The organism is Sulfurivirga caldicuralii (assembly GCF_900141795.1).
Lineage (GTDB): Bacteria > Pseudomonadota > Gammaproteobacteria > Thiomicrospirales > Thiomicrospiraceae > Sulfurivirga > Sulfurivirga caldicuralii.
In genome coordinates this window covers 1-53,559 of record NZ_FSRE01000003.1, presented here as the reverse complement: position 1 = coordinate 53,559, position 53,559 = coordinate 1, and the positions used below count along the sequence as shown (strand labels likewise).

The window sequence follows — 53,559 nt, the reverse complement described above, 5'->3', positions numbered from 1 at the left end:
GGTGCAGTCGTTGAAGCGGCAACCCTGTGCGGCAGCGTGTATCTCGGGAAAGCAGGCTTCCAGTTCCTTCAGATTTTCCGGCTTCTGCGGGCTGAACAGGCGTACGCCGGGCGAGTCGATCAGATCACCGCCGTCCGGCAGATGATAAAGAACGCTGTTGGTGGTGGTGTGGGTGCCGAGACCGGTGGCGTGGGAGAGGGCGCCGATGCGGATATCCAGATCGGGAATCAGCGCCTTGATCAGCGATGACTTGCCCGCGCCGGAAGGCCCCACGAAGACACTGGTATGCCCCTGCAACGCCGCCTTCAGATCATCCAGTCCGCTGCCGTCCACGGCAGACACCGGGAAGATGGGCAGCTCCAGCTCGTCGTAGGTGAGCAATACCTCCGCCAGTTCTTCCCACTGGTCTTCGCTTTCGATCAGGTCGGTCTTGTTGACGATCAGCAGCGGCTCGAAGCCCAGTTGACAGCAGGCCACCAGATAGCGGTCGATCATGTCCGGGTGAATGCCGGGATCCAGCGGTGCCACGATACCGATGCGGTCGATATTGGCCGCGATCATTCGGTCCTGGCCGCGGAAGCCGGGGCGGGCCAGCAGGCTCTGGCGCGGCTCCAGCGCGATAACCACCCCCTCACCTTCCACGCCGGTCTTCTGCCACAGTACGCGGTCGCCCGCCACCAGCTTCCCCAGATTCTGGCGAATGGCGCAGTTGTAGGTTTCGCCATCCGGGCCCTCAACCAGTACGCGCTTGCCGAAGTTGGTGATCACCACCCCTTCGCTGGCCTGCGCCTTTTCCTCCGCAGTCAGGGCGGTGGCATCGCGGCGCTGCTCCACGCGGCGCTGCTGCTGGCGGTTAAGCTTGCGGCGGGTATGCTTGCCCATATCAGTCGGCCAGCAGCTGGTCGATCTTGGCGGCCACGATCAGGTCGTTGAGGGTAATCCCTTTGGCAGCGTGGGTGGTCAGGGTGATGGTGGCGCGGTTGTAGCCGAAGCAGATGTCCGGGTGGTGGTCTTCCTTATGGGCGATCCACGCCACCGCGTTGATGAACGCCAGCGTCTGGTGGTAGTTTTTGAACTCGAAGGTCTTGCTGATTTTCGTATAGTCCAGGCTCACCTCCCAGCCGGGCAGCTGCGACAAGTAGCTTTCGATGGTGGGGATGATCAGCGGCTTGGTGCCCTTGGGAATGTATTCACAGCGCTCTTCCAGCAGGATCTTGATGGGTTCGACGGTATCAGTCATGGTGTTGCTCCTTGTGGCGTTGCAGATGTTCGATGCGCACCGGTGCCGGTGGATGACTGTCGTGCCAGGCGGAATACCACTCGTCCTGTACCAGCGGCGCAGCATTGTCGCGATAGAGCTTGAGCAGGGCGCGGATCATGGCGTCGCTGCCCACCTGCTCGGCTGCAAAAGCGTCGGCCTCGAATTCGTGCTTGCGCGACAGCAGCGCCATCAGCGGCCCCAGCCAGAAGAAGAACACCGGCACCGCAGTGACGAACAGCACTAGCGCCGTGCCTGGTGAGGGGGGCTGAACGCCCAGGCCGGTGAAGAATTCGGGTTGCTGCATCAGCCAGTTGAGCAGCCAGAAACCGGCCAGACTGATCAGGGCGGACAGCAGCAGCCGCTTTTTGATGTGGCCGTGCCTGAAATGCCCCAGCTCGTGGGCGAGCACGGCCTCGATTTCTTCCGGCTCCAGCTTTTCCAGCAGGGTGTCGAAAAAGACGATGCGCTTGTTGCGGCCCATGCCGGCGAAGTAGGCGTTGCCGTGGCTTGAGCGGCGTGAGCCGTCCATCACAAACACGCCGTTGCTGGCAAAGCCGGTACGTGCCAGCAGGTTTTCGATGCGCTGGCGCAGGGTGTCATCTTCCAGGGGGGTGAACTTGTTGAACAGGGGGGCGATCCAGCGCGGCCAGGCCCACAGGATAAAGAGGTTGAAGCCCATCCACAGCGCCCAGGCCCACAGCCACCACTGCGCATCCAGCAGCTGTTGCATCAGCCACACCAGCGCCGCCACGATGGGGATGCCCAGTGCGGCACCCAGCAGCCAGCCCTTGATAAGGTCGATCACGAATTGCCTGGGTGTGGTGCGGTTGAAGCCGAATTCCGCCTCAATTTTAAAGGTGCGAATCAGCTGAAACGGCAGGTGCAGCAGGCTCAGCAGCCACAATGTGGTGAGCACAAAGCCTGTTTCCCGCCACAGCGGTGCCAGCCCGCTGTCCAGCCAGAGGCGATACAGCGCCTCGAAGCCGCCGCCCAGGGTCATCACATACAGGATGGCGGCATCGAAAAAGAGCTGCTGACGCGCCAGACGCAGTTTGGCCCGGGTGTAGTCCACCGCCTTCTGGTGATCCTCCAGCGTAATGCGATCCGCAAAGGGTTCCGGTACCGCCTTTCGGCTCAGGCCCACCTTGACCGACTGGCGTACGTTCAGGACCAGCTCGATGATGACATGCAGCGTCAGTGCGGCGATGAAGAGTTCTGAAATCCAGTTCATGGGGTTCGCTTCAGTAGAATAGGAGGGACATTTTAAAGGAAGGACGCTTCAATCATGCGCAACGATGACAATCTGATCTGGTTGGATCTGGAAATGACCGGACTGGACCCCGCTCGGGACCGCATTATCGAGATCGCCACGCTGGTGACCGACAGCGAACTGAACGTGCTGGCCGAAGGTCCGGTATTTGCCATTGCTACGCCGGATACGGTGCTGGAGGCGATGGATGACTGGAATCGGGAACATCATGGCAAATCGGGTCTGATCGACCGCATCCGCCGTGAAGGGGTGCCCATTGAGGAGGCTGAGGCACGCACGCTGGAATTTTTGCATCAGTATGTGCCCCCCGGAAAGTCGCCCATGTGCGGCAACTCCATCTGTCAGGATCGCCGTTTCATGGTCAATTACATGCCGAAGCTGGAAGCCTATTTCCACTATCGCAATCTGGATGTGAGCACGCTGAAGGAGCTGGCACGTCGCTGGGCGCCGCCGGTGTTTGAAGGCGCGCAGCAGCTGAAGCGGGATATCCATCTGGCGCTGGAAGACATTAAGGATTCCATCGAAGAGCTGCGCTACTACCGCAAGCACCTGTTTTTGCCGGAATTTCGTGGCGAAGGGTCATAAGGGTTCGTTATAATGATTCGTTCCCTTTTTATCTTTTTCTATTGTTAACGGAGGACCAAGTTGTGGAATTGACAGGTGCCCAGATCGTCATCAAGTTTCTTGAGGACGAAGGGGTCGAGCACATTTGGGGCTATCCGGGTGGCGCGGTTCTGCCGATCTACGACGCGCTGGATACCGACGCCAAGAACCTGCAACACTTTCTGGTACGCCACGAACAGGCGGCCGTGCACGCTGCAGACGGCTATGCCCGCTCGACCGGAAAACCGGGTGTGGCACTGGTCACCTCCGGTCCCGGCGCAACCAACGCCGTGACCGGTATCGCAACCGCCTACATGGACTCCATCCCGCTGGTCGTGCTGACAGGGCAGGTGCCCACCAGCATGATCGGTCTGGATGCGTTTCAGGAAGTGGACACGGTTGGCGTGACCCGTCCCATCGTCAAACACAACTTCTTGGTCAAGGATGTCAACGACCTGGCGATGACGCTCAAAAAAGCGTTCTACATCGCCACCACGGGCCGACCGGGTCCTGTGGTTGTGGACATTCCAAAGGATGTACAAACCGCCAAAAGCGACTATACCTATCCCCAGGAAGTCAAAATGCGTTCCTACCAGCCCGTGACCAAAGGCCATAGCGGCCAGATCAAGCGGGCGGTGGAGATGATGTTGTCTGCAGAGCGGCCCATCTTTTACGTGGGTGGCGGCGTGGTGCTGGACGATGCGTCCGAGCAGCTGGTGACGCTGGCGAAGAAGCTGGGTTATCCTGTGACCACCACGCTGATGGCGCTGGGCGCCTATCCGGCGGACGATCCGCAGTGGCTGGGCATGCTGGGCATGCACGGCACCTACGAGGCCAATCTGGCGATGCACCATGCCGACACGCTGATCGCCATTGGTGCCCGCTTTGACGACCGCGTGACCGGCAACATCGAGAAGTTCTGCCCAAATGCCAAAATCATCCATGTGGATATCGATCCGGCGTCCATCTCCAAGAACGTGCAGGTGGATATCCCCATCGTGGGGTCCGTACGCAGCGTACTGGAGGATATGAACCACGTGCTGGATCGGCAGTTGGAAAAGGGCGCGAAACCTGATCAGGAAAAGCTGGACGAATGGTGGGAACAGATCCGCGAATGGCAGCAGGTGGAGTGTCTCAAGTATTCCACCGCCGGCAGCAAGATCAAGCCGCAGGCGGCTGTGGAAGCGGTGTATCGCATCACCCAGGGCGATGCCTTCGTCACCTCTGACGTGGGTCAGCACCAGATGTATGCGGCGCAGTACTACCGCTTCAACAAGCCGCGTCGCTGGATCAATTCAGGTGGTCTCGGCACCATGGGCTTCGGTCTGCCGGCGGCCATGGGCGTACAGTTGGCGCATCCGGATGCCACCGTGGTGTGTATCACTGGAGAAGGTTCCATCCAGATGAACATTCAGGAGCTGTCCACCTGTCTGCAGTACGGCTGGCCCATCAAGATCGTCAACTTGAACAACGGCTTCCTTGGCATGGTGCGTCAGTGGCAGGAGCTGTTCTACGAGCGACGCTACTCCATGTCCTACATGGATTCTTTGCCGGATTTTGTCAAGCTGGCCGAGGCCTATGGCCACGTGGGTCTGCGCATCGAAAAGCCTGACGAACTGGAAGCCAAGCTGCAGGAAGCGTTTGCCCTGAAAGACCGTCTGGTGTTTATCGACATTCAGGTGGAAGCGCAGGAGAACGTCTATCCCATGATCCCGGCCGGTGCAGGTCAGGATGAAATGATTCTGGTGTAAGGCGAGGCGGCAACCATGAAACACATTATTTCGATTCTGATGGAAAACGAAGCCGGTGCCCTCTCGCGGGTGGCCGGGCTTTTCTCCGCACGTGGCTACAACATCCAGGCACTGACGGTTGCACCGACAGAAGACCCCACGCTGTCGCGCATGACCATTACCACGCGCGGCGACGATCGCCAGATCGAACAGATCATCAAGCAGCTCAACAAGCTGATCGACGTGGTCAAGGTGGTGGATCTGAGTGACAACAAGCACTATTCCGTGGAGGTGATGCTGGTCAAGCTGCGCGCGCTCGGCCCACAGCGGGAAGAGTTCAAGCGTCTGGCCGACATCTTTGATGCACGAATCGTGGATGTCACCCCCAGCACCTATACCTTACAATTGGTGGGGGATAGCGACAAGCTGGATCTGCTGCTGGAAAACGTGCATCCGGACTACATTCTGGAGACGGTGCGTTCCGGGGCGGTGGGCGTGCAGCACGGCGACAAGTTTTTACACGTTTAATCTCCATAAAGGAAATCAACCATGAGTGACAAGCAACTCAATATCTATTACGACAAGGACTGTGATCTGTCCATCATCCGCGGCATGAAAGTGGCCGTGATCGGCTTTGGTTCCCAGGGGCATGCCCATGCGCTGAACCTGTCCGACTCCGGTGTGGACGTGGTTGTGGGTCTGCGTGAAGGCTCTGGCTCATGGCGCAAGGCTGAAGCGGCTGGCCTGACGGTCAAGCCCGTTGGCAAAGCGGTTGCCGAAGCGGATCTGGTCATGATTTTGACGCCGGACGAGTTCCAGGCCGAGCTGTACCGCGTGGAAATCGAGCCGCACTTGAAGATCGGCGGCACGCTGGCGTTTGCGCACGGCTTTTCCATCCTCTACAACCAGATCGTGCCGCGCAAGGATCTGGACGTAATCATGATTGCGCCCAAGGCGCCCGGTCATACCGTCCGCTCCGAGTTCGTGAAAGGCGGTGGTATTCCTGATCTGATCGCCGTGCATCAGGATGCTTCCGGTAAGGCGAAGCAGGTAGCCCTGTCCTACGCGTCCGCCATCGGTGGCGGCCGTACCGGCATTATCGAAACCACTTTCAAGGACGAAACCGAAACCGACCTGTTCGGTGAGCAGGCCGTCCTCTGCGGTGGTGCAGTGGAGCTGGTAAAAGCCGGTTTCGAAACCCTGGTGGAAGCAGGCTATCCGGCTGAAATGGCCTACTTCGAATGTCTGCACGAACTGAAGCTGATCGTGGATCTGATGTACGAAGGCGGCATCGCCAACATGAACTACTCCATCTCCAACAACGCGGAGTATGGCGAGTATGTCACCGGCCCGCGCGTCATCAACGAAGAGTCCCGCAAGGCAATGCGCGAAGCCCTGAAGAACATTCAGGAAGGCAAGTACGCCAAGCAGTTCATCTTGGAAGGCCAGAGCGGCTATCCGGAGATGACCGCGATGCGTCGTATCAACGAAAACCACGAAATCGAGAAGGTGGGTGCCCGTCTGCGCAGCATGATGCCATGGATCACCGCCAACAAGATCGTGGACAAGGAAAAGAACTGATCGCTCGATCCCGTTTTTTGTTATGAAAAAGCCCGGCATTGCCGGGCTTTTTTGTTTTGGCGGAAAGCCGGTTTCACGGGCGCAGATAACTGAATCCCTGTTGCTGCAAGTGTCCAATCTCGGCTACACCACTGGGGACGATATCATCCTTGTGGGCATCGTAGAGCGTATCCAGCGGAATCTTTTTCTTGCGGATGGTGTTGGCGCAGATTTTGAAGGACACGCGCTGTAGCTTGAGGCTGTCAATTTTGCTGGCCAGTTGCTGGTCTTCATTAGCGGTTTGCAAAAGGGTAATACCCTTGCCGTGCATCACGACCTGGGCGGTCAGGTTTTTGGCACCGACGGCATTGATATGGTTCTGCAGGTTGCGCAGGGCGGCTTTTTGACGCGTTGTATTGTCGTAGTTCAGGTGATAAACCACTTTCTGGTGGCCATACTCCGTGGCCCGGGCCGGGGTGGTCAGGATAAGCAGGACCAGCAGAAGCGAGCTGATGAACGCAGGGATTCGCATGATGAAGTCTCCTCAATGACAGTGAAGCGGATCAGTCGGCATGACTGGCTGTATGAGGAAGACGTTTTAGAGCGGGGTTTTATTCCACCAATAGAGAAAATGGCGCGCCCACCAGGACTCGAACCTGGAGCCGGGGCTTAGGAGGCCCCTGTTTTATCCCGTTAAACTATGGGCGCGGTGTGGCGCAGCATTATAGGAAATTCAGGCAAAGAAGTCAGGTTCGACGCTGAGCTGCCCCTTGCGTGCCAGCTTCTTGCCCAGCTCCAAAATGCGTTCCACCGAGAGCTTGGCCGTTTCATCGTCCAGTTTCTGCACGGAGTAGAGGTCGTTCTTGACCTGATTGGCGATCATGACGCTGAGCAGGTTGAGTACGCGTCGGGCGAGCGCTTCGTCGTGGGTGAGCAGCAGCAGATTGAGAATATCGTGTTCCTTGGCATGCTCCAGCAGTGTTTGCAGATCTTCGTCAGAGAGCAGTTTGAGGCGCTCTGCACGGGAGGTGTAGTAGCGCAGCGGTTTGCCCAGGGTCTTGAGGCTGTCGCGCTTTATCAGCCACCATGTCTGGAATTTGACCGGGTCCAGCTGCTTGCGCAGCAGCTCAACCGCTTCGATGTACTGGGGAATGTAATAGTAGTGCCCCTTCTGCAGCGCCTTGATCAGGGGCTTGTAGCGCTTGGGCAGAAAGTCTTGAAAGTAAAGCAGCAGGCCGTCGGTGCCTTCGATCTCGGCAATGCGGCCTTCCACCACCTTACGCGCCTGCAGCTTGAGACTGCGCTCGTAGCGGTCAAGCCACTTGCCAATCAGCAGAACCAGAATGGCCGCGACGGTAAAGCTGATCAGTACATGAGTGAAATAACTGCCGAGCCAGGTAAGCAGAAACAGCAGCAGTGCACCAATGGGCATGGCCAGCACACGGGCCCATTTCCACGGGCCCAGCAGTTCGGAAGCCACCAGCTCCACGTCCAGTTGGGTTAAATCGATGGCGTTAAGGCGGTCGAGCAGTTCCTGCGCCGTGGGCAGGTTGTCGTCAAAGGCATCGCTGCGCGGTTCCGAGGCGGGGAGCTGTTCGGCGTTTTGATCCACTCAGGCTTTTCCGGGTTGAAGGGTCTGCGGACATTGTAGAGTGTGGCGTGTGCCATCTTCAAGCCGCCAGGCGCTCAGCTGGCCACCCCAGAGGCAGCCGGTATCCAGCGCGTGCACGTTGTAGCCGTCAAAGGCTCCCAGCGTGGACCAGTGGCCGAAAAAGATGGCGATGTCCTTGTTGCGCCGGTTGGGATGCACGAACCATGGCTGATAGCCAGGCGGCTGTGAGCCGGGCTTGCCCTTTGCTTTGAATTCCAGACAGCCGTCGGCATCGCAGTAGCGCATGCGGCAGAAGGCATTGACGATATAGCGCAGGCGGTCCCAGCCCTGCAGCGCATCGCTCCAGCAGGTCGGCTCGCTCCCGAAAAGGTGTTCGCGCACAAACACCCGCCAGTCTGAGCTGCGCAGGACGTCGTGCACTTCGTCGGCGTGGGCGGCGGCTTCGCTGTGATTCCACTGTGGCGGAATGCCGGCGTGCACCATGACGGCAGGATAGACAGGATGTCGAACCAGCAGCGGTTGCTGGCGCAACCAGTCGATGAGGGCATCGCGATCCGGCGCCTCCAGGATCGGCTGCAGCGTGTCCTTGCGCGAGCGGAAGCGTTCCAGTCCGGCAGCCTGGGCCAGCAGATGGAAGTCGTGATTGCCCAGCACCATGCGTCCGCGGCCGGCTTCAACCACCTTTTTGACAAAACGCAGACACTCCAGCGATTGCGGACCGCGGTTGACGATGTCACCCACGAACCAGAGCTCGTCGGTGGCGATGTTGTAGTTCAGCTGCTGCAGCAACTGCAGCAGGGGATCGAAACAGCCCTGAAGGTCACCGATGATATAGGTTGCCATCAATCGTGCACCCGCTTGTGATGCAGATGATTGGCAAGACGGACAAAATCGGCCACGGGCAGCGCTTCAGCGCGCAGACCGGGATCGATGCCCAGCGCCTCAAAGTCGGTGTCGTCCAGCCAGCCCTTGAGCGTATTGCGCAGTGTCTTGCGTCGCTGCGAGAAGGCCTGCTTCACCAGGTCGGACAGCAGGGTATCATCTTTTGCCTGAACGGGAAAGGGGCGTGGTGTGAGGCGCACGATGGCCGAATCCACCTTCGGCGGCGGGTTGAAGTTGCCCGGCCCGACGGTAAACAGGTATTGCGCCTCGCAATAATACTGGATCATGACGCTGAGCCGCCCATAGGTCTTGCTGCCCGGCTGGGCGACGATGCGATCCACCACTTCCTTCTGCAACATGAAGTGCATGTCGCGAATGTGGTCGCGGTAGTCGAGCAGGTGGAACAGCAGTGGGCTGGAGATGTTATAGGGCAGATTACCCACAACACGCAGCGGCTTGGGGTCCAGCGTGCTGTAGTCGAAGGTGAGCGCATCGGCCGCGTGCAGGGTGACGTTGTCATGGGGCGCAAACAGCGCTTCGAGGCGCGGGATCAGGTCGCGGTCGATTTCAATGACGTCCACGCGGGCGCCACTGCGTGCCAGCGGCAGGGTGATGGCGGCTTCCCCGGGGCCGATCTCCACCAGATGATCCGTTGGCTGCGGACGGATGGCCTTGACGATGCGCTCGATGACGCGCGGGTTGTGCAGAAAGTTCTGACCAAAGCGCTTCTTGTGCTTGTGCCTACTCATGCTGTATGCGCCACCATGCGCTGGGCGGTTTCAATGGCCGTGTGAAAACTGCCGGCGTCGGCTTTGCCGCTGCCGGCCAGATCCAGCGCCGTGCCGTGATCCACCGAGGTGCGCACGAACGGCAGGCCGAGGGTGATGTTGACCGCGCGTCCGAAGCCCTTGTATTTCAGTACCGGCAGGCCCTGATCGTGATACATGGCCAGCACGGCATCGGCATGGTTGAGGTGATGGGGTGTAAACAGCGTATCGGCCGGCAACGGTCCGGTCAGGAGCATGCCCTCTTTACGCAGCGCTTCCAGCACCGGCTCGATCACGTCAATCTCTTCGCGGCCCATATGGCCGCCTTCGCCCGCGTGGGGGTTGAGACCGGCCACAAGAATGTGCGGCTCACGGATGCCGAACTGCCGTTGCAGGCTGGCGTGGGTAATGCGCAATACCGTTTCCAGTCGCTCGGGCGTGATGGCATCGGCCACGTCCCGCAGGGGGAGGTGTGTGGTGGTCAGCGCCACGCGCAGTCCTTCGGTGGCCAGCATCATCACCACCCGTTCCACCCCGGCCAGGGCCTGAAAGAATTCGGTATGGCCGCTGAAGGGCACGCCGGCACCGTTGATGACGCCCTTGTGAACCGGACCCGTCACGACCGCAGCAAATTCACCCTTGAGGCAGCCGCTGCCGGCGCGTTCGAGCATGGCAAGTACATGGGGTGCATTCGCCGGATCGAGTTGTCCAGGCTGAACGGGGACGTCTGTCGGAATGTGCAACAGGGTGAGTTCTCCGGCAGCGCTGGGCGCAGGCGGCTGGTCGGGATTGTACTCTCGCAGGGTCAGCGGCAGGCCGAGCAGGGCGGCCCGCTGCTGCAGCACCTCGGCATCCCCCAGCACCACCAGTTCATCGTGCCAGGGGTGCTGTGCCAGCTGAACGACCAGATCGGGGCCGATGCCCGCCGGTTCGCCGCTGGTTATGGCCAGTCTTCGGCTCATGGCTTCAGCGTGGCCGGATCGTTCAGATAGATCTCCACGTGGGCTTCGTCGCGCAGGCGGCGCAGCCACAGGTCGAACAGCTCGTTGGCCTTGCGCAGGCGCAGCGCATGGAGCGCCTGCTGCTGGGCGACCGGGTTGAGTGCCTCGTCGCGCTTGTCCACCAATTGCAGGATATGGAAGCCGCCGGCGGTACGAATGACCGGGCTGAGCTGACCGGGCTTGAGGGTCTTGACTGCTTCGAGGAAGCTGTCGGGCAGCTCGCTGGCCTTGAGCCAGCCCAGTTCACCACCCTGCAGCGCTTCGGCACCGGCAGAGTGTTCCACCGCCATGCGTCCGAAGTCGGCTCCGACGGCGATCTTGTCGCGCAGTGCCTTGGCCTGTTTCTCGGCGGCAGCCACCTGTTCACGGGTGGGCGTGTTGGGCAGCGGAATGAGAATGTGGCGCAGGTGGTAGCTGACTGTGCTGCCCTGGTTGGCTTGTTTGAGGAACTGCTGCAGCTCTTCACGGGTGACGCTGACCTGATTGACCACTTCCAGCTGGCGTAGTTTCTGGATCATCAGCTGTTCCTTGATCTGTTTGCGCAATGTGTCGAAATGGCCCGGCGCCTGCTGATCGAGGGCGGTAATGAACTGCTCCAGCGTCAAGCCATTGGCAACAGCCAGTTGCTGCAGCTGTGCGTTGATTTCCTCGTCGGTGACCTGAATGCCGCGGCGCTGTGCCCGTTGCAGTTGCACCTGCTGCAGAATGAGCTGTTCGAGCACTTTTTCGCGCAGCTCATTCAGCGGTGGCGGTGTGATGCTCTGCTGACGCAGGCGGTTGAGGGCTTCGAAGGTGGCCTGATCCAGCTCGCTCTGCAGGATGGGGTGGTCTTCCACCACGGCAACGATGCGGTCGAGCAGCTGGGCGGAGAAGGCAGGCGCGGCCAGCAGCAGCGCGAGAACAAACAGCAGGGTTTTCTTCATGGATCCATCCTGATTGTGGCGCGCAGGCATGGTGCTCAGAACGCGCCGATTTTTTCATTCAGCAGCTGCGACATCGGTGTGCCCAGCGTGCTGATGCCCTTGAGTACAAAGACAAACTGGAAGCCGTAATTATAGCGCCCGTCCGCCAGCTTTGTTTCCTCCAGACGCAGCTCGGTGCGCCAGCAACAGTTGTCGTAGCCGAGGGCGTAATTGGTTTCGCTGCGCAGGTCGCGCTTGAGGTCGTAATTGACGTAGGCGCCCAGCTGCCAGCGGCCGTGGGGCTGCCAGAAGAAGCCGCTGGCAAGGGTCTGTTCTTCGTTGCTCTGCAGGTTGTTGGCCAACTGGTGATTGAGCAGAAAGGTGAAGCGATCCTGCCGCCAGGCGAGCCGGTTGGTGAGGTTGCGCACACTGCTGTCGGCCGGGTTGATCTCGGCAACGTTGTCACTGAACAGCGGCCCACTGTGGGCACGCAGCTGGGCAAAAATATGGCTGTAGCGGCTGTCATCCTTCCGATTGGCGCCCAGGGTAACGTAGCGGGGCGTGAGATAAAACGCCTGACCGATGGCTGCGCTGAGGCGCTCTTTGCCGCGAGTGTCCAGCAGGCGGGTGGTCAGCGCCGCCGAAAGCCGCAGCGTGTCGCCCACGCGGTCGCCGCCGCTGAAACGGTTGAGGGCGAACAGATTGTCGAAGCTGAGGCTGCGCGTGCCAGTGTCAAACAGCGGCTGGGTCTCCTGGTCCACGTAGGGCGTCCATGTCAGCTGCAGTTTGGGTTCCAGCGTCTGCGTCCAGGGTTTGCCGAACAGGTGGATGTCCCGCTCGAAAATCAGGCGGCCGTCCACACTCACCGTGGGTACGGCGCTGTCCAGCCGTTTTTGTGGTGCGTGGCTGATGAGCTCGTAGCTCACTGCATTCATCTGCAACGTTGCGCCCCAGTCGCCCCAGAGACGGTTCCAGCGGGCCCAGAGTGTGGGCTTCAGGCGCAGCCGCTGGCCTTCGGGCTTGGTGTGTCCGGCGACCGGGATTTCGAACCAGCTGTTTTCCGCGTACAGCTGCGTCCGCCAGGTGCGGCTCAGCGCCTTCTGCCAGGTGATGCCCAGCTGCGGGCGGGTTTCATAGTTATAGCCGGCGTTACGCAGGCGTACATAGTCGCGGTGGCGAATAAAGGCGCTGACGTTGTCCTGCCGCCAGTCCAGCTGCAGGGTGCGCGGGAGGGTGCTGGCGGTCCTGTAGGCGCTTTCCAGCGGAATGTCGGCATAGAAGTCCGGGTCGGAGATCTCGTGCCAGTCCACCTGACCGCGCAGATGGTCGGTGAGGCGAAACTGGCTGATCCACTTGAGCCGCCAGCGCGTATCCAGCGTTTTGCCGGTGTGGTGCTGCCCCTGTGCGTCGGTCCAGGTAATCCCTTGGCTGGAAGCGATTTCATCCTGAATGCCGGATAAGGTCAGCATGCCGTGCTGGCGCGGGGTCAGATAGCGGAATTCGTTGTCCAGCAGTGTGCCGCGGTCCTGCATCTGCAGCACGGTGAGGGTGTCGTCGTAATTGGGGGCCAGTGCGAAGTAGTAGGGGATTCCGACAATCCAGCTGCTGCTGGTGCGATTGGGGGACTGATAGCTTTCAAAAACAGGCATAAGAAAGCCCGAGGCGCGGTCATTGAGCGGATAACTGATGTAGGGGCTGTAAAACAGCGGCACGCCATAAAAGTCGAACCAGGCATGGGTTCCGTAGGCACGCTGCGCCTTCTGGTCGATTTTCAGGTCGCTGAAACGAAAAAACCAGTCGTCCGTGCCAAGGGGACAGGTGGTCAGTTGTGCACGTTTCAGATTGCTCGTCTGCGCCTTGTGGCGGTGTTCGAAGCGTGCGGCACTGCCCCGCGCGTTGCGGTCTCGCAGCTGAAAGATGACGGCATTGGTGGCAACGCGCTGCTGCTGGCGCCACCAGGTGAGCAGATCGGTTTTCAGCATTACCTGATCCGTCTGCGCTCTGACCGAATTCCGTGCCGTGATCACGTCGTTTTGGCGATCCCACCTGAGCTGCCCTGCCTGCAGATACAGACGCGGGCGCAACAGTTCCACGTCACCGGTGAGCGTGACCTGCGTGCGGGTGGCGTTGAGGTTGACGCCCCATACGTGCGTCGGGCCGCTGCTCGGCAGCGAGCGCGGCGGCAGTAGCCATGGGCGCGCGCAGCTGGCCGCTGCGGCGCTTGAAAGCAAAAAGAGGCTGAAAAACAGAGCGAGTCGATTCAAAATAGGCGCCACGTGAATGAATGTGGCCCATTTTAGCCGCAAGGAGCCTAATTTGGAGCAGGATAGCCGTTTGGAGCAGCTGCAGGCGTGGCTGAAAATCATCGCCCGTGAAAAAGTCGGGGACCCCCCTTTCTCCGTGCCGGAATCGGCTTCGGCCGATGCCAGTTTCCGCCGCTATTTTCGTGTGCGTCGGGGGGATGAGCGTTTTATCGTCATGGATGCGCCGCCACAGCACGAGGATTGTGAACCCTTTGTGCGTATCAGCGGCTGGCTGGCGCAGATGGGGCTGCATGTGCCACAAGTGCTGGCGTGGGATCGTGAAAACGGCTTTCTGCTGCTGACCGATCTTGGCACCATCGATTATCAGACTGCCCTGAACGATGCCACGGCCGATGCCCTCTATGCAGATGCCCTGGATGCGCTGGTGACCCTGCAGACCCGTGGCGATGCCTACCTGTCGCAGCTGCCGCCCTATGATGCCCGCCTGCTGCACGAAGAGATGGAGCTGTTCTCAGACTGGCTGATCACTCGCTACCTGGGTCTTGAAATGCCGCCGGCGTGGACAGAGACGGTGCAGGCGCTGGTGGAATCGGCGCAGGCGCAGCCGGCGGTATTCGGGCATCGCGACTATCACAGCCGCAACCTGATGGTGACCGACCCGAATCCGGGCATTCTCGATTTTCAGGACGCGGTGGCCGGCCCGCTTACCTATGACGCCGTGTCGCTGCTGCGCGACTGCTATGTGCGCTGGCCGGAGGAAAAGGTTGCCCAGTGGCGGGATGCCTATTTTGATCGCCTGGTGGATGCAGGCCTGCAGCAGCGCAATGATCATGTCCCGTTCGTGCGCGCCTTTGACCTGATGGGCGTGCAGCGCCACCTGAAGGCGGCCGGCATCTTTGCACGCCTGTGGCTGCGCGACGGCAAGGCACGCTATCTGGATGACATTCCCAATACGCTGCGTTATATCGCCGAGGTGGGGCGCAATTATCGCGAAACCAACGCGCTGGCCGAGTGGGTCGAATCAGTCGTCCTACCTGCCTTCGAGGAGGCACCGCGTGCTTGATACCGCCATGGTGCTTGCGGCCGGTCGCGGCAAACGCATGCGTCCGCTCACTGATACCACACCCAAGCCGCTGCTGCCCGTGTGTGGGCGTCCGTTGCTGGCGTGGCATCTGCACAAGCTGGCGAATGCCGGCTTTCGGCGTGTGGTGGTCAATGGTGCCTGGCTGCCTGAACAGATCGAAGCGTTTCTGCAGGCTTGCACGCTGGATCTGGAGATTATCTTTTCACCTGAGCCCCCAGGGGGGCTGGAGACCGCCGGCGGCATTGTGCAGGCGCTGGCGTGGCTGGGGGATGAGCCGTTTGCCGTTATTAACGGCGATGTCTTCAGCGAGTATGACTATGCCCGCTTTCAGCCACCACAGGGCCTTGCCCATCTGGTGCTGGTGCCGAGCCCAGCCCATAATTCGGATGGCGACTTTGGACTTGAGGCGGGGCGAGTGACGCCGCAGGGGCCGTGGACCTTCAGTGGCCTGAGTGTGTTGTCGCCCAAGCTCTTTCGTGGCGTGGCCCCCGGTTTTCGTCCGCTGGCGCCGCTATTGCGCGAAGCCATGGCGCAGGGCACTGTCACAGGCGAAGTTTTCGAAGGGCTGTGGAGTGACGTGGGCACCCCCGAACGGCTGCACGCATTGGAAAAAACATTAGGATGTGCTTAAATGGAAGCATCTGCGCAAACCCTTCAAATTAGGAGAAAACCATGAGTGCACGCAAGCATCGTCATACGCTGGAAACTATTTTCGCCCACCCGGTCAGCACCAATCTGGACTGGAAGGCGGTGGAGCATCTGGTTGAGTACCTTGGCTTTGAAATCGAGATTACCAAGAACAACCACGCCAAGATCAAGGCAGAGGATGGCAGCGAAGTGGTCGTGATTCTGCCGCATCACGGTTCGGCGATTCAGAGCAAGGACGAGGTGATGAAACTACGTCACTTCCTAGAAGCGCAGGGTATTGCCCCTGACAGCTTTGAAAAGTAAGCACGCGCTTGCCGAGGCGTGTTTCAGCGGTCGCTAATGTATAATGCGGGTGCCGTTTTAAACCTTAAATGGAGAGTCATGCCATGAAACTGTTTCGTATCGCCCTGATGGCGCTGTTTGTTGCTGCCGTATCCGCCTGTTCCAAGGGCGGGGATGAAAATGCTGCACAGGAAAAGGCCAAGGCAGCTGTTCAACAGCAGCAGGCACCGGCTGCTGCACCTGCGCATGGTGGCTACGATCCCAACAAGGATGCCGACAGCGACTGCTGATTGACACCCTTTTGCGGTTATGTCATAAAAGCGCCTTCGGGCGCTTTTTTATTGGAGACCAAACCATGTTGATGCTGATTTCCCCGGCCAAGTCGCTGGACGAAACCCCGCTGACCAACCCGCCGATCGAACCGACAGAGCCTGCATTGCTGCAGGACGCCGACGCGCTGGCAAAAATCATGCAACAGAAAGCGCCGGACGAGCTGGCCAGCCTGATGAAGCTGAGCGACAAGCTGGCAGAGTTGAACTTCGAACGTTATCAGGCGTGGCAGGTGCCGTTTCCGCCGGAAAAGGTCAAGCCGGCGCTCTATCTGTTCAAGGGCGATGTCTATCAGGGGCTGGATGCCCAGGGATTGAAGCCGTCCGGTGCCCAGTATGCCCAGCGTCATCTGAACATCCTTTCCGGCTTGTATGGCCTGCTGCGCCCCATGGATCGGATCCTGCCCTACCGCCTCGAAATGGGCACCAAGCTGGAGAACCCGGCGGGCAAGGATCTGTATGCCTACTGGCGCGACAGGATTACGCCCTTGGTGAATCAACGTCTGGCTGAATCCGGCTCCAGCGAGCTGGTCAACCTGGCCTCCAACGAATACTGGAAGGCGGTGGATGCGAAGCGGGTGAATGGCCGCATCATTACCCCGGTGTTCAAGGACTGGAAAAACGGTCAGTACAAGATTATCAGTTTCTATGCCAAGAAGGCGCGCGGCATGATGGCGCGCTGGGCCATTGACCATCAGGTGCAGGACGCCGAGGAGCTGAAGTACTTTGACCGTGAGGGCTATGGTTTCGCGCCAGAACTGTCCGATGAAAGCACCTGGGTATTTACTCGCCGACAGGAGGCGTGATGGAACACCATTTCTGGCATCAGCGCTGGCAGGCAGGGCAGATAGGCTGGCATCTGCCCGAACCCAACCCGCTGCTTAAGCAGTATCTGCCCGAGCTGGCCTTGCCGCAGGGTGCAAGCATTCTGGTGCCGCTGTGCGGCAAGAGTGTGGATCTCGCCTGGCTGTTGGGACAGGGATATCATGTGATTGGCGCTGAATTGAGCCCGCTGGCCCGCGAGCAGTTTGTAGAGGAACAGGGCATTGAATTGCTGCCGGGTGATGATGGCTGGTGGCACAGTGAGGAGGGGCGCCTGCGCTGGTTCGAAGGCGACTTCTTTGCCCTGACACCCGATAGCGCAGGCGCGGTGGATGCGGTGTATGACCGTGCCGCATTGGTCGCCTTTGCGCAGGCGCGTCGTCCGGATTATGTGCGCCAGCTGGCGTCGCTGGCGCCGGGCGCCCAGCTTTTGCTGATTTCCCTGGATGCCGAGGGCGTGCCGCTGGAAGCCGGACCGCCGTTCGTAGTGCCCGATGACGAAGTGGTACAGCTGTTTGGCGACGTCGCAACCCTCGAAAAACGGGCCGAGCATGCCACCCTGCGTCAGGGCCATCCCTGGTGGGAGAAGGTGTGGCTGGGGCGTTTCAAGGCTGTGGATAGTGCAGCATGACAGAAGGCGGCGGGCGCAAGCTGCTTGCCGCCATCAAGATGGTTCGGAAAGGTCCGTTAACTGCGTGCGCAAAAGCGCATGCGCACAGAGATTTGCTGTTTGCAGTGCCTGCAGCACCTACTGCTGCGGTTTCTCCGCGCTGAACAGGGCATCCACATCGGCGGCGTCCAGCTTGACGTGGAAGTTGCACAGTTCGTTGTGCACGACCACGGCGCCTTCCTGTTCGAGAATACGGCGCACTTCTTCTTCGCCCATGGCCTTGATGGCGGCCAGCACGCGGTCGCGGTCCTGCGTACATTCGTAGCGCACCTCGCGCGGCGGATAGAGTTCAACTGTTTCCTCATGGAAGAGGCGGTGCAGCAGCTCCTGCGCCGGTAGGGTGAGCAGCTCCTCATCCTTGAGGGTTTCCGCCAGATGCACCACGCGGCTCCATCCGTCGGGGTCCTTCTTGTCGGCTTCTGGCATCTTCTGCAGCAGCAGGCCGCCGACGGCCTGGTCATTCGCTGTCAGCCACAGACGGGTGTCCAGCTGATCGGACTGACTGAAAAAGTGCTCGAACGACTCGGCCACGCTGTTGCCATGGCGCGGCACGAACGATTGGTAGTGGCGGTCGGTGACGCTGTTGTAGAGCGTCAGCACCAGCTGACCTTCGCCCAGCAGGGCATCCATGCCTTCCAGTTCTTCACTGATCGCTTCTCGGGTCTTCGCCATGCCGCGGATCGCCAGATCATGGGTGGCTTCCACTACCAGCAGGGAGACGGGACCCTGGCCCTGCACCTGCAGCGTCACCTTGCCTTCGTGCTTGAGCCCGTTGGCCAGAAAGACCGCCACGGCGGTCAGTTCGCCCAGCAGGCGCTGCAGAGCCGGGGTGTAGTGGCGATCGGCGATCATTTCGCGCCAGCTTTCCTGCAGCAGCACGTGCTGGCCGCGAATATCCAGTTCCTGTAGTAGAAATCCGTGTAGCTGATTCATGTCTGCCTCCTTCTGACAGGGGGTCCCCGACTTTTTTCAGGGCGCAAAAAATCGGGGCGTGCTGTTTGCAGTCAATATGGGGGTTCAGGCCGGCCAAAACAAGGGTTCTGGCTCGGATTGGTTCAGGAAATGAGCGCTTCGGCCTGCAGGTCGGCGTGATAACTGGAGCGCACCATGGGACCGGCAGCGACGTGATCGAAGCCCAGTTCATAGCCGATGCGTTCGATCTCGGCAAACTCTTCCGGTGTCCAGTATTTTTCCACCGCAAGGTGGTAGGGGCTGGGCTGCAGGTACTGGCCCACGGTGAGCATCTCCACGCCGTGGGCACGCAGGTCCTGCATCACGTCCACCAGCTGCTCAAGCGTTTCGCCCAGACCGACCATCAGGCCGCTTTTGGTGGGGATGTCGGGGAAGCGCTCCTTGAATCGGGCCAGCAGGTTGAGCGAGCCCTGATAGTCTGCCTGCGGGCGTGCTTTTTCATAGAGGCGGGGGACGGTTTCCAGGTTGTGGTTGAACACATCGGGCGGGCACTGCGCCAGCGTGTCCAACGCGACTTTTTGCCGGCCCTTGAAGTCGGGCACAAGAATTTCGATGCGGGTGTCGGGCGAGCGTTCGCGTACAGCTGCGACACAGGCCTTGAAGTGTGCAGCGCCGCCATCGCGCAGGTCGTCGCGGTCCACCGAGGTGATGACCACATAGCGCAGCCCCATGGCGGCAATGGTGTCGGCCAGCTTGAGCGGTTCCTTTTCATCCAGTGGGTGGGGGCGGCCGTAGCGCACATCACAGAAGGGGCAGCGGCGCGTACAGACGTCGCCCATGATCATGAAGGTGGCCGTGCCCTTGCCGAAGCATTCCGCCAGGTTGGGGCAGGTGGCCTCTTCGCACACGGTGTGCAGGCCATGCTCGCGCAGCGTTTGCTTGATTTCGCTGATACGGCCGATATGCTGCGCCTGCGGCAGTTTGGCGCGGATCCAGCGGGGCTTGGGCAGGCGCGGCGCTTCGGGGTCGGGTCGGTGCTTGAGCGCCTTGGTCTTGTAAGCCCCTTTCGGCATCTGGGCGTTGCGTACCTTCAGGGACAGGTTTTCCAGTGGAATTTCGTGGTACTCGGCGTTTTTCATGGATATCCCGGCAAAAATCATGCGCTTATAAATAAAGATAGATTATAATTCCCCGTTTCCCGCGAAAGGGGAAAAGGGACAGAAGAATTAGTCGGCAGGCTTTCCTGTCGTCGCTGTTGATACAAAGGAGAAACCAGTATGGTAGTTATTCGTCTGGCACGGGGCGGTGCCAAAAAGCGCCCATTTTATCGCATCGTCGTCGCAGACAAGCGCTCGCCACGCGACGGTCGTTTCATCGAGCAGCTGGGTTTCTATAACCCCAATGCCCGTGGCAACGAAGAGACCCTGCGTATTGACAGCGAGCGTCTCGCGCACTGGCTGAATGAAGGCGCGCAAATGTCCGAGCGTGTTGCCCAGCTGGTGAAAAAGGCTGAAAAAGCAGCCTGATGACGCACATGGCCGCTGAGAAGCTGATTGTCGGCAAGATCAACGGCCTCTATGGGGTGCAGGGTTGGGTCAAGATCTATTCCCACACCGACCCCATTGAAAACATATTCACGTATCAGCCCTGGTGGCTGAAATGCCAGGATGGCCATTGGCGTCAGGTCAAGGTGCTCAGGCACCGCACCCACATGGGTGGCAAGGCGCTGGTGGCCCAACTGGACGGCATTCACGATCGCGAACAGGCGCGTACCCTGATGGGGTGCGAGATCGCCATCGATCGCGATCAGCTGCCACCGGCCGAGGACGGCTACTACTGGGCCGACCTGATCGGTTGTGAAGTGTACGACCAGCACGGCGCGCATCTTGGCAAGGTGGTCAACATGATCGAAACCGGCGCCCATGATGTGATGCGCATCCAGGGGGCAGGGCAACAGCATCTGATCCCGATGGTGGAAGGGCATTACGTCACCGCTGTGGACATCCCGAGCAAGCGCATCGACGTGGACTGGGAACAGGAGGAGGCGTGATTGCGCTTTGACGTTATCACCCTCTTTCCGGAGATGTTCTCCGCCATCACCGACCATGGGGTGACGCGGCGGGCGTTTGAAAAACGGCTGGCCGAGCTGGTGCTGTGGAACCCGCGGGCGTTTACCCACGACGTTCACCGTACGGTGGATGACCGCCCCTACGGGGGCGGGCCTGGAATGGTCATGCTGTATCAGCCTCTTGCGGATACGGTGGCAGCCATGCAGGCTGCGGATGAACGTCCGGCGCACCTGATCTACCTGAGCCCGCAGGGCGCACCGCTGACCCAGCGGCGGGTAGAGGAGCTGGCCGAGCTGCCGCGGATTGCGCTGCTGTGCGGTCGCTACGAAGGCGTGGATGAACGCTTCATCCAGCGTCACGTGGATGAAGAGATCAGCGTTGGCGATTTCGTCGTTTCAGGCGGCGAGCTGCCGGCGATGATGCTGATGGATGCCGTGATCCGGCTGTTGCCGGGGGCACTTGGGCATGCCCAGTCTGCGCTGGAGGATTCCTTCAGCGATGGACTGCTGGACTGCCCGCACTATACCCGCCCGCCCAGTGTGGACGGGATGGAGGTTCCAGCGGTGCTGCAGCAGGGGCACCACGAGCAGATCGCCATCTGGCGGTTGCTGGAAAAACTCCGTCGGACGGCCGAGCGCCGCCCGGACCTGCTGGACAATCTGGTGCTTACCTCTGATCAGCGCGCGCTGCTCAAGCGTGCACGCAAGCTGGGTCATGTAAGCAATGAGCAATTGATCGAGTGGGGCATACCGCTCGATTGAACAGGGAGAAACCTGACATGAAAAACCCGATCATCGCAAAAATTGAAGAAGAACAACTGCGCAAGGACCTGCCCGAATTCGGTCCAGGTGACACCGTTGTTGTAAAAGTTGTTGTAAAAGAGGGTGACAACACCCGTATTCAGGCGTTTGAAGGCGTCGTTATCGCCAAGAAGAACCGTGGCCTGAATTCCAACTTCATCGTACGCAAGATTTCCAACGGCGTGGGTGTGGAGCGTACTTTCCAGACACACAGCCCCATGATCGACAGCATCGAAGTGAAGCGCCGTGGTGACGTTCGCCGCGCCAAGCTCTACTATCTGCGTGGTCGTTCCGGCAAGGCTGCTCGTATCAAGGAAAAGATCACCGCCAAGAAGGGCTGATCCTACTCTTGAATGCCATGAAACGCCCCGCTCGTCGGGGCGTTTTCATTTATGCTGATGTCATGACGTTTGACGAAGTTTTGCATGCCTTTCTTCTCTCCTTGCAGTTGGAGGCGCAGCTGAGCGTCAACACGCTTGCAGCCTACCGCCGCGACCTGTTGCATTTTTCCCACTGGCTGGGCGATGCCGGCGATCCGGTGCAGGTGGATCGGGATACCATTGAGCGTTATCTGGGCGCGGTACTTGAAACGGGCAAACCCAGTTCTGCCGCCCGCCGGCTGTCCGCATTGAAACGCTTTTACCGTTTTGCGGTGCAGCAGGGGGCCTGTTCCGCCAATCCCACCCATCTGGTCAGCACACCGCGCCAGACGCGCAAGATCCCGCGTAGCCTGAGCGAGCAGGATGTGGAAACCCTTTTGCAGACACCGGATACCCGCACACCGCTGGGTCTGCGTGACCGTGCCCTGCTGGAGACCCTGTATGCTGCGGGATTGCGTGTCAGTGAGCTGGTGCGCCTGCAGGTGGATCAGGTCAACCTGCACCAGGGTGTGGTGCTGGTGGTGGCGGGCAAGGGGCGCAAGGACCGTATCGTGCCACTGGGGGAGGAGGCGGTGGTTTGGCTGGAGCGCTATCTGCGTCATGGCCGGCCACACCTGTTGGGCGAACGCCTGAGTGATGCCCTGTTCGTCTCCCAGCAGGGACGGCCCATGACGCGCCAGAGCGTGTGGCATCGCATCAAGAAGCTGGCGCAGCAGGCGGGTATTTCCACCGAGTATCTGTCGCCGCATACGCTGCGGCACGCCTTTGCAACCCATCTAGTGACCCATGGGGCCGATCTGCGTACGGTACAGATGCTGCTGGGGCACGCCAATCTTTCCACCACGGAAATCTATACCCATGTAGCCAATGCGCGCCTGCAGCAATTGCATGCGCAGCACCATCCGCGCGGTTAAAATGCCTCAACCCCATTTGAAAGGACTTTCCATGAAACTCAAACCCCTTTTTGTTGCGCTCGGGCTGAGCACAATGGCTTTCCAGGCGCTGGCCGATGCCAGGACCATGCAGCATAAGCTGCAGAAGCAATTGCCGCCGGGACAGTCGGTTCAGGTCAAGGAGACGCCGGTTCCCGGCCTCTACGAAATTACCCTGGATGGACAGGTGTTCTACATCAGCGGCGATGGCCGCTATGCCTTCCAGGGCAATCTGATCGATCTGCAGACCAAGCAAAATTTGACCGAGCCGGCGAAACAGAAGGCGCGTGCGGACCTGCTCAAGTCGCTGCCTGTGGACAAGACGATCACCTATCCGGCCAAGGGTGAGCAGAAGCGGGAAGTGTGGGTGTTCGATGATCTGGACTGTCCCTACTGCCGCAAGTTGCATGGGATCTTCCCGAAACTGCAGGAAGCCGGTGTCACCATCCATGTGCTGTTCTTTCCGCGCAATGGGCTGGGGTCTGAGAGCTATTATGGCGCCATCAAGGTCTGGTGCGCCGAAGATCGCCGCAAGGCATTTGACGAGGCCATGGAAACCGGCAAGGTGCCCGACACCAAGGTATGCCGTCACCCCATCAACGAGCACCTGGCGCTGGCACAGAAGATTGGCGTGACCGGTACCCCCTTCATGGTGCTGGATAATGGCGAAATGATTCCCGGTTATGTGCCCCCGAAAATGCTCATCGAGCATCTGGTGGGCAAGCGCTGAGGGACTGTCGCAGTAGAAACCAGGTGAATGAAAAAACGCCCCGTAAAATCGGGGCGTTTTTCGTTGTGTGCCAAATGCGCGTTATACGCTGTGGCGCAGAATGATGACCGTCGCCAGACCGAGCAGGGCGAAAAAGCCCATGGTGTCGGTGACGGTGGTGAGCATCAGGCCAGATGCCAAGGCCGGGTCGATCTTGAAGCGATCGAGGATTACCGGGATAAGCGCGCCCGCCACCGCGCCGGCCACCAGGTTGATAAAAATGGCGGCACCGAATACGAAGCCGAGCAGGGCGTCGCCGAACCACCACCAGGCGAAGGCACCAGTAGCCAATGCCCAGAAAAGCCCGTTGAGCGTACCGACCAGAATTTCCTTGCGAATCAGCGCGCGCATGTTGGGTCCCGAGAGGACGCCCTTGGCCATGGCGCGAATGATGATGGTGGCTGTCTGTGTGCCGCCGATACCGCCCATGCTGGCGACAATGGGCATCATCAGTGCCAGGGCGACGATCTTGTCGAGGGTGTCTTCGAAGAAGCTGGCCACCCAGGCTGCAAAAACGGCAGTCAGCAGGTTGATCCCCAGCCAGAAGGCGCGACGGCGCGCTGAAACCAGCGGGGGAGTGAAGATGTCTTCATCTTCATCAAGACCGGCCTGCGCCATCTGGGCGTGCTCAGCCTCTTCACGGATGATGTCCACCACATCGTCAATGGTGATGCGGCCGAGGATGTGGTTGTCGCTGTCCACCACAGCCGCATCGACCCAGTCGTTCTGCTCGAACAGCTTGGCCACGTCCTTGGCGGGTGTCAGCACGAGCACCGCGGGTTTGGAGGCATCCAGCAACTCTTCAATCTTCGTGTCTTCCTCGTGGGTGAGCAGATCGGAGAGCTTGACCACGCCCAGATAGTGGTTGTGACGGTCGCGTACGATCAACTCCAGCAGGTTGTCGGGCAGTTCACCCAGCTGGCGCAGGTAGCGCATCACGGTTTCGATGGTGACGTCCCCCCGCACGCTGATGACGTCGGAGTTCATCAGGCCGCCGGCCGTGTCCTCCGGATAGGACATGGCGGTTTCCACGGCGACGCGCTCATCCTCGTCCAGCGCTTCGAGGAGGATAGCCTTGTTTTCATCGGAGAGGGACTGGGCGATATCGGCCAGATCGTCCGTTTCCAGCTCTTCTGCCAGCTCCTCGATCTCCTCGCGATTGAGGGTTTCGAGGAGTTTGGTGCGCACTTCCTCGTTCAGGTGCGCCAGCACCTCGCCGTGATGCTCAGGTTCCACATGCTCCCAGATGAAATGTCGCAGCTCGGGCGGTGTGGTTTCCAGCAGCTGAGCGATCTGTTCAGGCACCAGCTCCTTCAGCAGCTTCTCGGTGCGCAGGACATCCTTCTCTTGCGCCGCTTCGAGAATGTCTTCGATGAGCTGTTCCTGCTGTTCCGGGGTTAGGGTAATTTCTGACATGCGGTATCCTTTTAGTGCGCGTGTATTTTAAGGCATTCATAAAGTGCAGAGATGGGGGCACGTCAGAAAAAAACAAGGGGGCACGAATGCGCCCCCTGAAAGGTTTAACTGGTGTTGGTGATCAGGCGCTGGCTTCTTCAGCCTCCATGCCCTTTACGCCGCCACTTTTCTTGTTGTGGCCACGGATCTTTTCCTTGTGCTTGACGATCTGACGATCCAGCTTGTCTACCATGCCATCGATGGCGGCATACATGTCATCCTTTTCGTCCTTGGCGAAAAAGTCATGGCCGGCGACATGCACGGTCGCTTCGGCGATCTTGAAGGCGCGTTCCGAGTCCAGAATGACGTGTACGCGCATGACCTGGTCGAAATGACGCTTGATTTTTTCCAGCTTGCTCTTGATGTGGTCACGCAGGGCGTCGGTGACGTCGATGTGATGGCCGGTGATTTCCAGTTGCATAGCGGCTCCTTTGCTCTGGGTTGGAAAAAGTGATCGGGTTTGGTTCTGTTATAGCGAAATAGGGCGGGGAATGCAAACACTGCGATCCTATACGCGGAAATCGTGGCCCAGATAATGGTCGCGCACGGCTTGGTTGGCAAGAATGTCCGTCGGGCTTCCCTGAGCGAGGATATGGCCATCGGCGAGGATGTAGGCGGTGTCGCATACCGACAGGGTTTCACGCACATTGTGGTCAGTGATGAGAATGCCGATGCCTTCCTGCTTGAGTTGCTCGATGATGGACTGGATCTCCTTGACGGAAATGGGGTCCACGCCGGCGAAGGGTTCATCCAACAGAATAAAGCGCGGCTCGGCAGCCAGTGCACGGGCGATTTCCACGCGACGGCGCTCGCCACCCGAGAGGGCCTGCCCGGGCTGATCTTCGATGTGTGCAATCTGCAGCCAGTCGAGCAGGTCGGTCAGCTTCGCCTCGCGATCCGCTCGGGTGAGTTCCGGGCGCATTTCCAGAATGGCGAGTATGTTTTCCCGTACGGTCAGGCGGCGGAATACGGAGGCTTCCTGCGGCAAATAACCGATGCCGGCACGGGCGCGCACATGGATGGGCGCATCGGTGATCTCCCGGTCATCGATGAAAATCTGTCCCTTGTCAGTGGGAACCAGGCCCATCATCATGTAAAAGGTGGTGGTCTTGCCTGCACCGTTGGGCCCCAGCAGGCCCACGACTTGGCCGCTGTATACGTCAATGTCCACCGCCTTGACCACGGTGCGCTTGCGGTAGCGTTTCGCCAGGTTGCGGGCGTAGAAGTGGCTCATGGCGCGGACGTGTCCTGCTGGGGGGGAATGGTCAGGTGTACGCGCTGTTTCCTGTCGCCATGCGCCTGCAGGGTTTCCTGTTCAAGATCGTAGTCCAGGCGGGCGCCGCGTATGGTTTCGCCGCTGGCCTGCGTGACGACGGCGTTGCCTTCCAAGAGGAGATGCTTGTGTGGCTTCAGGCTGTAGGTAATGGTCAGCGCGTGTCCCGTGATTAGTCGGCCGTCGCGTGGGCTTTTCTTGCGGAAGTGGGCCGGCTTGCCATGGGCAATGGCGCGGCTGATCTGGCCGTTTTCGAAATAGACGTCCAGGGTGTCCCCCTGTAGACGGAAGCTGCCCTGGGTGACGACGACATGGCCGGTATAGCGACTGAAACCGTCCTTCTGACGTGCTTCCAGGTGGTCGGCAAGAATGTCGATGGGCTGCTTCGCATCGGGATCCTGTTGTGCTGTGGGTTCGGCATGGGCTACAACAACGCTGAGCGTCAGCAGCAGGGCGGCCAGAAGCATGTCAGGGCGCATAGTGGGTATGAACCTCCCGTTGGATAATCAGGCGCTTGGCAGCGAGCCACCATTGTAAACCGACGCCGGTGGTCCAGCCCTTTTCGCTGCTGAGGCGAACGGGGGCAGGCGTGGTGAGCAGGCGTGTTTCGCGGGCATAATCCAGTCGTTCACTCTGCAGGCTGAGCGCCTGCGGTTCGAGCTGGCGGATGCGGGCATTTCCCTGCAGGTGAACCCGAATCGGGTCGGTACGACCCAGCACGGCCTCAAAGTCGTAGGCGGCATCTGGCTTTGCCAACCAGCCGCGTGGGTGCTTCAGATCGGTGAGGTTGGCCTTCTTCCAGTGGGTGGTCTGCTCGGCTTCCACAAAAAATTGCTCCTGTTCCGCCAGATCGATCCGCCAGGTACTGGCATTGTGTGCGATCCAGTCAGGGTTGGTGGGCGTAGGCGTTTTATTTTTATCAACTGAGTCGCCTTCGTGGTGGCTGTTGAACCAAACCAGCACCCCCGCCGCCAAGGCCAGAAGCAGCCAGATGAGGGGGCGAGGTATGCGCAGACCCTTCATGCCTCAGCGTAGGTAGAAGTCCATGACATCGTCCCACTTGCCCTGCGCCTTGAGAATCAGCTCGCACAGCTCGCGCACGGCACCGCGCCCGCCAGGGTGGTGGCTGGTAAAGTGCACATAGGGGCGGATGCTCGGTTCACCGTCTGCCGGCATGGCGGCCAGCCCGACGCGCCGCAGCAGAGGCAGGTCGAGAATGTCGTCACCCATGTAGGCCACCTCCTCGGGCTGCAGACCACACTCGGCCATCAGATGTTCAAAGCTGGGCAACTTGTCCGGTACGCCCTGATAAACGTACTTGACCTTCAGGTCGTTCATGCGTCGGGTGACCAGTTCGGACTCGCGACCGGTAATGATGCCGAGATCGATGCCTGCCTGGCGCAACAGTACCATGCCATGGCCATCACGGGTATAGAAGGATTTGTATTCCACGCCGTTGTCGCCGTAAAAGAGGCGGTTGTCGGTGAGTACGCCATCCACATCCAGTACCACCAGGCGGATGCGTGCGGCGCGTTCATGCAGGGAAGGGTTCATGGTCATGGGCGGGTTCCTTGAATGGCCAGATACAGCATAAACAGGTAGGCAAAAAATGCCAACAGCAGTACCCACCCTTCAATGCGATTAAGGCGAGCGGGTCGCTTGCCCAGTGGCAGGGCAAACAGCAGCATGGCCAGGGTAAAGCCCAGCATGATGGGGTAGTCGCGGGTGATGATGTCCGCATTGAGGCGGGCGGGGTAGATGAGCGCCGGCATGGCCATGACGGCGAGCAGGTTGAACAGGTTGGAGCCCAGCACGTTGCCCACCATCAGGTCTGCCTCGTTCTTGCGGGCTGCGGAGATGCCGGCAGCCAGCTCGGGCAGGCTGGTGCCGATGGCGACGATGGTCAGGCCGATAATCGCTTCAGATACGTGATAGTAGTGCGCGATTTCCACCGCCCCCCATACCATCATGCGTGCAGACAGCATGAGCACGACGAGGCCGCCCAGGGTATACAGCCACGCCTTTGCAGGTGTCAGCCGGGCCAGTTCCTCCAGCTCCTCTTCGGTTTCCTGCTCCAGCGGATCGCTCGCGGACGCATGGCGATTCAGATAGATCATCCAGCCCATGGCGCCCACCAGGCCGAGCAGCAGAAGCAGGCCGTCAAGCCGGCTGAGCATGCCATCCAGCAACAGCAGGCCAACCAGTACCGTTACACCCACCAGAAGCGGCATTTCCCGCTTGAGCACCTGAGAGCGCACCGCCAGCGGTGCGATCAGGATCGTGGTGCCCAGTACCAGGCCGATATTGGCGATATTGGAGCCGATGGCATTACCCACGGCCAGCTCGGGTGCATGGTCCAGCGCCGCCAGAATGGAGACGATGACTTCCGGCATGGACGTGCCGAAGCCCAGTACGACGACCCCGACAATAAGCGGATTGACGTTGTGATGCACTGCGACGCTGGCCGCCCCTTCGATGAAGGCGTCGGCACTCTTCACTAGCAGGGCAAGGCCAACGATCAGGGCAAGGGCAGGGAGAAGCAGTTCAGTCATAATCAATCGCAATATAGGGTATAAAAGAAAATTATTATAGTGAATATGAATAAACAAGAGGAGACCAGTTTATGCTTGAGAACATCGAGGTGGGCGCGCGTGGCTGGGCGTGTCAGGACTATTATCCCGAGGATCTGCCGGAAGAGTGGCAGCTGGACTACTATGCCAATGCGTTTTCGGCCCTGCTGGTGCCCCAGGCGCAGTGGGCCAGTTGGGGTGTTGATGGCTGGGAAGCGTTTGCGGAGAGTGCAGACACCCTGCGCTGGATTGGTTTTGAGTGGCTGGGAGGGGATGCATCCATTCACGAGCGTCTGCTCGCAGGCTTGGCGCAACTTGAACAGGACGGCGCGACCGAGGTGGGGGTGCTGGTGCTGGAGGGGGCGTGTCCCGCATTGCCGGAATACGTGGGCGTGACCTGCAAAGGGGCTGTCGCGCAGGGCGAGTGGCAGTGGCAGGCGTTGAGCGGTGCGCCGCTGGGGGTCGTGGAAGTGCTGCCGCAGGACCTGAAGGCGCAGCGCAGGCTGCTGGAGGACTTTGCCGCATCACTGCCGGACAAAAACAGCGGTGCGCCCTTTATTGTGGTGCAGGGCTGCGCTAATATTGCCCAACTTAAACAGTTTAAACAGCTGGTGGAGCTGCTGGGCCTCTGATGCGAACCCTGATCGATGTGGATAACCTGACCTTTTCCCGCGGTGCGCGGCGAATCTTCGATGGGCTGTCGCTGACCATCCGCGAAGGGCAGATCACGGCGATCATGGGGCCCAGCGGCACAGGCAAGACGACACTGCTCAAGCTCATCGCCGGCCAGTTGACCCCGGATTCAGGCCGTATTCTGTTTGATGGTCAGGATGTTCATGCCCTGCGCCGCGGAGAACTGTTCAGGCTGCGCCAGCGCATGGGGATGCTGTTTCAGAGCGGGGCACTGCTCACGGATCTCAATGTATTTGACAATGTGGCCTTTCCGCTGCGCGAGCATACGAAGTTGCCGGAAGTGCTGATCGAAAAGCTGGTGCTGATGAAACTGCAGGCCGTTGGTCTGCGCGGCGCCAGGCACTTGATGGCGTCCGAACTCTCCGGGGGCATGGCCCGCCGCGTGGCTCTGGCGCGCGCCATTGCCATGGATCCGGAAGTGGTCATGTATGACGAACCCTTCGTGGGGCAGGACCCCATCACCATGGGTGTTTTGCTGAAACTGATCCAGCGCCTCAACGAAAGCCTGGGCCTGACCAGTATCGTGGTTTCTCACGACGTGCAGGAGGTGATGAGTATCGCCCATTACGTGTATGTCATTTCCGAGGGCCGAGTGGTGGCCGAGGGTGCGGCGGAGGAAGTGGCACAGAGTGAACAGCCCTATGTGCGCCAGTTCCTTAATGGCCTGCCTGACGGGCCGGTGCCGTTCCACTATCCCGCGCCGGCCTATGCCGAGGAGCTGGGGCTATGCTGAAAGCACTGCAGCAGCTGGGCGCATGGGGCATTAATCTGACACGCAGTGCCGGGCGGCTGGGGCTGTTCCTGCTGTCGCTGCTGCCCGCGTTGCCCTATGCCATTTGGCGGGTCAGTCTGCTGGTCAAGCAGACCTTCAATGTGGGCACGCTTTCTCTGCCCATCATCATGACGGCGGGGCTGTTTGTCGGCATGGTGCTGGGGCTGCAGGGCTACAACGTGCTGGTGGACTACAACTCGGAAGAGGCCGTGGGCACCATGACGGCGCTCTCCCTGTTGCGTGAGCTGGGGCCGGTGGTGGCGGCGCTGCTGTTTGTGGGTCGCGCGGGCTCGGCACTGACAGCCGAAATCGGCCTGATGCGTTCAACAGAGCAGCTGTCCGCGCTGGAAATGATGGCGGTGGATCCGCTGAAATTTATCTATGCCCCCCGCTTTATGGCGGTATTGATCACCCTGCCGCTGTTGACGCTGATCTTTATCGCACTGGGGATCTGGGGCGGCTGGCTGGTGGCCGTGGGCTGGCTGGGTGTGGACGACGGCGCCTTCTGGTCGCAGATGCATGCCCATGTGGACTGGCGTGAAGACGTGGTCAACGGCATGATCAAGTCGGTTGCCTTCGCGTTGTTGATCGCCGTGGTGGCTCTGTTTCAGGGCAGTGAGACAGCGCCCACTTCGGAAGGGGTCAGCTATGCCACCACCCGCACGGTGGTGCACGGCTCGCTGGGCGTGTTGGGGCTGGATTTCATACTTACCGCACTGATGTTTAACTGAGGATACGCAATGGGCAAGCAGGCAAAAATCGAAATCGGTGTCGGCATTCTGGTGCTGTTCAGCATTATTTCGCTGTTCGTGATCGCCATGAAGGTAAGCAATTTTGCTGACATGGCGCAGGATCGGCCGACCTATACGCTCAAGGCCCATTTCGACAATATCGGCGGGCTGAAGGTGCGTGCACCGGTGAAACTCAGCGGTGTGGTCATCGGGCGGGTGGCCAGTATCGGCGTCGACAAGAGCAATTATCGCGCGCTGGTGACCATGAAGATCGACAAGGCCTATCAGTTGCCGCTGGATACCTCGGCCTCAATTCTCACCAGTGGCCTGCTGGGGGATCAGTACATCGGCCTTGAGCCGGGAGGCGATGACCAGTATCTGGCAGATGAAGATGAAATTGAGATGACGCAGTCTGCTCTGGTGCTGGAAAACCTTATCGGTCAGCTGATGGTCAAGCTTACGGACAGTGGAGACAAGCAATGAAAAACTGGCTGAAGACATGGGTGATCGGGTTGGGGCTGCTGCTGGTATCCATTGCTCAGGCGCAGCCGCAGCAGGACCCAGGTGCTTTCATTGATCAGCTTACCCACACCCTGTGGAAAAAGCTAGAAGCCAACCGCGAAATATTCAAACAGGATCACCGCGCGCTCAAGGCCTTCGCCGAAAAGGAGGTCCTGCCCCATGTTGCGGTGGCCAAAATGGCCAAATATGTCATGGGGCGCCACTGGCGCAGTGCCACGCCGCAACAGCAGCAGCGTTTTGTAAAGGCTTTCCAGGACATGCTGCTGCGCAGCTATGCCAATACCCTGCTGCATCTGCAGATTCAGGCAATGCAAGTGGAAAAGGTGGTGCCCGGCCAGCGTGGCCGCTATTCAGTAGAGCAAAAAGTTCGCCGGGCCGATGGCACTGATGCCAAGGTGGTCTATCGTGTTTACTGGGACAAGGATGCCAATGCCTGGAAAATTTACGATGTGGTGGCTGAAAACATCAGCCTGCTGCTCAACTACCGCAAGGTATTCAACAGCGAGCTGCAGAAGATGGGTATTGATGAGGTGATCGAGGAAATGGAGATCAAGAATCGTGCCTTCCTCGAGCAGAGCGATGCGCAGTCCGCGCAAGACCATGGCCAGTGAACCCGTGCGTAATCAGCTTGCGCAGGTGGCGGATCGCCTGTATGTGAGCGGCCCGCTGACGCTGGAAACTGTGCCGTCGCTGTATGCCGCGCTGCAAAACCTTTCACCGCCCTTGCGCCGCGTGGATCTGCAGGCGGTTGAACGCGTGGACAGCAGTGCGCTGGCCTGGCTGCTGGCGCTATGTCCACTGGCGGGTGGGGGGTCCCCGACTTTTGAAAACCCGCCTGAAAACCTGCGCACGCTTGCGCGCCTCTACGAGCTGGATTTCCTGCGTTTTAGTCCTTCTGAACCTGCCTCATGACCGCGGCCGTCAGTTTTCAGCGGGTGCGCAAGTGCTACGGTGATCTGTGCGCGCTCAAGGAGATCACGCTTGAAATCCCGCAGGGCAGCTTCTTCGGTCTGCTGGGGCATAACGGCGCCGGTAAATCCACCATGATCAATGCCATGGCGGGGCTGGTGAATCTGACGCACGGCTGCATCGAAGTGCTGGGCCACGATGTGGTGCGCGAGTATCGGCACACACGCCGCCTGCTGGGGGTGGTGCCGCAGGAACTGATCGACGAACCGTTTTTCTCGGTGCGCGAGTTGCTGCGCATTCAGTCCGGTTATTTCGGTTTGCGGGGCCGTGCTCAGGCGGCATGGATCGATGAGCTGCTGGAGCGGCTGGCGCTGACGGACAAGGCGGACGTGAAGACGCATCAGCTCTCCGGGGGCATGAAGCGACGCGTACTCATCGCCATGGCGCTGGTGCACCATCCCAAGGTGCTGGTGCTGGACGAGCCGACGGCAGGCGTGGATGTGGGCCTGCGCCAGAGTCTGTGGGCGTTTGCGCAGGAGCTGCATGCGCAGGGCATGACCATCGTGCTGACCACCCACTACCTGCAGGAAGCCGAGGCGCTGTGCGATCGCATCGCCATTATCGATCACGGCGAGCTGTTGACGGTGGCTTCCAAGGAAGAACTGCTGGCGGCTCATCCATGGCGCTATATTGAGTTGGAAACGAATGAGGTGGCCGAATTGTGCTCGGAACTGAGCGCGCGACTGGAGCAGCGCCAAGGCGACCTGCTGCGTTTTCGCGTTGAGCGGGATGTGCCCATGGCGGATTTTCTCGACTGGGTGCAGCGCAGTCATCTGGATGTGAAGGATCTGCGCAGCCAGCGTGCCAGTCTCGAGCAGGTGTTTCTCTCCCTTACTCAGGAGACGCACACATGAACTGGGCGGGAACCTGGACGCTGCTCTACAAAGAGGTGCGCCGTTTCTGGTCGGTATTCATTCAGACGGTGCTGGCCCCGGTGGTCACGACGCTGCTGTATCTGCTCATTTTCGGCCATCTGCTGGACGAAGGGGGCGTGCAGTTCGACAACCTGGACTATGGTACCTTCCTGATTCCGGGGCTGGTCATGCTGACGTTGATGCAGAACGCCTTCTCCAACAGTTCCTCCAGCCTGATCCAGTCGAAAATGCACGGCAACCTGACCTTCATTCTGCTGTCGCCGCTGTCGCCACTGGAGATTTACCTGGCCTTCGTTGCGGCCGCCATCGTGAGGGGGCTGGTGGTGGGGCTGGGCGTGTTCGTGGTCGGATGGCTGGGGTATGATCTGTACTGGCAGTCACTTGCATGGGTGCTTGTCTTTGCCGTGCTCAGTGCCGCCGTAATGGGTGGGCTGGGGCTGCTGGCCGGTATCCTCTCGGATAAATACGATCATCTGGCCGCCTTTCAGAATTTTGTTGTGGTGCCGCTGACCTTTCTGGCCGGGGTGTTCTATTCCATTCACTCCTTGCCGCCGCTATGGCAGCAGTTGTCGCAGTTCAACCCCTTCTTCTACATGGTGGACGGCTTCCGCTACGGCTTTTTCCTGCACAGCGATGTGTCGGTATGGACGAGCCTGGCCGTGACGCTGTCCTTTTTGCTGGTGGTGTCCGCGATCAACCTGTATTTGCTGGTGCGCGGGGTTAAAATAAAAAATTAGTCTTGAAAACAAGAGGCCATCATGACGCCTGAACAGGTTGAAGAAAAAATTCGTGCCGTGTTGCCGGATGCCAGGGTGCAGGTGAGCGGCGAAGAGTGCAATTTTACAGTTGAGGTTGAAAGCGCCGCCTTTGCAGGCAAGTCCCCGCTGCAGCGCCACCGCATGGTGAACGACATTTTTCGCAATGAACTGACCAGCGGCGCGCTGCACGCTCTGTCCATCAAGACGCGGGTGCCGTCGGATGGATAAACTCGTCATCCATGGGCCCTCGCAGCTCGAGGGGGAGGTGCGCATTTCCGGCGCAAAGAATGCTGCGCTACCCATTATGATGGGTGCCCTGCTGACCCCGGAGCCGGTGCGTCTCAGCAATGTGCCCCACCTGCGAGATGTGACCACCACACTGCAGCTGCTGGCCTCCATGGGTACACGCATCGTGGTGGATGAAAAGCTCAATATCGAGCTGGATACCTCCGACATCCATTCCCGCGAAGCGCCCTACGAGCTGGTGAAAACCATGCGTGCCTCGATTCTGGTGCTCGGCCCGCTGCTGGCCCGTTTTGGCGAGGCGCGCGTGTCCCTGCCAGGTGGCTGTGCCATTGGTTCACGTCCCGTGGATGTACACATCCACGGCATGGAGAAGATGGGCGCGGAGATTCGCGTGGAGCAGGGTTATATTCATGCCCGTGCCGACCGCCTCAAGGGGGCGCACATCCTCATGCACACGGTGACGGTGACGGGCACGGAAAACCTGCTCATGGCTGCCGTGCTGGCGGACGGGGTCACCGTGCTGGAAAATGCCGCCACCGAGCCGGAAGTGCAGGATCTCTGTCATTACCTTAACAAGATGGGCGCTAACATCCGCGGCATCGGCACCTCGACGCTGACCATCGAGGGCGTGGATGAACTGAAAGGCTGCGAACATGCCATCATTCCGGACCGGATCGAAGCCGGCACCTACCTGGCGGCTGCCGCGCTGACCAAAAGCCGCATTACGGCGACCCATGCAGAGCCCAGGCACATGACGGCTGTGCTAGAGAAGTTCGTGGAAGCGGGTGCAAAACTGGATATCGAAGAGGATCGCATCACGCTGGACATGCGCGATCGCGAACTCAAGCCGGTGGATATCGTAACGGCGCCCTATCCGCTGTTTCCCACCGACATGCAGGCCCAGTTTCTGGTGATGAACTGTCTGGCACCCGGGCGTGCAGTGATCGAGGAAACCATTTTTGAAAACCGCTTCATGCACGTGAGTGAACTGCTGCGCATGGGCGCGGACATTCGCGTGCAGGGCAACAAGGCGATTACCAAGGGTGTCGATCACCTGGTGGGCGCGCCGGTGATGGCTACCGACCTACGTGCCTCCGCCAGCCTGATTCTGGCGGGTCTGGCAGCACAGGGTGAAACCGTGGTCAACCGGGTTTACCATATCGACCGCGGCTACGAATGTATTGAAGAAAAATTCCACAAACTTGGCGCCGACATCGTGCGCCTGACGGACTGAAACATGGCTCAGAATACACTTACCATCGCGCTTTCCAAGGGGCGCATTCTCAAGGAAACCCTCCCGCTGCTGGCGGCGGCGGACATTCATCCGCTGGACGATCCGGACAGCAGCCGCAAACTGATTCTGGATACCAACCAGCCCCATATCAAGCTGCTGGCAGTGCGCGCCACCGATGCACCCACCTATGTCAACTACGGCACGGCTGACCTGGGTGTGGCCGGCAAGGACGTGCTCATGGAGATCGAGGGCGAAAACCTCTATGAGCTGGTGGATCTGGGCATTGCCAGGTGCCGTCTGATGGTGGCGGGACAGCCAGGCTTTACGCCGGCGGGACACCGCCTGCGTGTCGCCACCAAGTACGTGCGCTCTGCACAGCGCTATTTTGCCGAGAAGGGCGAGCAGGTGGAGTTGATCAAACTGTACGGCTCCATGGAGCTGGCCCCGCTGGTGGGGCTGTCAGACGTGATTGTGGATCTGGTGGACACCGGCAACACCCTCAAGGCCAATGGGCTGGCGCCCATGGAACACATCGCCGACATTTCCTCGCGGCTGATCGTCAATCAGCACGCCTACAAGCTCAAGCACGACATGATTCGTGAACTGGTTCAGCACATTCAGGAGGCCGTCAACAATGGTTAATATCCGCAGACTCGATGCCGCCCAGCCCGACTTTCGCGCGCAACTGGACGCGCTGCTGGCTTGGGAGAGCGTATCCGACGACAAGGTAAATGATATCGTGCGCGAAATTTTGCACAACGTGCGCACCCGTGGTGATGCTGCGGTACTGGAGTACACCGCCCGTTTCGACCAGCTGGATGTACAGTCCGCTGAGCAGCTGGAAATTCCGCAGGAGCGTCTGCAGATGACGCTGCGCACCATCGACCCTAAGCTGCGTGAAGCACTGGAATTCGCTGCCGATCGCATCAAGGCCTATCACGAGCACCAGGTGGAAAAGAGCTGGAACTACGAGGAAGAAGACGGCACCATTCTTGGTCAGAAAATTACCCCGCTGGATCGTGTCGGCCTGTATGTGCCGGGCGGCAAGGCGGCCTATCCTTCCTCCGTATTGATGAATGCCATTCCGGCCAAGGTGGCGGGTGTGGAAGAACTCATCATGGTGGTGCCCACGCCCCATGGCGAAGTGAACGACATGGTGCTGGCGGCGGCCGCCATTGCCGGCGTGGATCGCGTCTTCACCATTGGCGGTGCACAGGCGGTGGCTGCACTGGCCTATGGCACCGAAACCATTCCGCAGGTGGACAAGATCGTAGGCCCCGGCAATATTTTCGTCGCCACGGCCAAACGCTATGTGTATGGCACGGTCGGCATCGACATGATCGCGGGTCCGTCCGAAATTCTGGTGGTGTGCGATGGCAAGACAAATCCGGATTGGATCGCCATGGATCTGTTTTCACAGGCCGAGCACGACGAGGATGCCCAGGCGATCCTGGTGACGCCGGATGTCGCTTTCGCCGACCAGGTGGCGGCCAGCATCGAAAAACTGCTGCCCACCATGCCGCGTAGAGACATCATTCAGAAGGCACTGGAAGCCCGCGGTGCGCTTATTACCGTGCGCGATTTGGACGAGGCGGTAGAGATGATTAATATCATTGCGCCGGAGCATCTGGAGCTTTCCGTGGAAGCACCGGAAGTGCTGCTGCCCGACATCCGCCATGCAGGGGCCATCTTCATGGGCCGTTACACCTCCGAGGCCTTGGGCGACTATTGTGCCGGCCCGAACCATGTATTGCCCACCAGTCGCACCGCACGCTTCAGTTCACCGCTGGGTGTGTACGACTTTGTCAAGCGCTCCAGCATTATCATGGTGTCCGAGGAGGGCGCGCAGACCTTGGGCGAAGTGGCTGCCATCCTCGCGGACGGTGAGGGGCTGCCGGCCCACGCCCAGTCGGCTCGCTATCGTCTGAAGGACTGATCCGTGCCCCGCTACTGGAGCGAGGTGGTGCATCGGCTGACCCCCTATGTGCCGGGAGAGCAGCCGCAGCACCCCAATCTGGTCAAGCTCAACACCAATGAAAATCCATGGCCGCCGTCGCCCAAGGTGCTTGAGGCCATTGCGGCGGCCACGGATGACAGGCTGCGCCTGTATCCGGATCCCGATTCCACCCGGCTCAAGCAGGCACTGGCCGATTATTTCGGGCTGAAGGTGGAAAACGTCTTTGTGGGCAACGGCTCCGATGAAGTGCTGGCGCATGCCTTCCAGGCCCTGCTCAAGCATGACGCGCCGCTGTTGTTCCCGGATATCAGCTACAGCTTTTATCCCGTCTATTGCAACCTGTTTGAGATCGATTACCGCATCGTTCCATTGCGAGACGACTTTTCCCTGGTATTGGCTGATTTCGATCAGCCCAATGGCGGCATTATTTTCCCCAATCCCAATGCACCCACGGGGCGGGCCGTGTCCCGTGCGGATATCGAGGCGTTGCTGCAGCGCAATCCTGACAGTGTGGTGGTGGTGGACGAGGCCTATGTGGACTTCGGTGCCGAGAGTGCCGTGCCTATGATCGCCCGTTATGACAATTTGCTCGTGGTGCAAACTTTCTCCAAGTCTCGTTCACTGGCAGGGTTGCGTCTGGGCTATGCACTGGGTGCGCCCGAGCTTATCGAGGCGCTGGTGCGGGTCAAGGACAGTTTCAATTCCTATCCCATCGATCGGCTGGCGGAAGCGGCCGGGATCGCCTCCATTGGGGACGAGCCCTATTTTCAGGATGTGCGCGATCGGGTCATGCGCGAGCGCGAGCGGGTGACACAGGCATTGACAGGGTTGGGCTTCGAAGTGTTGCCGTCCAAGGCCAACTTCGTCTTTACCCGTCCGCCCCGTCCTGCCGAGGTGGTGATGCAGGCACTGCGTGAGCGGGGCATTATCGTGCGCCACTTCAAGGCGCCGCGTATTCGCAACTGGCTGCGCATCACTATCGGTGCGCCGCACGAAAATGATGCGCTGCTGACAGCGCTGGAGGAGATTGTCAGTGAAGCGGGATGAACTGCTGGCCTATTTGAATGGCCTGCTGAAGCCGGACGCTTTCAACGACTATGCGCCTAATGGTCTGCAGGTTGAGGGGACGGAGACGGTTACACGGATCGTAACGGGGGTTACCGCCTGTCAGGCGCTGCTGGATATGGCGGTACGCTGGCAGGCGGACATGGTGCTGGTGCACCACGGTTACTTTTGGAAAAGCGAGCCGGTCACACTGACCGGCATGAAGGGGTGGCGCATTCGCACCCTTATGCAGCATGACATCAACCTGGTGGCGTACCACCTGCCGCTGGATGCCCACGTTGAGCTGGGCAATAACGCGCAGCTGGGCAAACTGTGGGAGCTGCATGACATCACACCGGACGACGACAGTCTTGTGCGACTGGGACGCCTGCCAGCGGCGGTGCCACTGGAAGAATTCGTCTTGACGGTAGAGCGAACACTGGGGCGCGCGCCGTTGCATCTGCCAGGCGGGCCAGAGCGCGTTCAGATCGTCGCCTGGTGCAGTGGTGCAGCGCAGGGCTACATTGATCGCGCTGCAGACTGGGGGGCAGACGTATATGTGAGTGGCGAGGTTTCCGAGCAGACCACTCATCAGGCACGGGAGCTGGGCATTCATTATCTGGCGGCCGGTCATCATGCCACAGAGCGGGTCGGGGTTCAGGCGCTGGGCGAACACTTGCAGGCGGTTTTCCCGGAGTTGAAGGTGCGGTTCGTTGATATCCCCAATCCAGTATGAGTTTTATTTATGGCTGCTCATAATTTGAACTTATAAAATAATCTAATGATGTGCGAAGCAACATTAATGCGGTGCCCCGCTGCGCATCGGTAGAATAGGCCAGATTGAACAAAAGAGGCGCAAGCCATGCGGGAACAGAAAACAGTGGATGTGGACATCAAGCGCCGGCGCATGCTGGTGGCCGCCACGGGTGTCATGGGCGCCATCGGTGCCACCTTTCTGGCGACGCCGTTTGTGGCCTCGTGGGAGCCCAGTGAGCGTGCCAAGGCGCTGGGGGCCCCGGTGGATGTGGATATCAGCAAGCTGGAAGATGGCCAGCTGCTGACCGTGAACTGGCGCGGCAAGCCGGTATGGGTGCTGAAACGCACGCCGGAGATGCTGGCGACCCTCGACAAGGTTGAGTCTGAATTGCGTGATCCGGATTCCAATGAGTCCATCCAGCCGCCCTATTGCAAGAACAACTACCGCGCCATCAAGCCGGAAATGTTTGTAGCTGTGGGCGTATGTACGCACCTGGGCTGTGCGCCACTGTTCAAGCCGGATCCTGGCGATGCGGATCTGGGCAGCGACTGGCCCGGCGGCTTCTTCTGTCCCTGCCATGGCTCCCGCTTCGATCTGGCTGGACGCGTATTCAAGGCGGTGCCGGCGCCCACCAATCTGGAAATTCCTCCGCACCATTACCGCAGTGCCACGCTGATCCGCGTGGGTGAAGATCCCAAGGAAGGAGGCCAGGCATGAGCGATGTGAACAAACCCATGCCGGAGCGTGGCGACACCCCGGATTTTGCCAAGCCGGGCTCGCTGCTGCACTGGCTCGACAAGCGCCTGCCGCTGGTGGAGACGTGGAATGAGCATGTGGGCCAGTACTACGCGCCCAAGAATTTCAACTTCTGGTACTTCTTCGGCTCACTGGCGCTGTTGGTGCTGGTGAATCAGTTCGTCACCGGCATCTGGCTGACCATGAGCTACAAGCCCAGCGCGGCGGAGGCGTTCAACTCCATCGAATACATCATGCGTGATGTGGACTGGGGCTGGCTGATCCGCTACATGCACTCTACCGGTGCTTCGGCCTTCTTTATCGTTGTTTATCTGCACATGTTCCGGGGGCTGTTGTATGGCTCCTACAAGCAGCCGCGCGAACTGGTGTGGATCATCGGTATGCTCATCTTCCTGGTGCTGATGGGTGAAGCCTTCATGGGCTACCTGCTGCCGTGGGGGCAGATGTCCTACTGGGGGGCGCAGGTCATCATCTCCCTGTTTGGTGCCATCCCCTTTGTGGGGCCCGATCTGGCTGTGTGGATTCGTGGTGACTATGTGATCTCCGATGCCACGCTGAACCGCTTCTTCGCTCTGCACGTGATTGCGCTGCCGTTGGTGCTGTTGATCCTGGTTTTCCTGCATATCGTGGCCCTGCACCGTGTCGGCTCCAACAATCCGGACGGGGTTGATATCAAGAAGGTCAAGGGGCCTGACGGTACGCCGCTGGACGGCATTCCATTCCACCCCTACTATTCGGTCAAGGACAGCGTTGGTGCAGTGGCCTTTGCCTTCCTGTTTGCGCTGGTAATCTTCTACTTCCCGGAAGGGGGCGGTTTCTTCCTCGAGCCGCCCAACTTTGAACCGGCCAATCCGCTGAAGACGCCGGAACACATTGCACCGGTGTGGTACTTCACCCCGTTCTACGCCATTCTGCGCGCCATCCCGGACAAGTTCCTGGGTGTCATGGCCATGGGCGGTGCCATTGGTGTGCTGTTCCTGCTGCCCTGGCTGGATCGCTGTCCGGTGCGCTCGATCCGTTACCGTGGGCTGTCCTTCAAGATTCTGCTGACGGTGTTCACGGTAAGCTTTATCGCCCTGGGGTATCTTGGCACACAGCCGGCCACGCCAACCCTGACCCGTCTGGCACAGCTGTTTACGCTGGGGTATTTCTCGTTCTTTATTCTGCTGCCGTTTACATCGGCGCGGGAAAAGTGCAAACCGGTGCCAACGAGGGTGACATATCATGGTTAAGAAATTCTTTGCGATAACGGTTGGCCTGCTTCTCCCCCTGTTTGCCGTGGCAGGGGGCGGCCACAGCGGGGTGGAGCTGCACAAGGCCAACAATGACTTGCGTGATCAGGCTTCCCTGCGTCGTGGCGCCATTGCCTTTTCCGACTACTGCATGGCCTGTCACACTCTCAAATATATCCGCTATAACCGTATCGCCCGTGATCTGAGCTGGACGGATGAGGAAGTGGTGGCCAAGATGGCCAAAGGCCTGAGCAAACCGGTCGACCCGGTCATGGCGCGCGGCGATCTGAAGGCGATTCATCAGGTACTGGGCACCACGCCGCCCGACCTGTCGCTGGTGGCGCGCTTGAAAGGGTCGGACTACATCTACAGCTTCCTGCTGGGTTACTTTGAAAAGGACCCGAAAAAGGGTGTATGGGACAACCACTACCTGCCCGGAACCGCCATGCCCAACGTGCTGGAAGACAAGTATCGTTTTGCCAAGGTGGATGAGCGGGAAGCGCTCGCACGGGATCTCACCAACTTCCTGGAGTATGTGGGTGAGCCCATCAAGGTAAAGCGCTGGGATCTGGGTTGGAAGGTCCTGCTGTTCCTGTTTATTTTCTTCATCATTACTTACCTGCTGAAGAAGGAATACTGGCGCGACGTGAAATAATCGCGTCGGACGCTACCAATAGCCCTGCCTTGTGCAGGGCTTTTTGTTTCAGGGAGTCGTGAGCGTGGCAAAAGCCAAAAGTGCCTATGTCTGCACCGAGTGTGGCGCGGAGTTCAGCAAGTGGCAAGGCCAGTGCGCCGAGTGTGGTGCCTGGAACAGCCTGCAGGAGATCCGTCTGAGCACAGGCAAGGCGCGCCGCGCCGTTCGTGCGGGCGGGTATGCCGGCGTGGGCGGCAGCGGCATTCAGCGCCTGAGCGATGTGCAGGCGCAGGATGTGGCGCGCTGGCCCACAGGCCTGGGCGAGCTGGATCGGGTGCTGGGCGGCGGCCTGGTGCCGGGCGAAGTGGCGCTGGTGGGCGGCGATCCCGGTGTAGGCAAATCCACACTGCTGCTGCAGACGCTGTTGCTGCTGAGCCAGCAAAGGCCGGTACTCTATGTCACCGGAGAGGAATCCCTGCAGCAGGTGGCGTTGCGGGCGCAGCGGATGAAGCTGCCAACCGACGCGCTGCAGTTGCTGGCGGAAACCGACGTGGAGGCCATTGTGGCACAGGCGGCTCAGGCCAAACCGCAGGTGATGGTGATTGACTCCATCCAGACCATGGAGGTCCCCGAGATTCAGTCTGCTGCCGGCAGCGTGTCGCAGGTGCGTGAAGCCGCGGCTGTGTTGACGCGCTATGCCAAGCAGTCGCAAACGGCCATCTTTCTAGTGGGCCACGTCACCAAGTCCGGTGAAGTGGCCGGCCCGCGCGTGCTGGAACACATTGTCGATGCCGTGCTGTTTCTGGAGGGGCGTAGTGATAGCCGTTTTCGCACCCTGCGCGCGTTGAAAAACCGTTTTGGCGCGGTGAATGAGCTGGGCGTGTTCGCCATGACTGAAGGCGGCATGAAGCAGGTGCGCAATCCTTCTGCCATTTTCCTCAGTCGTGGCGAGCCTGCACCGGGTTCGGTGGTGATGGTGGTATGGGAGGGTACGCGTCCGCTGCTGGTGGAACTGCAGGCGCTGGTGGACAGCGCCCCATTTGGTGCACCGCGGCGCGTGAGCGTAGGGCTTGAGCAAAATCGACTGGCCATGCTGCTGGCGGTGCTGCACCGTCATGGCGGTGTTCAGGCAGGTGATCAGGATGTGTATCTCAATGTGGTTGGCGGCGTAAAGGTGACCGAAACGGCCGCGGATCTGGCTACCCTGGCGGCCATTGTCTCCAGCCTGCGCAATCAGGTTCTGCCACAGGATCTGATTGTGTTTGGGGAGGTGGGGCTGGCTGGGGAAATCCGCCCGGTGCCGTCGGGTCAGGAGCGCATTGCAGAGGCGGCCAAGCATGGCTTTCGCCGTGCCATCGTTCCTTATGCCAACCAGCCAAAGCATGCCACTGACGGCATGCAGGTGTATCCGGTGCGCACCCTGCAGGACGCACTCAAGGTGCTGAGCGAACTTTAAGGGGTTTTCGGAAGGGGTCCCCGACTTTTTTACAGGCCCATTTTCTGCCGGCACAAAAAAGCCCCGAAAAACGGGGCCTTTGAGGTACGTAACAGCCTTTCTGCGATCAGGGCAGTTCGATCTCCACAATTTCAGACTTGGGAATGGTGGAGCAGGTGAGGATGTGGCCCGGTTGCGGCTCGTAGGCATGATCCTGCACATATTCCACTTCGCCCTGCACCAGCTTCACTTCACAGGCGCCGCAGCTGCCACCACGACAGCTGTAGGGCACGTCGAAGCCGGCTTCATCCAGACACTCCAGAATGGAAAACTGCCCGTCAAACTCGCACTCGCCCTGACCCTTGACAATGATCTTGCTCATATCAGTTTCCTTATTGAGGTTGCTCAAAAACAAAAATATTCTATCAGGGATGCAATTTGCGGGCAGGGGGCGTAAATTAAACATTCTTTTGCGTCTGCAAATGAGGAGGATGAGACGATGCGTAAAGGGTTGCTGATCGTACTTTGGGCCCTGAGCTTGAGTGTATGGGCAGGGGGCAGTGACTGGCCGAAGCAGATGGGCGAAGCCATGGTTTGGGCCGTCGAGGCTGACTATCAGGATGTGCGTGATGACCTGAAGGATGCAATCGAATCCCGCGGCATGGTCATCAGCTATATCAGTCATGCAAAGGCGATGCTGGAGCGCACCGGCAAGGACATCGGCTTCAAGGATTCCGTCTATCCCGGTGGGGCGGAAATCTTCCTGTTCTGCAAGTCGGACATTTCCAACAAGCTGGTGCGTGCCAACCCGCACAATATCGTGCTGTGCCCCTACGCGATTTCCGTTTACGATGTGGCGGGCGAACCGGGCAAGGTCTTTCTCGCCTATCGTATTGGGCCGAAGAATGAGCCGGCTTTCAAACCTGTGGAAAAATTGCTGCGCGACATTATCGAAGGCATTGTGGAGAACTATTGATGAGCCTGCAGGCACAGCTTGAACAGCGTCTTGCCGAACATCTGACACCTGCGCTACTGCAGGTGGAAAACGAAAGCCATCAGCACAGCGGCCCGGCGACGGAAAGCCATTTCAAGGTGGTGATCGTGAGTGATCAATTTGACGGTCTCCCGCTGATCAAGCGCCACCGCGCCGTGCATGAGGCACTGGGTGATCTGATGGCGCAGTTTCATGCCCTGGCGCTGCACACCTATACACCGCTGGAGTGGGCGCAGCGTACCGGTGCGCCGCCATCACCACCGTGTCGGGGCGGGAGCAAGCGTGCCTGAAGTCAAGAAAGGCCAGTCAAGCGACTGGCCTTTTCAATACACCTATACGAATCTGCCGCGGGACCTGTGGGTGCGCATCGACCCGGAGCCGGTGCGTGCACCAGATCTGGTGGTGTGGAATGACACTCTTGCCGAACAACTGGGCCTTGACCGCTGGGCGGCGGACGCCGAAACGCGGGCTGGCGTCCTGCGGGACCTGATTACTGGCCACGCCGAAGCGGCAGCAGCAACAAAAAGCCGGCGGTGGCTACCACGACAATGGCGGGGCCGCTGGGCCAGTCCAGCTGCCACGAGAGCGCCAGTCCGCCTACCCCGCTGACAACCGCAATCAGGACGCTTCCTGCCAGCATCTGTTCCGGCGTGCGGCTCAGATGGCGGGCTGCAGCCGGTGGCAAAATCAGCAGTGAGGTGATCAGCAGCACGCCGACCAGTTTGATGGACAGGGCGATCACCAGCGACAGCAGCAGGATAAACAGCCGCTCCACGCGTTGAACCGGCACGCCTTCGGCAAACGCCAGTTCACGATTGAGGGTGATATTGAGCAGATCTCGCCAGTGGCGCCAGTAGAACAAACCGGTCAGGAGTGTCAGTCCGCTCAATAACCACGCATCCTGAGGCGTGATCGCCAGCAGGTCACCGAACAGTAGGCTGTCCAGGCTGATCTGCACCGGCGTATAACTCAACAGCACCAGCGCGATGGCAAGGGTCGAGTGGGCCAGCATGCCCAGCAGGGTGTCGCTGGAAAGGCGCGTGCGTCTCATCAGGGCATGCACCGCCCAGCCGGTCAGCAGGGCAACCGCAATCACGCTCCACTGCCAGTCAATGCGCAGCAGCAGCCCCAGTGCCACCCCCAGCAGGGCGGTATGGGCCAGTGTGGCACCGAAGTAAGATTGCTTTTGCCACACGACGAACACTCCGAGCAGAGCGGCCGTCAGCCCCAGCATGATCCCCGCCAGCCCGATCCAGAGCAGCCAATCATTCATGGGTGCAGCCCTCGTGTTCGGCACAGCGGTGCGGGTCGTGATGGTGGGTGTAAATGGCGAACAGGCCGGCATCCTCGCCAAACAGGCGGCGGTATTCCGGATGCTCCGCGACGCTCTGTGGCGTGCCGCTGCAGCAGATGTGGTGATTGAGACAGATGACCTGGTCGGTCTGCGCCATGACAAGATGCAGATCGTGGCTGATCAGCACAATGGCGCACTGCAGTTCATCGCGGATGGTCACCAGCAGTTGATAGAGAAATTTCTGCCCCTGCACATCCACGCCCTGCAGCGGTTCATCCAGCACCAGCACATCCGGCTGGCGCAGAATCGCACGGCACAGCATCACCCGCTGCAATTCACCGCCGGACAGTCCCTGCAGCGGTTTATCCAGCAACGCGCTCACGCGTGTGAGCTCTACCCAGCGGTTGCTCAGTGTATGCGTGCCCGGCGGTAGCCCCAGTTCGATAAAGCGCCGTGCGGTCATGGGTAGACTGGCGTCCACGTGCAGTTTTTGCGGCACATAGCCGAAGCGCAATCCGTCGCGGCGCCACACCGTGCCCGCCTGCGGCTGCAACAGGCCGAGCATGATCTTCAGCAGCGTGGATTTGCCGGCGCCATTGGGGCCGATCAGGGTTAAAATCTCGCCACGGCGCAGGGTCAGACTCACATCCTGCAGCACCGGCTGCGCAGGCTGATAGCCGAAGGTGATCCGTTTCAGTTGAACAAGGAGTTCCGTATGCATAGGGGTATTGTAAGGAAGTGGCTGCTGCTCGGAGCGTTGTTGTGGAGCATGGCGCTCCCAAGCTGGGCTTCGCACTGGGTCGTCAGTCTGCCGGCCGTGGCCCACTGGGTGCGACCGATGCTGTTGCCGGAGGATACGCTGACGGTGCTGCTGCCGCCCGGTCAGTCGCCCCATCACTGGGCGCTGAAGCCTTCCCAGATCCGGGCGCTGGCCGAGGCTGACCATATTGTGCTGGTTGCCCCCGCACTGGAGTCCCCCTTGTACCGCTGGGCGCGGGCGCATCAACGCCCGTTGTTGGTCTGGTCTGCGCTGGAGGGGGTGAAGTTGCTGTATGGCGAGGGCCACCATCACGACAGTGAAGCGGAGCATGGAGATGCTCACGGTGTTGACGGAGACGCGCCGGCGGAAAAGGACGCACTGCATCTCAACCCCCACCTGTGGCTGTCGCCGCAAAACGGCCGTGCCCTGGTTCGGGCGGTTGCTGCCGTGCAGCAGACCCTGCATCCGCAGCAACGCCAGGCCGTGCAGGCGCGTGAGCAGGCGGCGCTTGCCCAGCTGACGCAGCTGGATGAACAGGCAGATGCTGCATTGAAACCGTTGCGAGATGTGCCCTATATGGTGCTGCACGATGCCTTTGCCTATTTCGACGAAACCTATCGCCTGAACAAGGTGGGTGTAATCGAGCCGCCTGCCAGTGGCATCGGTCTTAAACGCCTGCTGGCGATGCGCGAGCGGCTCCAGCAGGCCAATGTGCGCTGCGTTCTCTATCCGGCACACAAAAATCCCCGTCTGCTTCGTCAGCTGGTGCGCGGCCTGCCAGTGCGCACGCAGGCGGTGGATGTGCTCGGCTGGCAACACAATGCACTGGATGACTGGTTCAGCAGCATTGTGAAAGGCTACGTGCAATGTCTGAGCCCGTCCTGATCGCGGGGTTGCCCGGCAGCGGCAAAAGCCGCTGGATTGCGGCGCAGCCCGAGCCGTCCTGGTTGCAGGAATGGCACGACGACACGTTGCCCGCAGCGCGGGCCGTGTGGTGGGTCTTGGATCTGCGCCAACCGCTGGATGAAACCATCAAAACAGTACTGACGTCCTGTCTGCAGCGGGCAGACGCCCTAATAGGCCATTTTGCCGAAGAAAGCCCCATTGAAACACAGATGCGCTGGCGTGAATTTTTGGCACCGTTGAAAAAGTCGGGGACCCCCCTTTATTTCAGTCATTTTCTGCAGCCACCGCCTCCCGACTTTCCAAGGACTTCTTCAAAAGCTGCCTGCAGTTGCGGGTGGCCACGTCGAACAGGGGTTATCGTGCAGCTGCCCACCGTGGTGCTGGATCATCTGCTGTTTGTATTTCAGGGGCTGGAGCAGAGCACGCCCATGCGTTTCTGGCGTATCAAGGGGGTGGTGCAGACGCTCGAATATGCCAATGCGGTGGCGATTGAAGGCAGTCTGAGCGGGTTGTATACCCATGCCGCAGCAATAAAAGACGGCCCGGTGGGGCGGCTGATCATGCAGGTGGAAAATCTGGATCTGGAGCGGCTTTCGGAGGCGTTGCAGGCGGTGCGCGCACCCGGTGAAGACGTGGACATTGAGGTAATTTCCGAGTAGAATGCTCGGGATTGATAACAGGACGCGAATCGCCATGTCTGAAACGCAGTATCAGGAAATCAACACCCTGTTGGAAAAGAGCTCCTTTTACAAGGAGGGCTTCTATACCCAGACGGTGGTGGACAAGCTGGAAAAGGGCATCAACGAGGATGTTATCCGCGCCATTTCCGCCAAGAAAAACGAACCGGAGTGGATGCTGGAGTGGCGCCTGAAAGCCTATCGTCACTGGCTCACCATGAAGGAGCCGCACTGGGCCAAGGCGGAATATGAACCGCTGGACTATCAGGATTACAGCTACTATGCCGCACCCCAGTGCGCCAGCTGTGCGACCGACGGCTGCGCCACTGAGGAAACCGAGGAGGCGATTGATCCGGAAGTGGCCAAGGCCTTCGAGGCGCTGGGCGTGCCATTGAACGATGATGCGGACATCGCTGTGGATGCCATCTTCGACTCCGTTTCCGTGCGTACCACGCAGCGGGAAAAGTTGAAGGAACTGGGCATTATCTTCTGCTCCTTCTCCGAGGCGGTGCAGGAGTATCCGGATCTGGTGCGCAAGTACCTGGGCTCGGTAGTGCCGTATCACGACAACTTCTTCGCCGCACTCAATGCGGCGGTAGCATCCGACGGTACCTTCGTATATATCCCGCCCGGCGTGCGCTGCCCGGTGGACATTTCCACCTACTTCCGCATCAACGAGGCCAAGACCGGCCAGTTTGAGCGCACGCTGCTGATTGCGGACAAGGGCAGCTATGTCAGCTACATCGAAGGCTGCTCCGCGCCCATTCGCGACAGCTACCAGCTGCACGCCGCGGTGGTCGAGGTGGTGGTGCACGAGGACGCGGAGGTGAAATACTCCACTGTGCAGAACTGGTACCCGGGCGACGAGGACTGCGAAGGCGGCATTCTCAACTTTGTGACCAAGCGCGGCCTGTGCGAAGGGCGCAACAGCAAGCTGTCGTGGACCCAGGCGGAAACCGGCTCGGCGATCACCTGGAAGTACCCCAGTTGTATTCTGAAAGGGGACAACTCCATCGGCGAGTTCTACTCGGTGGCGTTGACCAACCGCCGTCAGCAGGCCGATACCGGCACCAAGATGATCCATATCGGCAAGAACACCCGTTCCACCATCATTTCCAAGGGGTTGAGTGCCGGCAAGTCCGACAACACCTACCGCGGACTGGTGAAGGTGATGCCGGGTGCCGAGGGCGCGCGCAACTATACCCAGTGCGACTCCATGCTGATCGGCGACAAGTGCGGCGCGCACACTTTCCCCTATATCGAAATTGAAAACCCCACTGCGCAGGTGGAGCACGAAGCGACCACCAGTCGCATCGGAGAGGATCAGCTGTTCTACTTCAAGGCACGCGGCATCGACGAAGAGGATGCCATCTCCATGATGGTGAACGGTTTCTGCAAGGAAGTATTCAAGGAGTTGCCGCTGGAGTTTGCACAGGAAGCGGAAGAGTTGCTCAAGATCAGCCTGGAAGGCTCGGTCGGTTAATCGGAATTTGAGGACAAGACAATGTTGCTGGACGTAAACAATCTGCACGCCAAGGTGGCGGAAACGGACAAGGAAATTCTCAAGGGCGTGAACTTGCAGGTGAACCCGGGCGAGGTGCACGCCATCATGGGCCCCAATGGCTCGGGCAAGTCCACCTTTGCCAACGTGCTTGCCGGTCGCGAGGACTATGAAGTGACCGACGGGCGCGTACTGTTCGACGGCGAAGACCTGCTGGAGATGGAGCCGGAAGAGCGTGCTCGCGCCGGTCTGTTCCTGGCGTTCCAGTATCCGGTGGAAATACCGGGGGTGTCCAACAAGCTGTTCCTGTTTACCGCGGTCAATGCGGTACGTGAAGCGCGCGGCCTGCCGCCGCTGGAAATGCACGAATTTGAAGAACTGGCGGCTGAAAAGATGAAGCTGCTCAAGATGCGCCCGGACATGCTGGAGCGCTCCGTAAACGTGGGTTTCTCGGGTGGTGAGAAAAAGCGCAACGACATTTTCCAGATGGCGATGCTGGAGCCCAAGCTGGCCGTAATGGACGAAACTGACTCCGGACTGGATATCGATGCGCTGCGTATCGTGGCCGACGGCGTGAACAGTCTGCGGGACGGGCAGCGCAGCTTTATCGTGGTGACCCACTATCAGCGCCTGCTGGACTACATCAAGCCGGATTTTGTGCATGTGCTTTACAACGGCCGCATTATCAAGTCCGGCGGCTTTGAGCTGGCTCATGAACTGGAGGAGAAAGGCTATGACGACCTCATCCGCCAGTTTGGCTAAGCAGGACTTTCCGCGTCATCCCCAGTCCGACAAGCTGTTGGCGTGGGTGCGCAGCGCGGTTGAAGCGCTGAATGCCAGTGATCCTCGGCCGTTGCGGCGTGATGTGCGCATGCAGGCGCTGCAGGCTCTGGAAACACGCGGGTTTCCCTCGCGCAAGGACGAGGACTGGCAGTATACCCCGCTAAACGATGTGCTCAAGGCAGACTATGCCACGCCAGCCGCAGGTTCGGTCGATGCTTCCCAGGTTGAGACGATGCGCCCGCCGTTTGCTGCCAGTGTGCAGGTGCTTGTGGATGGCGTCTGGCAGCCCGACCTTTCGGATCCCTTGCCAAAAGGTGTGGCGCTTGCTTCCATCGAGCAGGTGGATGAGCTGACGCTGAAGCGCTGGCAGCAGTTGGCCACGGTGGAGCGCGATGCGTTTGAACTGATGAATCTGGCGCTGCTGGAACGCGGCGCTCAGCTGAGCGCAACTGGCATGGTAGATCTGCCGGTTGTGCTGCTGCACCTCTATACGCAATCCAATGGTATTGCAGCGCCGCGTCATTTGCTGCGGGTCGAGCCGCAGGCGCAGCTGAGCCTGATTGAAATCCATGCGACGTTGCGGGATGGTGCGGCCCTGAGCGTGCCGGTGATGGAAACGGATGTGGGCAGCGGCGGCATTCTACGTCACGTCAAGCTGCAGCAGGTGAGTGAGCAGGCCTTTCATATGGCGCACCATTTCCTGCGCCAGCAGGATGGCAGCGACAGCGCCAGTGTTTATGCGGCGTTGGGCGGCTCGGTTACTCGTCACATGACGCATACCTGCCTGCTGGGCGAAAATGCCAATGCCGATATCAACAGCGCCGGCCTGGCGACAGGCACGCAGGTGATGGATTCGCGTACCTATACCGGGCACGATGTACCCAACTGTACCAGCCGCCAGCTGCACAAGCTGGTGGTGGATGATGCTGCCCGTGGTGTTTTTGATGGCATGATCCGCGTGGCGCGCGGTGCGCAAAAGACCGATGGGCTCATGGATAACAAGAATCTCCTCCTGGGTCCGAAGGCCAAGGTGGACGCCAAGCCGCGTCTGGAAATCTACGCCGATGACGTCAAGTGCTCCCACGGTTCCGCAACCGGTGAGCTGGATCGGGATCAGGTATTCTATCTGCGTGCCCGCGGCATTAGCGAGGCCGATGCACGCCTGCTTATTACCACCGCGTTTTTGACCGAGCCGGTGGAAAGTATCAGTAACGATGCCGTGCGCCACTGGTTGCACGATCTGCTGGCAGCCAAGCTGAATCCCTGACCGGATCTGCATGGCAACGAAAGGCCCGTGTCATGCGGGCCTTTCTGTATTTGAAAGATGAGACAGGAGAAAAGATTGGACGTTCAAGCCATTCGCGCACAATTTCCGATTCTGCAGCAGCAGGAAAATGGCCGCCCCCTCGTGTATCTGGACAGTGCCGCCACCGCGCAGAAGCCGCTATGCGTTATTGAAGCGCTTGATCGCTATTACCGAGAACAGAATGCCAATGTGCACCGTGGGGTGTATGGTCTCAGCGAACGGGCGACCGAGCTTTATGAGGGTGCCCGGGAAACCCTGCGAGCCTTTCTTAATGCACGCTCAACCCGTGAAATCGTCTTTGTGCGCGGTGCTACGGAAGGCATCAATCTGGTGGCCAGCAGTTTTGGTCAGCTGTTGCAGCCCGGCGATGAAGTCATCATCTCCGAAATGGAACACCACTCCAATATTGTGCCGTGGCAGCTTTTGCGGGATCGATTTGACATTGTGCTCAAGGTGTTGCCCATCAATGATGTCGGTGAGTTGCAGCTGGATGCGCTGGATGCACTCTTGAGCGAGCGCACACGGCTGGTGGCGATTACCCACATGTCCAATGCGCTGGGGACGATTAATCCCGTCAAGGCGATTGTGGACAAGGCGCATGCTGCAGGTGCAAAAGTGCTTCTGGATGGGGCGCAGGCTGTACCTCATATGCCGGTGAATGTGCAGACACTGGAATGTGACTTCTATGTGCTCTCCGGCCACAAGATGTATGGGCCCACCGGCATTGGCGTGCTGTATGCGCGTGAGGAACTGCTTGAAAAAATGCCGCCCTATCAGGGCGGTGGGGACATGATCTATTCCGTCACCTTTGAAAAGACGGAATATAACGTTCTGCCTTATAAATTCGAGGCAGGCACACCCCATATCGCCGGCGCCATCGGACTTGCAGAGGCGGCCAAATGGATGGAGCAGTTGGGGCGGCAGGCTATTTTTCATTATGAGCATGACGTGCTCACCTATGCCACAGAGCAGCTGCAGGAAATTGAAGGGTTGCGCATTATTGGTACGTCCGAGCACAAGGGGGGTGTGATCTCCTTTATTGTGGACGGCGCGCATCCTCACGACATGGCCACACTCATGGATCAGGACGGCATTGCCGTGCGTGCCAGTCATCACTGTACCATGCCGGTCATGCAGCACTTTAATGTACCCGCAACCGTACGTGCCTCGCTGGGCGTGTACAATTCCAAGGAGGACATCGACCGTCTTGTTGCCTCCATCAATGAAGCAAGGGATATGCTGCTGTGAGTGAGAAGAAGCCATTGGCCTGGATTCGCATGGGGCTGACCCCATTGCCACAATTTGAAAATGAAATCCCGGAAACCGTTGTGTTCTGGAATATCGAGACCGGGGAGCTGCAGGGACAGGGTGTGGACTGGGTACGTCCATTGATAGAAGAGGCTAAAAGGCAGGGAAGCCTTACCAGCAGCAAGGGAGAGGTGGTACAGATCGATGATCCGCTGAAAAGTTCTACCCAGCTGTCCATGATTCTTTCGCAGCGCTACTGGGTATCGCCCCAACCGGTGGAAGCCCCAGAAGATCCCCAGTCAGGAAGTCTGCAATAAAAGTTACACATTCCTCTTGAACATTGAGCTGCTGTTCCTATAATACGCCTTCCCGACGAGCCGGGTCTGCAGTGCGAAGTACTTGCCCCGGCTTTTCGGAAAAAAGATGCGAAAGGGACTTGAAAGCTTCTGGCTGATCCCTATAATACGCATCTCGCTTCAGGGGGTAGCCTCTGGGGCGAACAAGCAGGATTGAGACGCACCGGACGGTGCGGAAAAAAACTTCTCAAAGCCTCTTGAAAGTTCTTCTGGAGTCACTATAATACGCGCTCCGCCAACGACGACAGAGGTTGAGTTGGCGAGTGAAAAAA

The 53,559-nt window shown here is 59.5% G+C and carries 65 protein-coding genes and 1 tRNA gene (1 of these 66 only partly in view); 43 read left to right on the top strand and 23 right to left on the bottom strand.

Annotation, left to right across the window (positions count from 1 at the left end):
- The 3 genes in view from rsgA to BUQ81_RS06025 are tightly spaced (at most 1 nt apart) and all read right to left on the bottom strand, a layout consistent with a single transcriptional unit that may run on beyond the window.
- Nucleotides 1–882, bottom strand: partial view of a ribosome small subunit-dependent GTPase A gene (rsgA, locus tag BUQ81_RS06035; RefSeq protein ID WP_074201502.1) — the 5' portion only. Its footprint begins 108 nt before the window's first position; 882 of the gene's 990 nt are visible here — the first part of the coding sequence; its start codon is at nt 880–882; its stop codon lies off the left edge, out of view.
- 1 nt (nt 883) lies between these two features.
- On the bottom strand, nt 884–1,240 hold the full coding sequence (locus tag BUQ81_RS06030) for a 4a-hydroxytetrahydrobiopterin dehydratase (RefSeq protein WP_074201501.1): 357 nt from the start codon (nt 1,238–1,240) through the stop codon (nt 884–886).
- Complete coding sequence (locus tag BUQ81_RS06025) at nt 1,233–2,492, bottom strand: M48 family metallopeptidase (RefSeq protein ID WP_074201500.1); 1,260 nt, start codon at nt 2,490–2,492, stop codon at nt 1,233–1,235. Before BUQ81_RS06025 ends, BUQ81_RS06030 begins: the two co-directional genes overlap by 8 nt.
- A 54-nt stretch (nt 2,493–2,546) precedes the next feature.
- On the opposite strand from BUQ81_RS06025, the gene orn reads away from it, so the two are divergent.
- From orn to ilvC, 4 genes are all read left to right on the top strand, one after another.
- Entirely contained in the window at nt 2,547–3,116 is a 570-nt protein-coding gene (orn, locus tag BUQ81_RS06020) for an oligoribonuclease (RefSeq protein WP_074201499.1), read from the top strand.
- Nucleotides 3,117–3,178: 62 nt separating this feature from the next.
- Nucleotides 3,179–4,885, top strand: coding sequence for an acetolactate synthase 3 large subunit (locus BUQ81_RS06015; RefSeq protein WP_074201498.1), 1,707 nt, complete (start codon nt 3,179–3,181; stop codon nt 4,883–4,885).
- 15 nt (nt 4,886–4,900) lie between these two features.
- A complete protein-coding gene (ilvN, locus tag BUQ81_RS06010) occupies nt 4,901–5,392 on the top strand; it encodes an acetolactate synthase small subunit (protein ID WP_074201497.1) in 492 nt (163 codons plus the stop codon).
- A 21-nt stretch (nt 5,393–5,413) separates the two neighbouring features.
- Nucleotides 5,414–6,445, top strand: coding sequence for a ketol-acid reductoisomerase (ilvC, locus tag BUQ81_RS06005; protein ID WP_074201496.1), 1,032 nt, complete (start codon nt 5,414–5,416; stop codon nt 6,443–6,445).
- 73 nt (nt 6,446–6,518) lie between these two features.
- On the opposite strand, the gene BUQ81_RS06000 is transcribed toward ilvC, so the two are convergent.
- The 8 genes from BUQ81_RS06000 to BUQ81_RS05965 all read right to left on the bottom strand — a co-directional run bounded on the left by BUQ81_RS06000 (nt 6,519) and on the right by BUQ81_RS05965 (nt 13,852).
- On the bottom strand, nt 6,519–6,956 hold the full coding sequence (locus tag BUQ81_RS06000) for a DsrE family protein (RefSeq protein WP_074201495.1): 438 nt from the start codon (nt 6,954–6,956) through the stop codon (nt 6,519–6,521).
- A gap of 100 nt (nt 6,957–7,056) precedes the next feature.
- A tRNA-Arg gene (locus BUQ81_RS05995) sits at nt 7,057–7,132 on the bottom strand.
- 25 nt (nt 7,133–7,157) lie between these two features.
- Nucleotides 7,158–8,036, bottom strand: a complete 879-nt coding sequence (locus tag BUQ81_RS05990) for a FliG C-terminal domain-containing protein (protein ID WP_074201494.1) — start codon at nt 8,034–8,036, stop codon at nt 7,158–7,160.
- The gene (locus tag BUQ81_RS05985) at nt 8,037–8,879 is read right to left on the bottom strand and encodes a symmetrical bis(5'-nucleosyl)-tetraphosphatase (RefSeq protein WP_074201493.1); all 843 of its coding nucleotides are present in this window, start codon (nt 8,877–8,879) and stop codon (nt 8,037–8,039) included. It abuts the gene before it with no gap.
- Nucleotides 8,879–9,667, bottom strand: a complete 789-nt coding sequence (gene rsmA / locus BUQ81_RS05980; protein WP_074201492.1) for a 16S rRNA (adenine(1518)-N(6)/adenine(1519)-N(6))-dimethyltransferase RsmA — start codon at nt 9,665–9,667, stop codon at nt 8,879–8,881. The genes BUQ81_RS05985 and rsmA overlap by 1 nt, the downstream gene beginning before the upstream one ends.
- Entirely contained in the window at nt 9,664–10,647 is a 984-nt protein-coding gene (gene pdxA, locus BUQ81_RS05975) for a 4-hydroxythreonine-4-phosphate dehydrogenase PdxA (protein WP_074201491.1), read from the bottom strand. The genes rsmA and pdxA overlap by 4 nt, the downstream gene beginning before the upstream one ends.
- On the bottom strand, nt 10,644–11,639 hold the full coding sequence (locus BUQ81_RS05970; protein ID WP_074201490.1) for a peptidylprolyl isomerase: 996 nt from the start codon (nt 11,637–11,639) through the stop codon (nt 10,644–10,646). Before BUQ81_RS05970 ends, pdxA begins: the two co-directional genes overlap by 4 nt.
- Before the next feature lie 5 nt (nt 11,640–11,644).
- Nucleotides 11,645–13,852, bottom strand: coding sequence for an LPS-assembly protein LptD (locus BUQ81_RS05965; RefSeq protein WP_074201489.1), 2,208 nt, complete (start codon nt 13,850–13,852; stop codon nt 11,645–11,647).
- Nucleotides 13,853–13,868: 16 nt separating this feature from the next.
- Between BUQ81_RS05965 and BUQ81_RS05960 the strand changes: the two genes are divergently transcribed.
- From BUQ81_RS05960 to BUQ81_RS05935, 6 genes are all read left to right on the top strand, one after another.
- Nucleotides 13,869–14,915 carry an aminoglycoside phosphotransferase family protein gene (locus BUQ81_RS05960; protein ID WP_074201488.1) on the top strand — a complete coding sequence of 349 codons (1,047 nt, stop codon included), beginning with the start codon at nt 13,869–13,871 and terminating at the stop codon, nt 14,913–14,915.
- Nucleotides 14,908–15,567, top strand: a complete 660-nt coding sequence (gene murU, locus BUQ81_RS05955; protein WP_407702707.1) for an N-acetylmuramate alpha-1-phosphate uridylyltransferase MurU — start codon at nt 14,908–14,910, stop codon at nt 15,565–15,567. Before BUQ81_RS05960 ends, murU begins: the two co-directional genes overlap by 8 nt.
- A gap of 41 nt (nt 15,568–15,608) precedes the next feature.
- Nucleotides 15,609–15,887: a hypothetical protein gene (locus BUQ81_RS05950; protein ID WP_074201487.1), complete on the top strand. Its 279-nt coding sequence runs from the start codon at nt 15,609–15,611 to the stop codon at nt 15,885–15,887.
- Between the two features lie 83 nt (nt 15,888–15,970).
- Nucleotides 15,971–16,156, top strand: a complete 186-nt coding sequence (locus BUQ81_RS05945) for a hypothetical protein (protein WP_074201486.1) — start codon at nt 15,971–15,973, stop codon at nt 16,154–16,156.
- Between the two features lie 65 nt (nt 16,157–16,221).
- Complete coding sequence (gene yaaA, locus BUQ81_RS05940) at nt 16,222–17,001, top strand: peroxide stress protein YaaA (RefSeq protein ID WP_074201485.1); 780 nt, start codon at nt 16,222–16,224, stop codon at nt 16,999–17,001.
- On the top strand, nt 17,001–17,648 hold the full coding sequence (locus BUQ81_RS05935) for a class I SAM-dependent methyltransferase (RefSeq protein WP_074201484.1): 648 nt from the start codon (nt 17,001–17,003) through the stop codon (nt 17,646–17,648). Before yaaA ends, BUQ81_RS05935 begins: the two co-directional genes overlap by 1 nt.
- 117 nt (nt 17,649–17,765) lie before the next feature.
- On the opposite strand, the gene hslO is transcribed toward BUQ81_RS05935, so the two are convergent.
- Nucleotides 17,766–18,620 carry an Hsp33 family molecular chaperone HslO gene (hslO, locus tag BUQ81_RS05930; protein ID WP_074201483.1) on the bottom strand — a complete coding sequence of 285 codons (855 nt, stop codon included), beginning with the start codon at nt 18,618–18,620 and terminating at the stop codon, nt 17,766–17,768.
- 122 nt (nt 18,621–18,742) lie between these two features.
- Entirely contained in the window at nt 18,743–19,738 is a 996-nt protein-coding gene (lipA, locus tag BUQ81_RS05925) for a lipoyl synthase (RefSeq protein ID WP_074201811.1), read from the bottom strand.
- A 138-nt stretch (nt 19,739–19,876) separates the two neighbouring features.
- Between lipA and rpsP the strand changes: the two genes are divergently transcribed.
- The 6 genes from rpsP to BUQ81_RS05895 all read left to right on the top strand — a co-directional run bounded on the left by rpsP (nt 19,877) and on the right by BUQ81_RS05895 (nt 23,510).
- On the top strand, nt 19,877–20,125 hold the full coding sequence (rpsP, locus tag BUQ81_RS05920; protein WP_074201482.1) for a 30S ribosomal protein S16: 249 nt from the start codon (nt 19,877–19,879) through the stop codon (nt 20,123–20,125).
- Nucleotides 20,125–20,649 (top strand): ribosome maturation factor RimM, encoded by a 525-nt coding sequence (gene rimM, locus BUQ81_RS05915; RefSeq protein WP_234947370.1) that lies wholly within the window; start codon nt 20,125–20,127, stop codon nt 20,647–20,649. Before rpsP ends, rimM begins: the two co-directional genes overlap by 1 nt.
- Entirely contained in the window at nt 20,650–21,429 is a 780-nt protein-coding gene (gene trmD / locus BUQ81_RS05910) for a tRNA (guanosine(37)-N1)-methyltransferase TrmD (protein ID WP_084188274.1), read from the top strand.
- Nucleotides 21,430–21,446: 17 nt separating this feature from the next.
- Nucleotides 21,447–21,809, top strand: a complete 363-nt coding sequence (rplS, locus tag BUQ81_RS05905) for a 50S ribosomal protein L19 (RefSeq protein WP_074201481.1) — start codon at nt 21,447–21,449, stop codon at nt 21,807–21,809.
- Between the two features lie 62 nt (nt 21,810–21,871).
- Nucleotides 21,872–22,762 carry a site-specific tyrosine recombinase XerD gene (gene xerD / locus BUQ81_RS05900; protein ID WP_074201809.1) on the top strand — a complete coding sequence of 297 codons (891 nt, stop codon included), beginning with the start codon at nt 21,872–21,874 and terminating at the stop codon, nt 22,760–22,762.
- Between the two features lie 31 nt (nt 22,763–22,793).
- The gene (locus BUQ81_RS05895; protein WP_074201480.1) at nt 22,794–23,510 is read left to right on the top strand and encodes a DsbC family protein; all 717 of its coding nucleotides are present in this window, start codon (nt 22,794–22,796) and stop codon (nt 23,508–23,510) included.
- Nucleotides 23,511–23,591: 81 nt separating this feature from the next.
- On the opposite strand, the gene mgtE is transcribed toward BUQ81_RS05895, so the two are convergent.
- From mgtE to BUQ81_RS05860, 7 genes are all read right to left on the bottom strand, one after another.
- Nucleotides 23,592–24,965 carry a magnesium transporter gene (mgtE, locus tag BUQ81_RS05890; protein ID WP_074201479.1) on the bottom strand — a complete coding sequence of 458 codons (1,374 nt, stop codon included), beginning with the start codon at nt 24,963–24,965 and terminating at the stop codon, nt 23,592–23,594.
- A gap of 121 nt (nt 24,966–25,086) precedes the next feature.
- Complete coding sequence (gene hpf, locus BUQ81_RS05885) at nt 25,087–25,425, bottom strand: ribosome hibernation-promoting factor, HPF/YfiA family (RefSeq protein ID WP_074201478.1); 339 nt, start codon at nt 25,423–25,425, stop codon at nt 25,087–25,089.
- Nucleotides 25,426–25,512: 87 nt separating this feature from the next.
- Complete coding sequence (gene lptB, locus BUQ81_RS05880) at nt 25,513–26,238, bottom strand: LPS export ABC transporter ATP-binding protein (protein ID WP_074201477.1); 726 nt, start codon at nt 26,236–26,238, stop codon at nt 25,513–25,515.
- Nucleotides 26,235–26,744, bottom strand: a complete 510-nt coding sequence (gene lptA / locus BUQ81_RS05875; RefSeq protein ID WP_159432268.1) for a lipopolysaccharide transport periplasmic protein LptA — start codon at nt 26,742–26,744, stop codon at nt 26,235–26,237. The genes lptB and lptA overlap by 4 nt, the downstream gene beginning before the upstream one ends.
- Nucleotide 26,745: 1 nt before the next feature.
- The gene (lptC, locus tag BUQ81_RS05870) at nt 26,746–27,300 is read right to left on the bottom strand and encodes an LPS export ABC transporter periplasmic protein LptC (protein ID WP_074201475.1); all 555 of its coding nucleotides are present in this window, start codon (nt 27,298–27,300) and stop codon (nt 26,746–26,748) included.
- 3 nt (nt 27,301–27,303) lie between these two features.
- Entirely contained in the window at nt 27,304–27,837 is a 534-nt protein-coding gene (locus BUQ81_RS05865; protein WP_074201474.1) for a KdsC family phosphatase, read from the bottom strand.
- The gene (locus BUQ81_RS05860) at nt 27,834–28,829 is read right to left on the bottom strand and encodes a calcium/sodium antiporter (protein ID WP_327192030.1); all 996 of its coding nucleotides are present in this window, start codon (nt 28,827–28,829) and stop codon (nt 27,834–27,836) included. The genes BUQ81_RS05865 and BUQ81_RS05860 overlap by 4 nt, the downstream gene beginning before the upstream one ends.
- 71 nt (nt 28,830–28,900) lie before the next feature.
- Between BUQ81_RS05860 and BUQ81_RS05855 the strand changes: the two genes are divergently transcribed.
- The 18 genes from BUQ81_RS05855 (at nt 28,901) to radA (ending at nt 43,483) form a co-directional block, all read left to right on the top strand.
- Nucleotides 28,901–29,479, top strand: coding sequence for a hypothetical protein (locus tag BUQ81_RS05855; protein WP_074201473.1), 579 nt, complete (start codon nt 28,901–28,903; stop codon nt 29,477–29,479).
- A complete protein-coding gene (locus BUQ81_RS05850; protein ID WP_074201472.1) occupies nt 29,479–30,273 on the top strand; it encodes an ABC transporter ATP-binding protein in 795 nt (264 codons plus the stop codon). Before BUQ81_RS05855 ends, BUQ81_RS05850 begins: the two co-directional genes overlap by 1 nt.
- Nucleotides 30,267–31,043 carry a lipid asymmetry maintenance ABC transporter permease subunit MlaE gene (gene mlaE, locus BUQ81_RS05845; protein WP_074201471.1) on the top strand — a complete coding sequence of 259 codons (777 nt, stop codon included), beginning with the start codon at nt 30,267–30,269 and terminating at the stop codon, nt 31,041–31,043. The genes BUQ81_RS05850 and mlaE overlap by 7 nt, the downstream gene beginning before the upstream one ends.
- 9 nt (nt 31,044–31,052) lie before the next feature.
- Nucleotides 31,053–31,526: an outer membrane lipid asymmetry maintenance protein MlaD gene (mlaD, locus tag BUQ81_RS05840; protein ID WP_074201470.1), complete on the top strand. Its 474-nt coding sequence runs from the start codon at nt 31,053–31,055 to the stop codon at nt 31,524–31,526.
- On the top strand, nt 31,523–32,176 hold the full coding sequence (locus BUQ81_RS05835) for an MlaC/ttg2D family ABC transporter substrate-binding protein (RefSeq protein ID WP_074201469.1): 654 nt from the start codon (nt 31,523–31,525) through the stop codon (nt 32,174–32,176). Before mlaD ends, BUQ81_RS05835 begins: the two co-directional genes overlap by 4 nt.
- Entirely contained in the window at nt 32,145–32,477 is a 333-nt protein-coding gene (locus BUQ81_RS05830; RefSeq protein WP_084188272.1) for an STAS domain-containing protein, read from the top strand. Before BUQ81_RS05835 ends, BUQ81_RS05830 begins: the two co-directional genes overlap by 32 nt.
- Complete coding sequence (locus tag BUQ81_RS05825) at nt 32,474–33,388, top strand: ABC transporter ATP-binding protein (RefSeq protein WP_074201468.1); 915 nt, start codon at nt 32,474–32,476, stop codon at nt 33,386–33,388. Before BUQ81_RS05830 ends, BUQ81_RS05825 begins: the two co-directional genes overlap by 4 nt.
- Entirely contained in the window at nt 33,385–34,146 is a 762-nt protein-coding gene (locus BUQ81_RS05820) for an ABC transporter permease (RefSeq protein ID WP_074201467.1), read from the top strand. The genes BUQ81_RS05825 and BUQ81_RS05820 overlap by 4 nt, the downstream gene beginning before the upstream one ends.
- Before the next feature lie 21 nt (nt 34,147–34,167).
- Complete coding sequence (locus BUQ81_RS05815) at nt 34,168–34,395, top strand: BolA family protein (RefSeq protein ID WP_074201466.1); 228 nt, start codon at nt 34,168–34,170, stop codon at nt 34,393–34,395.
- Nucleotides 34,388–35,647 (top strand): UDP-N-acetylglucosamine 1-carboxyvinyltransferase, encoded by a 1,260-nt coding sequence (gene murA / locus BUQ81_RS05810; protein ID WP_074201465.1) that lies wholly within the window; start codon nt 34,388–34,390, stop codon nt 35,645–35,647. Before BUQ81_RS05815 ends, murA begins: the two co-directional genes overlap by 8 nt.
- A 3-nt stretch (nt 35,648–35,650) precedes the next feature.
- Nucleotides 35,651–36,289 carry an ATP phosphoribosyltransferase gene (gene hisG, locus BUQ81_RS05805; protein WP_074201464.1) on the top strand — a complete coding sequence of 213 codons (639 nt, stop codon included), beginning with the start codon at nt 35,651–35,653 and terminating at the stop codon, nt 36,287–36,289.
- The gene (hisD, locus tag BUQ81_RS05800) at nt 36,282–37,583 is read left to right on the top strand and encodes a histidinol dehydrogenase (RefSeq protein ID WP_074201463.1); all 1,302 of its coding nucleotides are present in this window, start codon (nt 36,282–36,284) and stop codon (nt 37,581–37,583) included. Before hisG ends, hisD begins: the two co-directional genes overlap by 8 nt.
- Nucleotides 37,584–37,586: 3 nt before the next feature.
- A complete protein-coding gene (hisC, locus tag BUQ81_RS05795; RefSeq protein ID WP_074201462.1) occupies nt 37,587–38,651 on the top strand; it encodes a histidinol-phosphate transaminase in 1,065 nt (354 codons plus the stop codon).
- Nucleotides 38,638–39,384 carry a Nif3-like dinuclear metal center hexameric protein gene (locus BUQ81_RS05790; protein ID WP_074201461.1) on the top strand — a complete coding sequence of 249 codons (747 nt, stop codon included), beginning with the start codon at nt 38,638–38,640 and terminating at the stop codon, nt 39,382–39,384. Before hisC ends, BUQ81_RS05790 begins: the two co-directional genes overlap by 14 nt.
- 126 nt (nt 39,385–39,510) lie before the next feature.
- Complete coding sequence (gene petA / locus BUQ81_RS05785; protein WP_074201460.1) at nt 39,511–40,122, top strand: ubiquinol-cytochrome c reductase iron-sulfur subunit; 612 nt, start codon at nt 39,511–39,513, stop codon at nt 40,120–40,122.
- A 17-nt stretch (nt 40,123–40,139) separates the two neighbouring features.
- On the top strand, nt 40,140–41,393 hold the full coding sequence (locus BUQ81_RS05780; RefSeq protein ID WP_074201806.1) for a cytochrome b: 1,254 nt from the start codon (nt 40,140–40,142) through the stop codon (nt 41,391–41,393).
- The gene (locus BUQ81_RS05775; RefSeq protein ID WP_074201459.1) at nt 41,386–42,048 is read left to right on the top strand and encodes a cytochrome c1; all 663 of its coding nucleotides are present in this window, start codon (nt 41,386–41,388) and stop codon (nt 42,046–42,048) included. Before BUQ81_RS05780 ends, BUQ81_RS05775 begins: the two co-directional genes overlap by 8 nt.
- A gap of 64 nt (nt 42,049–42,112) precedes the next feature.
- Entirely contained in the window at nt 42,113–43,483 is a 1,371-nt protein-coding gene (gene radA, locus BUQ81_RS05770; RefSeq protein WP_074201458.1) for a DNA repair protein RadA, read from the top strand.
- 106 nt (nt 43,484–43,589) lie between these two features.
- Here radA and BUQ81_RS05765 read toward each other — a convergent pair whose 3' ends face one another.
- Nucleotides 43,590–43,844, bottom strand: coding sequence for a 2Fe-2S iron-sulfur cluster-binding protein (locus tag BUQ81_RS05765; protein WP_074201457.1), 255 nt, complete (start codon nt 43,842–43,844; stop codon nt 43,590–43,592).
- 117 nt (nt 43,845–43,961) lie between these two features.
- Here BUQ81_RS05765 and BUQ81_RS05760 point away from each other — a divergent pair, with 117 nt between their 5' ends.
- A complete protein-coding gene (locus BUQ81_RS05760) occupies nt 43,962–44,438 on the top strand; it encodes a DUF302 domain-containing protein (RefSeq protein ID WP_084188270.1) in 477 nt (158 codons plus the stop codon).
- A complete protein-coding gene (locus BUQ81_RS05755; RefSeq protein WP_074201456.1) occupies nt 44,438–44,746 on the top strand; it encodes a BolA family protein in 309 nt (102 codons plus the stop codon). The genes BUQ81_RS05760 and BUQ81_RS05755 overlap by 1 nt, the downstream gene beginning before the upstream one ends.
- A 200-nt stretch (nt 44,747–44,946) precedes the next feature.
- Here BUQ81_RS05755 and BUQ81_RS05750 read toward each other — a convergent pair whose 3' ends face one another.
- Together BUQ81_RS05750 and BUQ81_RS05745 are read right to left on the bottom strand one after the other, a co-directional pair.
- The gene (locus BUQ81_RS05750) at nt 44,947–45,729 is read right to left on the bottom strand and encodes a metal ABC transporter permease (RefSeq protein ID WP_074201455.1); all 783 of its coding nucleotides are present in this window, start codon (nt 45,727–45,729) and stop codon (nt 44,947–44,949) included.
- On the bottom strand, nt 45,722–46,471 hold the full coding sequence (locus BUQ81_RS05745) for an ATP-binding cassette domain-containing protein (protein ID WP_074201454.1): 750 nt from the start codon (nt 46,469–46,471) through the stop codon (nt 45,722–45,724). The genes BUQ81_RS05750 and BUQ81_RS05745 overlap by 8 nt, the downstream gene beginning before the upstream one ends.
- Between BUQ81_RS05745 and BUQ81_RS05740 the strand changes: the two genes are divergently transcribed.
- Genes BUQ81_RS05740 through BUQ81_RS05710 form a run of 7 tightly spaced genes read left to right on the top strand, consistent with a single transcriptional unit; the run spans nt 46,466 to nt 53,248 of the window.
- The gene (locus BUQ81_RS05740) at nt 46,466–47,395 is read left to right on the top strand and encodes a metal ABC transporter solute-binding protein, Zn/Mn family (protein WP_084188269.1); all 930 of its coding nucleotides are present in this window, start codon (nt 46,466–46,468) and stop codon (nt 47,393–47,395) included. The two genes, BUQ81_RS05745 and BUQ81_RS05740, sit on opposite strands and share 6 nt — an antisense overlap.
- Nucleotides 47,377–48,075, top strand: a complete 699-nt coding sequence (locus BUQ81_RS05735) for a hypothetical protein (protein ID WP_074201452.1) — start codon at nt 47,377–47,379, stop codon at nt 48,073–48,075. The genes BUQ81_RS05740 and BUQ81_RS05735 overlap by 19 nt, the downstream gene beginning before the upstream one ends.
- 34 nt (nt 48,076–48,109) lie before the next feature.
- Nucleotides 48,110–49,576 (top strand): Fe-S cluster assembly protein SufB, encoded by a 1,467-nt coding sequence (sufB, locus tag BUQ81_RS05730; RefSeq protein WP_074201451.1) that lies wholly within the window; start codon nt 48,110–48,112, stop codon nt 49,574–49,576.
- Nucleotides 49,577–49,597: 21 nt separating this feature from the next.
- Nucleotides 49,598–50,356: a Fe-S cluster assembly ATPase SufC gene (sufC, locus tag BUQ81_RS05725; RefSeq protein WP_143598469.1), complete on the top strand. Its 759-nt coding sequence runs from the start codon at nt 49,598–49,600 to the stop codon at nt 50,354–50,356.
- Nucleotides 50,328–51,644, top strand: a complete 1,317-nt coding sequence (gene sufD, locus BUQ81_RS05720) for a Fe-S cluster assembly protein SufD (RefSeq protein WP_074201450.1) — start codon at nt 50,328–50,330, stop codon at nt 51,642–51,644. The genes sufC and sufD overlap by 29 nt, the downstream gene beginning before the upstream one ends.
- 57 nt (nt 51,645–51,701) lie before the next feature.
- Nucleotides 51,702–52,931, top strand: a complete 1,230-nt coding sequence (locus BUQ81_RS05715) for an aminotransferase class V-fold PLP-dependent enzyme (RefSeq protein WP_074201449.1) — start codon at nt 51,702–51,704, stop codon at nt 52,929–52,931.
- A complete protein-coding gene (locus BUQ81_RS05710) occupies nt 52,928–53,248 on the top strand; it encodes a hypothetical protein (RefSeq protein WP_074201448.1) in 321 nt (106 codons plus the stop codon). Before BUQ81_RS05715 ends, BUQ81_RS05710 begins: the two co-directional genes overlap by 4 nt.
- Nucleotides 53,249–53,559 lie beyond the last annotated feature (311 nt).

Coding starts and splice junctions, on each gene's coding strand:
- BUQ81_RS06030 (WP_074201501.1), bottom strand. CDS start 1,240: ATGACTGATACCGTCGAACCCATCAAGATCCTGCTGGAAGAGCGCTGT.
- BUQ81_RS06025 (WP_074201500.1), bottom strand. CDS start 2,492: ATGAACTGGATTTCAGAACTCTTCATCGCCGCACTGACGCTGCATGTC.
- orn (WP_074201499.1), top strand. CDS start 2,547: ATGCGCAACGATGACAATCTGATCTGGTTGGATCTGGAAATGACCGGA.
- ilvN (WP_074201497.1), top strand. CDS start 4,901: ATGAAACACATTATTTCGATTCTGATGGAAAACGAAGCCGGTGCCCTC.
- ilvC (WP_074201496.1), top strand. CDS start 5,414: ATGAGTGACAAGCAACTCAATATCTATTACGACAAGGACTGTGATCTG.
- BUQ81_RS06000 (WP_074201495.1), bottom strand. CDS start 6,956: ATGCGAATCCCTGCGTTCATCAGCTCGCTTCTGCTGGTCCTGCTTATC.
- BUQ81_RS05985 (WP_074201493.1), bottom strand. CDS start 8,879: ATGGCAACCTATATCATCGGTGACCTTCAGGGCTGTTTCGATCCCCTG.
- rsmA (WP_074201492.1), bottom strand. CDS start 9,667: ATGAGTAGGCACAAGCACAAGAAGCGCTTTGGTCAGAACTTTCTGCAC.
- pdxA (WP_074201491.1), bottom strand. CDS start 10,647: ATGAGCCGAAGACTGGCCATAACCAGCGGCGAACCGGCGGGCATCGGC.
- BUQ81_RS05970 (WP_074201490.1), bottom strand. CDS start 11,639: ATGCCTGCGCGCCACAATCAGGATGGATCCATGAAGAAAACCCTGCTG.
- BUQ81_RS05960 (WP_074201488.1), top strand. CDS start 13,869: ATGAATGTGGCCCATTTTAGCCGCAAGGAGCCTAATTTGGAGCAGGAT.
- BUQ81_RS05950 (WP_074201487.1), top strand. CDS start 15,609: ATGAGTGCACGCAAGCATCGTCATACGCTGGAAACTATTTTCGCCCAC.
- BUQ81_RS05945 (WP_074201486.1), top strand. CDS start 15,971: ATGAAACTGTTTCGTATCGCCCTGATGGCGCTGTTTGTTGCTGCCGTA.
- yaaA (WP_074201485.1), top strand. CDS start 16,222: ATGTTGATGCTGATTTCCCCGGCCAAGTCGCTGGACGAAACCCCGCTG.
- BUQ81_RS05935 (WP_074201484.1), top strand. CDS start 17,001: ATGGAACACCATTTCTGGCATCAGCGCTGGCAGGCAGGGCAGATAGGC.
- hslO (WP_074201483.1), bottom strand. CDS start 18,620: ATGAATCAGCTACACGGATTTCTACTACAGGAACTGGATATTCGCGGC.
- lipA (WP_074201811.1), bottom strand. CDS start 19,738: ATGAAAAACGCCGAGTACCACGAAATTCCACTGGAAAACCTGTCCCTG.
- rpsP (WP_074201482.1), top strand. CDS start 19,877: ATGGTAGTTATTCGTCTGGCACGGGGCGGTGCCAAAAAGCGCCCATTT.
- rimM (WP_234947370.1), top strand. CDS start 20,125: ATGACGCACATGGCCGCTGAGAAGCTGATTGTCGGCAAGATCAACGGC.
- rplS (WP_074201481.1), top strand. CDS start 21,447: ATGAAAAACCCGATCATCGCAAAAATTGAAGAAGAACAACTGCGCAAG.
- xerD (WP_074201809.1), top strand. CDS start 21,872: ATGACGTTTGACGAAGTTTTGCATGCCTTTCTTCTCTCCTTGCAGTTG.
- BUQ81_RS05895 (WP_074201480.1), top strand. CDS start 22,794: ATGAAACTCAAACCCCTTTTTGTTGCGCTCGGGCTGAGCACAATGGCT.
- mgtE (WP_074201479.1), bottom strand. CDS start 24,965: ATGTCAGAAATTACCCTAACCCCGGAACAGCAGGAACAGCTCATCGAA.
- hpf (WP_074201478.1), bottom strand. CDS start 25,425: ATGCAACTGGAAATCACCGGCCATCACATCGACGTCACCGACGCCCTG.
- lptB (WP_074201477.1), bottom strand. CDS start 26,238: ATGAGCCACTTCTACGCCCGCAACCTGGCGAAACGCTACCGCAAGCGC.
- lptA (WP_159432268.1), bottom strand. CDS start 26,744: ATGCTTCTGGCCGCCCTGCTGCTGACGCTCAGCGTTGTTGTAGCCCAT.
- lptC (WP_074201475.1), bottom strand. CDS start 27,300: ATGAAGGGTCTGCGCATACCTCGCCCCCTCATCTGGCTGCTTCTGGCC.
- BUQ81_RS05865 (WP_074201474.1), bottom strand. CDS start 27,837: ATGACCATGAACCCTTCCCTGCATGAACGCGCCGCACGCATCCGCCTG.
- BUQ81_RS05860 (WP_327192030.1), bottom strand. CDS start 28,829: ATGACTGAACTGCTTCTCCCTGCCCTTGCCCTGATCGTTGGCCTTGCC.
- BUQ81_RS05855 (WP_074201473.1), top strand. CDS start 28,901: ATGCTTGAGAACATCGAGGTGGGCGCGCGTGGCTGGGCGTGTCAGGAC.
- BUQ81_RS05850 (WP_074201472.1), top strand. CDS start 29,479: ATGCGAACCCTGATCGATGTGGATAACCTGACCTTTTCCCGCGGTGCG.
- mlaE (WP_074201471.1), top strand. CDS start 30,267: ATGCTGAAAGCACTGCAGCAGCTGGGCGCATGGGGCATTAATCTGACA.
- mlaD (WP_074201470.1), top strand. CDS start 31,053: ATGGGCAAGCAGGCAAAAATCGAAATCGGTGTCGGCATTCTGGTGCTG.
- BUQ81_RS05835 (WP_074201469.1), top strand. CDS start 31,523: ATGAAAAACTGGCTGAAGACATGGGTGATCGGGTTGGGGCTGCTGCTG.
- BUQ81_RS05830 (WP_084188272.1), top strand. CDS start 32,145: ATGCGCAGTCCGCGCAAGACCATGGCCAGTGAACCCGTGCGTAATCAG.
- BUQ81_RS05825 (WP_074201468.1), top strand. CDS start 32,474: ATGACCGCGGCCGTCAGTTTTCAGCGGGTGCGCAAGTGCTACGGTGAT.
- BUQ81_RS05820 (WP_074201467.1), top strand. CDS start 33,385: ATGAACTGGGCGGGAACCTGGACGCTGCTCTACAAAGAGGTGCGCCGT.
- BUQ81_RS05815 (WP_074201466.1), top strand. CDS start 34,168: ATGACGCCTGAACAGGTTGAAGAAAAAATTCGTGCCGTGTTGCCGGAT.
- murA (WP_074201465.1), top strand. CDS start 34,388: ATGGATAAACTCGTCATCCATGGGCCCTCGCAGCTCGAGGGGGAGGTG.
- hisG (WP_074201464.1), top strand. CDS start 35,651: ATGGCTCAGAATACACTTACCATCGCGCTTTCCAAGGGGCGCATTCTC.
- hisD (WP_074201463.1), top strand. CDS start 36,282: ATGGTTAATATCCGCAGACTCGATGCCGCCCAGCCCGACTTTCGCGCG.
- petA (WP_074201460.1), top strand. CDS start 39,511: ATGCGGGAACAGAAAACAGTGGATGTGGACATCAAGCGCCGGCGCATG.
- BUQ81_RS05780 (WP_074201806.1), top strand. CDS start 40,140: ATGCCGGAGCGTGGCGACACCCCGGATTTTGCCAAGCCGGGCTCGCTG.
- BUQ81_RS05775 (WP_074201459.1), top strand. CDS start 41,386: ATGGTTAAGAAATTCTTTGCGATAACGGTTGGCCTGCTTCTCCCCCTG.
- BUQ81_RS05765 (WP_074201457.1), bottom strand. CDS start 43,844: ATGAGCAAGATCATTGTCAAGGGTCAGGGCGAGTGCGAGTTTGACGGG.
- BUQ81_RS05760 (WP_084188270.1), top strand. CDS start 43,962: ATGCGTAAAGGGTTGCTGATCGTACTTTGGGCCCTGAGCTTGAGTGTA.
- BUQ81_RS05755 (WP_074201456.1), top strand. CDS start 44,438: ATGAGCCTGCAGGCACAGCTTGAACAGCGTCTTGCCGAACATCTGACA.
- BUQ81_RS05750 (WP_074201455.1), bottom strand. CDS start 45,729: ATGAATGATTGGCTGCTCTGGATCGGGCTGGCGGGGATCATGCTGGGG.
- BUQ81_RS05740 (WP_084188269.1), top strand. CDS start 46,466: ATGCATAGGGGTATTGTAAGGAAGTGGCTGCTGCTCGGAGCGTTGTTG.
- BUQ81_RS05745 (WP_074201454.1), bottom strand. CDS start 46,471: ATGCATACGGAACTCCTTGTTCAACTGAAACGGATCACCTTCGGCTAT.
- BUQ81_RS05735 (WP_074201452.1), top strand. CDS start 47,377: ATGTCTGAGCCCGTCCTGATCGCGGGGTTGCCCGGCAGCGGCAAAAGC.
- sufB (WP_074201451.1), top strand. CDS start 48,110: ATGTCTGAAACGCAGTATCAGGAAATCAACACCCTGTTGGAAAAGAGC.
- sufC (WP_143598469.1), top strand. CDS start 49,598: ATGTTGCTGGACGTAAACAATCTGCACGCCAAGGTGGCGGAAACGGAC.
- sufD (WP_074201450.1), top strand. CDS start 50,328: ATGACGACCTCATCCGCCAGTTTGGCTAAGCAGGACTTTCCGCGTCAT.
- BUQ81_RS05715 (WP_074201449.1), top strand. CDS start 51,702: ATGAGACAGGAGAAAAGATTGGACGTTCAAGCCATTCGCGCACAATTT.